The sequence below is a fragment of the Streptomyces sp. KR80 genome, from assembly GCF_052245555.1.
GTDB lineage: Bacteria > Actinomycetota > Actinomycetes > Streptomycetales > Streptomycetaceae > Streptomyces.
On sequence record NZ_JBQQCD010000009.1, the window covers coordinates 1 to 57,671 of the forward strand.

The window sequence follows — 57,671 nt, forward strand, 5'->3', positions numbered from 1 at the left end:
ATCTGCTCCTGCCCGCCCGGCTGCTGCACCTCCTGCCCGAAGGCGCGGACCTGCGCGCCGCCGCCCTGCTGGAGCCCACGGCCGTCGTCGCCGCAGCGGTGCGTGCCGGGCACCCGCGCCCCGGGGAGTGCATCACGGTGGTCGGCGCGGGGACGCTCGGCCTGCTGGCGGTGCAGCTGCTCGTCGCCTATTCCCCCGCCGAGCTGAGTGTGGTCGACCCGCGGGCCGCACGTGGCAAGCAAGCACTGGACTTCGGCGCGAGCGAGGTGCACACGCCCGGCGAGGCCGAGTCCCTGGCCGGCCGCTTCGATCTGGTCGTGGAGACCGCCGGCGCGCCGACCACCGCGGCGTCCTCGTGCCTGCTGGCGCGCAGGGGCGGACGGGTCGTCCTCACCGGGATATTCGCTCCTGACGCCCAGGGCATCGACCCGGTGCACCTGTCGCTGAGCCAACTGGAGGTGCGCAGCATATTCGGCGCCCCGTCGTCCGCCTGGTTCGACGCGGTACGGGCGTTCGCCCTCGGGCTGATCGATCCCGCGCCGCTCATCACCCACGAGTTTCCGCTCGAGCGGTTCGGCGACGCCATCGCAGTAGTCGGCAGCGGCGATCCCACGGCCGGGAAGGTGCTGCTGCGGCCCTGAAGCCCTCCGCCGGTCCGGAGTACCCCCCCACTCCGGCTCCGGACCGGCGGAGACCAGAACCTCTTGCCGATCCACTCGAACCGCGTCCGAAATACCGAACATTGGAGTCCCGTGACTGCCCCGTCACCTCCGCGCCGGCCTGGCGCTGACGCACTCGCACGCATCGGCCATCCCTTCCCCGACACCGACCCTGCCGACGCCTCGCCCCACACCTTTCCCGACGGCGGCACCTGGCGCACCGAGATCCCCTCGGTGGAGGGCCCAGAGGCGCTGGCCATCGTGCTCAAGGAGAGTTCGCGCCTGGACGTGCCGGTCCACCGCATCAGCCAGGGCAGCGGCATCTGGATGCTGACCGACGCCGAGATCACCGAAATGGTGGAGTCCTGCGCGGAGCGGGACATCGAACTCTGCCTGTTCACGGGGCCCCGCGGCACCTGGGACATCGGCGCCTCCACTCGCACCGACTCGGGTGGCGCCGGGCTGCGCGCCCGCGGCCATGACGCGCTCGCCGGCTGCGTCGAAGACGCCCTGCGCGCGTCCGAGCTGGGGGTCAGGTGTTTCCTCGTCGCCGACGAGGGCGTGCTGTGGACCCTCCACCGGCTGCGCGCCGACGGCCTGCTGCCGGGCGACACCACGTTCAAGGTGTCCGCGCTCATCGGCCCGGTCAACCCCGCCTCGTACGCCGTCCACGAACGGCTCGGCGCCGACTCGCTCAACGTGCCCTCGGACCTGACCCTCGACCATCTCACCGAGATCCGCCGAGTCAGCCGGGCGCCGATGGACCTGTATGTCGAGGCGCCCGACGACCTCGGCGGATACATCCGGATGTACGAGGCGGCCGAACTGATCCGGCGCGGCGCGCCCCTGTACCTCAAGTTCGGGCTCAGCAAGTCGCCCGGCATCTACCCCTACGGCGCCCAGCTCCGCGAAACCACCCTCGCCACCGCCCGCGAGCGGGTGCGGCGCGGCCGCCTCGTCCTCGACCTGCTGGCCAGGCACGGCGCCGACACCGGCATGTCCCCGCCCGGCTCCCGCCTCCCCGGAGAGCTGACCCGCTTCCCCGACACCGGCCACCGCTTTCCCACCAGCACCGCGCACAAGGACTGATCACCATGCACACACGCCGAGCCGCACGCGCCGTCATCGCCGTGCTCGCCCTCTGTCTCCCACTGTCCGCCTGCGGCCAGAGCAGCACCGGCGGCAGCAAGGAGGACAAGGGCGGCAAGGGATCCACCATCGGCATCGCGATGCCCACCAAGTCGTCGGAGCGCTGGATCGCCGACGGCCGGAACATGGTGGAGGAGTTCAAGAAGCTCGGCTACCAGACCAATCTGCAGTACGGCGAGGACGACGTCGACCAGCAGGTCTCCCAGATCGAAAACATGATCACGAAAGGCGTCGACGTCCTGGTCATCGCCGCCATCGACGGCCGCGCGCTCTCCGACGTGCTCCAGCAAGCCGCCGACCAGGGCATCAAGGTGATCTCGTACGACCGCCTCATCCTCGGCTCACCGCACATCGACTACTACGCCTCCTTCGACAACGAGAAGGTCGGCGAACTGCAGGCCGGCTACATCGTCGACAAGCTCGGCCTGGAGGACGGCAGCGAGAAGGGCCCCTTCGACATCGAGCTGTTCGCGGGCTCCCCGGACGACAACAACACCCGCTACTTCTTTCAGGGCGCGTGGCAGGTCCTGCGGCCGTACATCGACAAGAAGCAGCTGGTCGTGCGCAGCAAGCAGACGAAGCTGGAGCAGATCACGACCCTGCGCTGGGACGGCGGGACCGCGCAGAAGCGCATGGACGACCTGCTCACCAAGGCGTACGGAAACGAGAGCGTGGACGCGATCCTCTCGCCGTACGACGGCATCTCCATCGGCATCCTGTCCGCTCTGAAGTCGGACGGCTACGGCACGAAGGCGAAGCCCTTCCCCGTCGTCACCGGGCAGGACGCCGAGGTGGCCTCGGTGAAGTCGATCATCGCGGGCCAGCAGACGCAGACCGTCTACAAGGACACGAGGGCGCTGGCCAAGCAGACGGTGCGGATGGCCGATGCAGTGCTGAACGACAAGCAGCCCGAGGTCAACGACACCACGACATACGACAACGAGAAGAAGGTCGTCCCCGCCTACCTGCTGCGCCCGGTCAGCGTCGACAAGACCAACTACCAGAAGGAGTTGGTCGACTCGGGCTACATCAAGGCGAGTGACCTGAGGTGACCGCTCCCATCCTCGAGATGCGCTCCATCGTCAAGACGTTTCCCGGCGTCACGGCGCTCTCCGACGTGACGCTGACCGTCGCGCCGGGCGAGGTGCACGCGATCTGCGGGGAGAACGGCGCGGGCAAGTCCACGCTGATGAAAGTGCTCAGCGGCGTTCATCCGCACGGCAACTACGACGGGGAGATTCTCTTCCAGGGCGAGCCGTGTGCCTTCAAGGACATCAGGGCGAGCGAGCGGCGCGGCATCGTCATCATCCACCAGGAGCTCGCCCTGGTGCCGTATCTCTCCATCGCCGAGAACATCTTCCTCGGCAACGAGCATGCCCGTCGGGGCGTCATCAGCTGGAACGAGACGCTGAGACACGCGGCCCGGCTGCTTCGGCGGGTGGGTCTCGACGAGCGCCCGCAGACCCGGATCGCGGACATCGGGGTCGGCAAGCAGCAGCTGGTGGAGATCGCCAAGGCGCTCTCGAAGAAGGTCAGGCTGCTGATCCTGGATGAGCCGACCGCCGCGCTCAACGACGAGGACTCCGCCAACCTGCTCGATCTGATCCTGGAGTTGAAGGACCAGGGCATCACTTCGATCATCATCTCGCACAAACTCAACGAGATCGCCCGGGTCGCCGACTCGGTCACCATCCTCCGCGACGGCCGGACCATCGAGACGCTCGACGTGAAGGCCCCGGCGACCACCGAGGACCGGATCATCCGGGGCATGGTCGGCCGCGACCTCGACCACCGCTTCCCCGAACGGACCCCGTACGGCGGCGATCCCGGCGACCGTCCCGCTCTGGAGGTGCGCGACTGGACCGTCCACCACCCCATCGACCACCAGCGCAAGGTCGTCGACCGGGTGTCCCTCACGGTCCGGCGGGGCGAGATCGTGGGCATCGCTGGTCTCATGGGCGCGGGGCGGACCGAACTGGCGATGAGCCTCTTCGGCCGCTCCTACGGCCACGGGATCAGCGGGACGGTGCTCAAGCACGGGGTGGAGATCCGCACCCGTACCGTGCCGGAGGCCGTCGGCCACGGCATCGCCTACGTCACCGAGGACCGCAAGACGTACGGGCTCAACCTCATCGACACCATCGGCCGCAACATCACCCTGTCGGCCCTCCCCAAGGTGTCGCGGCGCGGTGTGGTCGACGAACATGAGGAGACCCGAGTCGCCGAGTCGTACCGCAGAAGCATGAACATCAAGGCGCCCACCGTCTTCGAGCAGGTCGGGCGGCTCTCCGGCGGCAATCAGCAGAAGGTGGTGCTCAGCAAGTGGATCTTCGCGGGCCCCGATGTCCTGGTCCTCGACGAGCCCACGCGCGGCATCGACGTCGGCGCCAAGTACGAGATCTACACGGTCATCGACCGGCTGGCCGCCGAGGGCAAGGCGATCGTCCTCATCTCCTCCGAACTGCCCGAACTCCTCGGCATGTGTGACCGCGTCTACACGATGGCAGCCGGCCGGATCACCGGGGAAATCCCGCGGGCGGAGGCGACTCAGGAAGTACTGATGCGTCACATGACCATGGACAAGAGGTAAGTGAGATGGGCCCGGTCACCACCGACACCCCGCGCAGTGCCCCCACCCCGCCGGCACCCGCAGGGCCGGCCGTCGGCGCTCTGCTGCTGAACTCCGCGCGCCGCAACATGCGCCAGTACGGCATGCTCGTGGCGCTCGCGCTGATCGTCGCGCTGTTCGCGGTCTGGACCGACGGTGTACTGCTCCAGCCGAACAACGTCACCAATCTGATCCTGCAGAACAGCTACATCCTGGTCCTCGGGATCGGCATGATGATCGTCATCATCTCGGGCCACATCGACCTCTCGGTGGGCTCGCTGGCCGCCTTCGTCTCCGCCGCGTGCGCCGTGATGATGGTCGAGCACAACGTGCCCTGGGTGCTCGCGCTGGTGGTCGCCCTCGCCATCGGAGCAGCGGCCGGCGCCTGGCAGGGCTTCTGGATCGCGTACGTGGGGATCCCGTCGTTCATCGTCACGCTGGCGGGGATGCTGCTCTTCCGGGGCGGCACGCAGATCTTCCTCGGCTCGCGCTCGCTCGGCCCGTTCCCCGACGGCTTTCAGAAGATCTCCACCGGCTACCTCCCGGAGATCGGTCCGGCCACCAACTACCACAATCTGACCCTGCTGCTGGGCACGGGGCTGATAGCCGTCGTCCTGGTCCAGCAGGTACGCGACCGCCGCCGCCAGCAGGAGTACGAACTGGACGTGCTGCCCCGCGGCCTCTTCCTCGCCAAGTGCGCGGCCATGGCCGCCGCGGTCGCGGCCTTCACCCTGACGCTGGCCAGCTACCGCGGTGCTCCCGTCGTACTGCTGCTGCTGGGCGTGCTGCTCATCGGCTTCGGCTTCGTGATGCGCAACGCGGTCGTGGGCCGCCATGTGTACGCGCTCGGCGGCAACCGGGCGGCCGCGGAGCTCTCCGGCGTGAAGGACAAGCGGGTCACGTTCCTGGTCTTCGTGAACATGGGCGTGCTGGCGGCCCTGGCCGGCGTGGTCTACGCGGCCCGGCTGAACGCCGGTGTGCCGCAGGCGGGCGTCAACTTCGAACTGGAGGCGATCGCGGCCGCGTTCATCGGCGGCGCCTCCATGTCCGGCGGCGTCGGGACCGTGCTCGGCGCGGTCATCGGCGGTCTGGTCCTCGGCGTACTCAACAACGGCATGTCGCTCGTGGGCATCGGCACCGACTACCAGCAGGTCATCAAGGGTCTTGTGCTGCTGGCAGCGGTCGGGTTCGACGTCTGGAACAAACGCAAGGTCGGTTCGTAACACACACGCACGCACCACATCGGCAACGCTCGACCGTGAAGGAGCTGCACCGGCGTGAACAGCAGCAGACGTACGGTCCTGGCCGCCGCGGCGGCGGGACTCACGGCCATGATGACAGGCACCGGCACCGCACACGCTTCGGGAGGCAGCAGACCCGTGAAGGAGCTCTTCGGCACACTGGCCGACGGCACGAAGGTCCACCGCTGGTCGCTGGAGAACGGCGGCACCCGGATGAAGGTCCTCTCGTACGGCGGAATCGTCCAGTACCTGGAGGTCCCCGACCGGCGCGGTCGGCACGCCAACATCTCGCTCGGCTTCGACAACCTCGACGACTACGTCTTCTCCAGCCCGTACTTCGGGGCGCTGATCGGCCGCTACGGCAATCGCATCGCCAAGGGGCGGTTCACCCTGGACGGCACGACCTACCAGGTGCCCGTGAACGACGGTCCGAACAGCCTGCACGGCGGAGACCGGGGCTTCGACAAACGGGTCTGGGACATCGAGCCGTTCGCGCGGGGAACGGACGTCGGACTGGTCCTGTCGTACGTCAGCCCCGACAGGGAGATGGGCTACCCGGGCACGCTGCGGACGAAGGTCGTCTACACGCTGAGCCGCGGGGGCGACTGGCGGATCGACTACGAGGCCACCACCGACAAGGCCACCCACATCAACCTCACCAGTCACGTCTACTTCAACCTGGCCGGGGAGGGCAGCGGCACGATCGAGGACCATGAGCTGGCGATCGCCGCAGCTCGCTACACACCGGTCGACGCCACCCTCATCCCGACCGGCGAGCTCGCCCCGGTCGCCGGGACGCCGCTCGACTTCCGCGGGACCAAGGTGATCGGCGCGGACATCAGGACCGCCCACCAACAGCTGCTGTACGGCCATGGCTTCGACCACAACTATGTGCTCGCCAAAGGCGTCACCGCGGAACCGTCGCCGGTGGCGACCCTGCGCGACCCGCACTCGGGTCGCACCATGAGGATCGCGACGACCGAACCCGGGCTCCAGTTCTACAGCGGCAACGTCCTCGACGGCACGCTCGTGGGGACCTCCGGCCGGATCTACCGCCAGAGCGACGCTCTGTGCCTGGAAACCCAGCACTACCCGGACTCCCCGAACCAACCGCACTTCCCGTCCACGGTGCTGCGCCCCGGCGCCACCTACCGCTCGACGACCGTGCACACCTTCTCGGCCCGCTGAACCGCGCGAGACTGTAAAAACTCCACACTCACCTGCAGCGGGACGGAACCCATATGAAGTTCACCGAGGGCTTCTGGCTGACACGCGAAGGCGTCCGCATCTCCTGTGCCACCCAGGTGCGCGATCTTCATGTGAGCACCGACCACATCACCGCGTACGCCGCCGTGCAGCGCGTCCAGCACCGCGGTGACACGCTCAATGCGCCGCTCCTGACCATCGAGTGCTTCTCCCCCGCCGACGGTGTGATCGGGGTACGCGCCACCCATCACGCCGGAAAGGCGCACCACGGTCCGGACTTCGAGCTGCCGGGCGCCGACGGCGGGGCGTCCACGCACACCCGCCGAACGGGGAACGTCACCGAGCTCCGCAGCGGCCCGCTGACCCTCCGCCTCGACACAGCAGAGCCCTGGTCACTCGAGTTCGTCGACGAGGACGGCAGACGGCTGACCGCCGTCGAGCCCAAGGGCACCGCCTTCGCCACCACCGCCGACGGCGCCCACCACATGATCGGCCGACTCGCCCTCGGTGTGGGCGAGTCGATCTACGGACTCGGCGAACGCTTCACACCGTTCGTCAAGAACGGCCAGAGCGTCGACATCTGGCAGGCGGACGGCGGCACCAGCAGCGAACAGGCGTACAAGAACATCCCCTTCTACCTCTCCTCGCGGGGCTACGGCGTCTTCGTCAACCACCCCGGCAAGGTGTCCTTCGAGGTCGGCTCGGAGTCGGTCGGGCAGGTGCAGTTCAGCGTCGAGGACCAGTCGCTGGAGTACTACGTCGTCGCGGGTCCGACACCGAAGGACGTGCTGCGCCGCTACACCACGCTCACCGGGCGGCCCGCGCTCCCGCCCGCCTGGTCGTTCGGGCTGTGGCTGACGACGTCCTTCTGCACCTCGTACGACGAGGAGACGGTGACGTCCTTCGTGGACGGCATGGCCGAGCGCGACATCCCGCTCTCCGTCTTCCACTTCGACTGCTTCTGGATGCGCGAGTATCAGTGGTCCGACTTCCGGTGGGACCCGGAGGTCTTCCCCGACCCGGACGGCATGCTCGTCCGGCTCAAGGAGCGGGGGCTGAAGGTCAGCATGTGGATCAACCCGTACATCGCGCAGAAGTCGGGGCTCTTCGCGGAGGGCGCCCAGCACGGCTACCTGGTGAAGCGGCCGAACGGCGACATCTGGCAGTGGGACATGTGGCAGCCCGGCATGGCCCTGGTCGACTTCACCAACCCGGCTGCCCGCGCGTGGTACACGGACAAGCTGCGGGCCCTGCTCGACCAGGGCGTCGACTGCTTCAAGACCGACTTCGGGGAGCGCATCCCCACCGACGTGGTGTGGCACGACGGCTCGGACCCCCAGCGGATGCACAACTACTACACCCACCTCTACAACCGCACCGTCTTCGAACTGCTCCAGAAGGAGCGGGGGCACGGCGAGGCGGTGCTCTTCGCCCGCTCGGCCACGACGGGCGGCCAGCAGTTCCCCGTGCACTGGGGCGGCGACTGCTTCGCGTCGTTCAACGCCATGGCCGAGTCACTGCGCGGCGGCCTGTCCCTGAGTCTGTCCGGTTTCGGCTTCTGGAGCCATGACATCGGGGGGTTCGAGGGCACACCCGACCCGGACGTGTTCAAGCGCTGGCTGGCCTTCGGACTGCTGTCCTCGCACAGCCGACTGCACGGCAACGTGTCGTACCGGGTTCCGTGGGAGTTCGGCGAGGAAGCCGTCGCCGTGGCACGCACGTTCACGCGGCTCAAACACCGGCTGATGCCCTACCTCTACGCGGCGGCGGTGGAGGCGCACCACACCGGTGTGCCCGTGATGCGGCCGATGCTGCTGGAGTTCCCGGACGACCCGACGTGCCGGACCCTGGACCGCCAGTACATGCTCGGCCCGGACCTGCTGGTGGCGCCCGTCTTCACGGCGGACGGCGAGGTCGAGTACTACGTGCCCGAGGGGACCTGGACGCACCTGCTCACCGGCGAGACGCTGACGGGCCCGGTGTGGCGCCGCGAGACGCACGGCTTCGACAGCCTGCCGCTGTACGTCCGCCCCGGCGCGGTCCTGCCGCTGGGCGCGGACGACCAGCGCCCGGACGGGGACTGGCTGGACGGGCTGACCCTGCGGGTGTACTCGGGTGACGCCCGGTCGTCGTACGAGACCGAGGTGACGGTGCCCGACCGCACGGGGCGGACCGCGGCGGCCTTTCACGTCGTACGGGAAGGGGGTGCCGTACGCGTGACGGCGCGGGGCAGCCATGGGGCCTACCGGGTGGAGGTCGCGGGCGGCGAGTCGGCCGAGGGAACGGGTGAGGTGAGCGTGCCGGCCGGCTGAGGTGGGTCGACAGCTCCCCGTATGACGCCGCCGTGAGCAGCCGTTCGCTCCCTGTTGGACAGCCCGGCGGGCCCGCCACTACGGTGTGGGACTTCCATTGGCCCAGACCAAGGAGCAATGCGTGCATCACCGGCTGAAACGACGCATCGCGATACCCGTTGGCGCTGCCACACTCATGGGCGGTCTGGCGATCGCCGTGCTGGGCTTCCAGGCCTCAGGCAGTACGGGGTCATCGACCGCGAAGTCGCCGACGGACGGGTGGCGGAAGCAGAAGTTCACCTTCTCCCTGCACAAGCCGTGGAACAAGGAGCTTGATCAGCACTACCGATTCGACTCGGACTCGAAGACCCACAGGACGTGGGTCCACTCCACCGACGAGCCGCTGAAGAAGCGCAGCAAGACCGACCCCCGTACCGAGATGCGCTGGCACCAGGAATACACCAAGGGTCGGCACATGTGGGACGGCGACGTGTACATCCGGGAGGGGACGGACGGCCCGAGCTTCATGCAGATCCTGCGGGTCAAGCACCCTGAGGGCACGCCCGCCACCGACATCATGATGAACGCGTACGACCAGAACGGCGGCACCGTTAAGAGCTACAACGGCACCGTCATCAAGTCCGGCGTCTACAACAAGTGGTGGAACCTGAAGGTGGCGCACAACGCCACCACCGGAGAGATCAAGGTCTACGCCGACAACAAGCTGGTCCTCACGACCAAGGACCGGGGACCGGCGACCCGTCACTTCAAGAACGGCGTCTATCACCACGGGGACGGCAGGGCCGAAGCCCGCTTCCGCAACATCCGCTACTGGGTCCGATAAGCCTCGGGCCGGCCCCAGCCTGCTGATGAGCGCGTCGCTCCCCACCCGGCGGGGAACAGCCGGTGCTGTTCGAGGAGTGGCAGGCCCAGGCCGGTCGGCCCGGCACCACCACGCATCGGTGCCGGGCCGCCGTCGGCTTCTGCCGGACCCTCAACCGGAGAAGCCGAGGTGCGCGAGCCGCAAGGGGCCGCGCAGCTCGAGGCGCACATCGTGGACACCGGACACCGTGATCCCGGTGAACTCGGCGTCGAGGGTGCTGGAGTCGTAGGGACCGCCCGTCGCGGGCAGGTCGACGGCGGCCAGCTCCGACCCGTCGGTGAGCGTGACCCGGATCGAGCCGGGCTCCTGCGCCGCATACCGCAGCCGCAGCCGCCTCGTGCCTGGGCCGAAGTCGCAGCGCCGGTAGAGCAGTTCACCCGGCTCCGGGCCGGCCGGAGTCACGCAGTCGCCGGCCACCTTGGTCTCGTCGGCGATCACGGTGCCGCGCTGCTCGTCGTAGTCCACTGCCCCCAGGCCGTGCTCGAGGACAGGGCGCGGGAGCGCAGGCGTCGTCGGCGCACCGTCGACGTCGACGGTCACCGCGATGCGGATGTCCGCGCTGGAGGCCCCGACCAGGAACTCGTACCGACCGGGCTCCACGATCCAGCGGCCCTGTCCGACGTCCCAGAACCCGAGGTCGGTGATGGGGACGGTGAACTCCAGCCGTCGGGAGGCGCCGGGTGCGAGATGGATGCGGCGGTGCCCGGCCAGCTGGCGCCGGGGCCGCGGCACGGACGGGTCCACGGCCCGTGCGTAGAGCTGGGCGACCTCGTCGGCGGGGCGGTCTCCCGTGTTGGCGACCGTGAAGGCGACCCGTAGAGCGGCGCCTTCACGCACCACCTCCAATGTGTTGTACGAGAAGGAGGAGTACGACAGGCCGTGCCCGAAGGGGAACAGCGGCTCACCCTCGTAGTAGAGGTAGGTCTGCCGGGAGCCGATGATGTCGTAGTCGAGCATGCCGGACAGATCGGCGTCGGACCCGTACCAGGTCTGCGGCAGGCGGCCCGCCGGTGAGACGTCACCCGCGAGCACGCGCGCCAGCGCCGTCCCCGCCGCCTGGCCGCCGTGCGCGGTCCACAGCAGGGCGGGGAGCTCGGCGGCGGCCTCGGGGATCGCGTACGGATAGGACGACGTGAGAGCGAGGACCGTGCGCGGGTTGGCGGCGTGGGCGGCGCGCCACAGCCGGTCCTGATGCTCCGGCAGGGCGAGGGTGGTGCGGTCCTCGGTCTCGCGGCCGTTGATGTGCGGGTCGTTCCCTGCGACGACGATCACCACGTCCGCCTGGGCGGCGGCGCGCGCAACGGCATCCTCGCCGCGCTCGATGATCTCGATCTCGAAAAGGTCGCCCCGGTCGGCAACCTTCACCCCGTCGGCGGCGACTGTGACGTACCGACCCGTCCCCATGTGCCTCAGGAGGTGGCCCCGGCCTTGCTGTTCCGTCCCTTCCTGCTGTCCCGTGCCGTTCGGGCGCTCCAGTCGGAAGGTCTCCTGGACGACCCAGCCGCCCGGCTGGTCGGCGGAGGCGCGCACGTATCCGTCGTCCGCCACCGAGAGGTGGCGGCCATCAGGGGCGCGCAGGGTGAGCAGCCCGTCGCCCCAGTCGACCAGGGCCAGTTCGGTGCCGGCCGCGTCTGTCGTCAGCGGCGGCAGATCCGTGCGCCCGGCGAGAAGGGCGGGGTCAAGGGCTCCTTCGGCGCCGCGCACCCGGTCCTCGGGATCGGTCTCGAGCACCCGCAGCCGCCCGGCGGCGCAGCTGATCCGTATGCGGTCGGCGCCTTCCGCATACACCACGTTCTGCGTGCCGAACCGCATCCGCAGGCCGTCCAGCGGGGTGGAGAGGTGGATCAATGTGCCGCTGTACCAGTCGAGTTTGCACGCGTCGGCGAGCAGCCCGATCACAGCGATCCTGCTGTCACCGGACGCGGCGAGCGGCAGCAGTCCGTCGTTCTTGAGCAGGACCACGGCCTGTTCCGCGGCTTCCCGGGCGAGTTCCCGGTGGGCCGGGGTGTCATGGTCCCGCACGTCGGCATAAGGGTCCTGCTGCGGGTCGAACTCGCCCAGTCGGAAGCGGACATGGAGCTGGCGGCGCACGGCGGTGTCGATGTCGGCTTCGCTGATCAGGCCTTGCGCGAGGGCGCCACGGAGTCTGGCGACGATGGCCGTGCCGTCGGTGCCGTGGTCGGTGAAGCTGTCCACGCCCGCGAGCAGTGCGGCGGCCGTGGCGTGTTCGTGGAGTTCGAAGTAGTGCTCGGAGTCGACCAGGTTGGAGGGGGCCCCGGCGTCGGAGCAGACCAGCAGATCCTGGTCGGTCCAGGTGCGCAGCTGTGTCCGCAGATAGGGCGAGAGGTGGTTGGGCCGGCCGTTCACGAGGTTGTAGGCGGGCATCACTCCCGCCACCGAGCCCGCCTCGACGGCGCCGCGGAACGCCCGCAGGTCGTACTCGTGCAGGACACGCGGCCGGACGGATGCGGACGACGTGTCCCGGTCCGTCTCGTTGTTGTGGGCCAGCCAGTGCTTGAGCACGGGGGCGGTGCGCCAGTACACGGGATGATCGCCGCGCAGTCCTCGGGTGTACGCGCCGGCGATCGCGGAGGTCAGTTGCGGGTCCTCCGAGTAACCCTCTTCGTTGCGGCCCCACAGGGGGTTGCGCAGCAGATTCACCGTCGGCGCCCAGATGTTCAGGCCGACTCGGTCGTCACGGGCGCGCATGGCCCGGGCCTCGGTGGCCACGGCCGCGCCGACTCGGCGTACGAGATCCTCGTTCCATGTGGCGCCGAGCCCTACCGCCTGCGGGAAGACGGTGGCCGGGCCCATCCAGGCGACGCCGTGCAGGGCCTCCTGACCCGTGCGGAACGCGGCCAGCCCCAGGCGCTCCACGGCGGGCGCGAACTGGTGCAGCAGCGTGATGCGTTCGTCGGTCGTCAGACGGGCGAGCAGGTCGTCGACGCGCTTGCGGAACGGCGCCTCAGGGTCGTGGAAGAGTGGTCGGTCGGCGGTCACGTGGGATTCCCTTGCGAACGTGGGAGAAGAGATCCTCGAAGCGCTTCGATGCTCAGGGCGCGGGGCCCGGAGTGTCAAGTCACCCTGCAGCGAACCTCCATGACGCGCCAAGCCCATGGGGGAAGCCGACTACCCAACCACCGGCACAGAACTCCGAGGAATCTTGGACACCACCCTTGTGCGGTCGGGTCGGTTCACTTAGCCTCGCACCCGAAATCGAAGCGCTTCAACAGATAAGCGCGCAGTGCCGGTTGAACCCGCTTCTCACCAGACACAGCAGCCGACCGGCGACTCGCCGGGTGTCCTGGCGCGCCACAAAGGATCCGCGCCCGAAGGGTTGACGCACATGACGCCGAACTCCGCCTCCGGCCGTCCCAGCCGGAGAAGTTTCCTCGCCTCCACGGCGGTCGCCGCTGCCGTGGTGTCCGGCGGGGCGCCGCTGCTCACGTCCTGCGGCGGCTCCGGCGGCTCGAAGAACGAGGGCACCACGTACGGCAAGAAGCTCAAGGGTCTGCTGCCCGCGTACGTGGCCTCACGTGCCGTCACCCCGGACATCCCCAGCAAGAACGGTTCGGCGGCCGGCTTCCTCACCGCCGAGCCCGCCGACAAGCTCGCCGTCTCGGTGCCGAAGAAGCTCGGCAAGGGCGGCGAACTCACCGTCATGGCGCCGCTGTGGGGCACCTCCCCCAAGGCCGGCAACCCCTACTGGACCGCGATGGACGAGGCCGTCGGCGTCAAGGTCACGTGGCAGAACCAGGACGGCGTCACCTACGGGGCGAAGCTCGGAGCAGTCCTGGCCTCCAGCTCCATACCGGACGTCGTGGTCGTTCCCGGCTGGGAGCTGAACGGCAAGATCCCCAGCGGCATCAGCAACAAGTTCGCCGACCTCGGCCCCTACCTCTCCGGCGACAAGGTCAAGGAGTACCCGAACCTCGCCGCCATCCCCAGCCCCGCCTGGCAGCGGTCGGTCTTCGGCGGCAAGCTGCGGGGTCTGCCGATGCCCACCGAGGCGGCCCCCGGCATCGCGCCCTTCTACCGGGCCGACCTCTTCGAGCGGAAGGGATACCAGCCGCCCACCAGCACCCAGGAGTTCTACGATCTCTGCAAGGAGATCAGCGCTCCGAAGAGCAAGGTGTGGGCCTGCGCCGACATGTCCTGGGCCGCGTACAACTTCTTCGGTGTGCTGCCCGCCAAGCCGAACTACTGGAAGCTCGTCGACGGCAAGCTCGTCAACCGCTGCGAGACCGACGAGTACCTGGAGGCCCTGGAATGGGTCCGCTCGCTCTTCTCGGCGGGCTTCGTCCACCCCGACGCCAAGGCCGAGCAGGGCGACCTGGGCAACCTCTTCGCCTCCGGCAAGATCTGGATGTACAACGCGAACATCTCCGACTGGTACGGCAAGACGGTGGTCCAGCGCCTCGACCACCCGAAGTTCGAGATGGCCGCGATGGACTACTTCGCCCACGACGGCGGCAGGCCCACCCTCTACAACGCCGCGCCCGCCGATATCTGGTGCTTCGTCAACAAGAACGCCGACGCAAGGACGATCAAGGACATCCTCGCCCTCGCCAACTACACGTCGGCCCCGTGGGGCACCAAGGAGCAGCGTCTGAAGGCGTACGGCATCGAGGGCACCCACCACACATTGAAGGACGGGGTCCTCACGAAGACCGCGCAGGGCAACAACGAGGTCTTCGCGACCTACGAGTACATCGCCTCACCCGCCCCCTTCCGCGCCTGGCCGGACCACCCCGACGTGGTCAAGGGCGTGGTGGAGTGGCAGCAGCGTCAGGGCGCCCACTGCACCAAGCCGCTCTTCTACGGCATGCAGATCCAGGAGCCCAACCGGTACGCCGAGCTCCAGGCCCAGTTCGAGGACCTGGAGAAGGACATCGTGCGCGGCCGTAAGAAGATCGGCGACATGCAGCAGGCGGTATCCGACTGGAAGTCGCGCGGCGGCGACAAGCTCCGCGACTGGTACAAGAAGCTGCTCGACGAGACCGGCAGCTCGGCATCCTGACATGACACACGGCACGACCGACGTGCGCGGCGCCGCTCCCGAGCAGCCGGGAGCGGCGCCCCCGCCCGCGACACGCACCCGTAAGGACAGGGGCGGGACCGGGACCGGGACCGGCAAGACCGCCGGAGGCATCACGCTGCGTCACCGCCTCAGGCGCGACCGCGTCCTGATCCTGATGACGCTCCCCGCCATGGTGCTCCTGCTGGTCTTCAACTACGTACCCCTGATCGGCAACATCGTCGCCTTCCAGGACTACGACCCGTACATCTCGGACAACGCCTTCCAGGCGATCCTGAACAGTCCGTGGGTGGGACTCGAACAGTTCCAGCGCATGGTCGAGGACCGGCTGTTCTGGCAGGCCGTGCAGAACACGCTCGCGATCTTCCTGGTGCAGCTCACGCTGTTCTTCCCGGTCCCGATCCTGCTCGCACTGTTCATCAACAGCTTCGTCCGGCACCGGGCGCGCGCAGTCGCCCAGGCGATCCTCTACCTGCCGCACTTCTTCTCCTGGGTGCTCGTCGTCACGATCTTCCAGCAGATGTTCGGCGGCGCCGGCCTGCTCGCCCAGACGCTGCGCGACCACGGCCATGAAGGCATCGACCTGATGACCAATCCAGGCCTGTTCAAGTTCCTGATCACCTTCGAGATGATCTGGAAGGACGCGGGCTGGGGCGTGATCGTCTTCCTCGCCGCGCTGGCCACGGTCAGCCCCGACCTGTACGAGGCGGCGGCGATGGACGGCGCCAACCGCTGGCGCAGGATGTGGCACATCCAGCTGCCTGCGCTCCGCCCGGTGGTCGCGCTGCTGCTCGTTCTCCAGGTCGGCAGCGCACTCACGGTGGGCTTCGAACAGATCCTGCTCCAGCGCGCCGCCGTCGGACCGACCGCATCCGAGGTGCTGGACACCTACGTCTGGAACGTCGGCATCCAGTACGGCGACTTCAGCTACGCCGCCGCGGTGGGCGTCATCAAGGGAATCTTCGGTCTGCTGCTGGTGCTGGCGGCCAACAAGGTCGCGCATCTCATGGGCGAGCAGGGGGTGTACAAGCGATGAGCCAGATCGTCGGAACCATGGAAGGCCGGTTCGTACGGGGGCGGCTCCGCCCGGCGTGGGAGGAGGAGCCGGCGAAGGCCGGACTCGCCTCCAAGGGCGTGGTGCTCGTCCTGGTGTGCCTCGCCATCCTCTTCCCGCTCTGGGTGGTGATCGTCACCAGCCTTTCCTCGGTGAAGACCATCACCGAGACCGGCGGTCTGGTGGTGATCCCGAAGGGCATCACCTTCATCGCGTACAAGGAGCTGCTCGGCGGCGGTCAGGTGACCAGGGCGACGCTGGTGAGCATCGGCGTCACCACGGTCGGCACCCTCTTCAGCATGACGGTGTCCATCTTCGCGGCCTACGGGCTCTCCCGCAGGGGATCGGTGCTGCACCGGGCGTTCCTGCTGTTCATGCTCGCCACGATGTTCTTCAGCGCCGGGCTCATCCCGACCTATCTGGTCGTGCAGGGCCTGGGACTGACCAACACGTATCTCTCGCTGATCCTGCCGAGCGCGCTGAGCGTCTTCAACATCCTGGTGCTGCGGGCGTTCTTCATGAGCACCGCGCAGGAGCTGATCGAGAGTGCGCGCATCGACGGGGCCGGGGACTTCCGCATCCTGTGGCAGATCGTCATGCCACTGTCCCGGGCCCCGATCGCCGTGATCACGCTCTTCTACGCGGTCGGCTACTGGAGCGCCTGGTTCAACGCCTCGATCTACATCAGCGACCCGGACATGCTGCCCCTGCAGAACATCATGAATCAGCTGGTGATCAAGCAGGAGCGTCCGACCGGCCTGGCCCAGGTCATCAACACGGGGCAGCTGTCACCCCTCGCGATCCAGATGGCCGTGATGGTGCTCGCGCTCCTGCCGGTCGCCGTGCTGTCGCCCTTCGTCCAGAAGCACTTCAAGGCCGGGATGCTCACCGGCGCCGTCAAGGGCTGAGTCCATCCAGCCCCCGAATCTCCGCCGTGCCCGGCTGTTCCCCCCCACCTCCCGCCGGGCACGGCGGACTCCACCTCGCCCAAAGGAGCGATGCCTGCCATGCCGCTGCCCAGTCGGGGACCCGCTCCCCGCAGAAGAGCCGTACTCGCCGCCGCCGCAGCGACCGCCGCACTGACCGCCTTGCCCTCGGTCCAGGACAGGGCGCACGCCGCCGGCGCACAGGGCGTTGCCCCGCGGGACGGAGACCGGCGGTACCGCTGGCGCAACGTCGTCATCGGCGGCACCGGGTTCATCACCGGCGTGCAGTTCCACCCCAGGGTGTGCGGGCTCGCCTACGCGCGCACCGACATCGGCGGCGCCTACCGCTGGGACCGGCAGCGGGCGCGCTGGATCCCGCTCATCGACCACTTGGGCTGGGACGACTGGAACCTGCTCGGCGTCGAGGCCGTCGCCGTCGACCCCGCACACGCCGACCGGGTCTACCTCGCCCTTGGGACATACGCCCAGAGCTGGGCGACCAACGGTGCCGTCCTCCGCTCGGAGGACCGGGGAGCCACCTGGAAGCGGACCGACCTCGACGTCAAGCTCGGCGCCAACGAGGACGGGCGCGGCACCGGCGAGCGCCTGCTCGTCGACCCGCGCGACAGCGACACGCTGTGGCTGGGCACCCGGCACGACGGACTGCTGAAGTCCACGGACTTGGGCGCGACCTGGGCGGAGGCGGCCGGATTCCCGGCCGCGCCGTCGGCCACCGGCCAGGGGGTTACCTTCCTCGCCGCGGCGGGGCGGGTGCTGTACGCGGGCTGGGGCGACGGCGGAGACGCCAACCTCTACCGCAGCAAGGACGGTTCGAGCTGGGAGGCCGTCCCCGGACAGCCCTCCGGCGAGTCCGCCAAGGTGCCGATCCACGGCGCGTACGACTCCGGGACGCGCGCCTTCTACGTCACCTACGCCAACGCCCCCGGCCCCAACGGTCAGTCCAACGGCTCCGTGCACAAGCTGGACACCGCCACCGGCAGCTGGACGGACATCACGCCCGTGAAGCCGGGCGGTACCGCTCCTGGGGGTACGCCCCCAGCTAACGCCGGGGGTGCCCCCACCCAGGCCGAAGGCTCTGGGGGAGGCTCCGCCGACAACTTCGGCTACGGCGGTCTCGCAGTGGACGCCCGCCACCCCGGAACGCTGGTGGTCTCCACCAACAACCGCTGGGAGGCCGTCGACACCCTCTTCCGCTCCACGGACGGCGGAAAGACCTGGCTCTCTCTCCAAGACCAGGCTGTCATGGACGTATCCGACACCCCCTTCCTCAACTGGGGCGAGAAAGAACCCAAGTTCGGCTGGTGGATCCAGACCGTCGCCATCGACCCGTACGCCTCGAAGCACATCGTCTTCGGTACCGGGGCCACCCTGTATGCCACCGACGACCTCGTACACTGGGCTCCGAAGGTCCGCGGCCTGGAGGAGACCGCCGTACGCCAGCTGGTCTCGCCGCCGACCGGCAAGGCCCACCTGATCAGCGGCCTCGGCGACATCGGCGTCATGTACCACGACTCGCTGACCGCGTCCCCCTCCAGGGGGATGGCCACCAACCCGGTCTTCGGCTCCGCGACCGGCCTCGCGCTGGCGGCGCTGCGTCCCTCCTACGTCGTACGGGCAGGCTGGGCCTCCGGCAAGAACGGTGCCTACTCCCACGACGGCGGAAAGAGCTGGGAGCCCTTCGCCGCCCAGCCCGAGATCGCCGCCTCCGCCCCCGGACCGATCGCCACGAACGCGGACGGCAGCGCCCTGCTGTGGTCCTTCGTCCACTGGGACGGCACCCGGCACCCCGGCTTTCGCTCCACCGACAACGGCAAGAGCTGGGCCGAGGTCGCCACCTTCCCCAAAGGCGACGTCCCAGTGGCGGACCCGCTCGACCCGTCCCGGTTCTACGTGTACGACACCGCGAACGGGGTCGTGTACTGCTCCACCGACGCCGGTGCGACCTTCACCAAGGGCGCCGAGGGGCTGCCCTCCGGCGACACCCAGTTCCGTATCGCCGCCGCCCCCGGACGGACCGGCGAGCTGTGGCTGTCCGCCAAGTCGAACGGCCTGTACCGGTCGGCGGACGGCGGGAAGACCTTCACCCAGGTCACCAGCTGCCGGGCCGCCTACAGCCTCGGCTTCGGCAAGGCCGCCACCAAGAACGGCTACCCCGCGATCTTCCAGGTCGGCTCCGTCGCGGACTTCACCGCCGTCTACCGCTCCGACGACGAGGGCAGGACCTGGATCCGCATCAATGACGACGCCCACCAGTGGGGCTGGATCGGCGAGACCATCACCGGCGACCCCCGCATCCACGGCCGCGTCTACCTCGGCACCAACGGCCGTGGCATCCAGTACGGAGACCCCGCCTGATGCCCGCCCTGAGCGACGCCACGCGCGGCCGCCTGCTCTTCGGCGGCGACTACAACCCCGAGCAGTGGCCGGAGGAGACCTGGCTGGACGACCTGCACCTCATGAAGGAGGCTCGGGTCAACTCCGTCACCCTCGGCGTCTTCTCCTGGTCGAAGCTGGAGCCCCGTCCCGGCGCCCGGGAGTTCGGCTGGCTCGACCGGCTCATGGACCTCCTCCACGCCCACGGCATCGGCGTCGTGCTCGCCACTCCGACCGCCTCGCCCCCGCCGTGGATGGGCGCCCGATACCCGGACACGCTGCCTCGGGACGAGAACGGGCAGGTCGTGTGGTGGGGTTCGCGCCAGCAGTTCTGCGCCTCCAGCCCGGTCTACCGGGAGTACGCGGCCACGCTCGCTGAGGACCTCGCCGCCCGTTACGCCGGCCATCCGGCTCTCACCGTGTGGCACATCAACAACGAGTACTGCACGTACTGCTGGTGCGACGAGACGGCCCGGCACTTCCGCCGGTGGCTGCGCGCCAAGTACGGCACACCCGACGCGCTCAACGAGGCCTGGGGCACCGCCTTCTGGAGCCAGCGCTACGACGCGTGGGACGAGATCATTCCGCCGCGCCGCGCCCAGTACATGAGAAACCCGGCCCAGGTCCTCGACTTCAAGAGGTTCACGTCCGACGCCCTGATGGAGTGCTACCTCGCCGAACGGGACATCGTCGCCGCGCACACCCCGCACATCCCGGTCACGACCAACTTCATGCCGTTCTGGTCCGGCCTGGACGCCTGGACCTGGGCCGAGCAGGAGGATGTCGTGTCGATCGACATCTATCCGGACCCCAAGGACCCGCTGGCCGGCCAGTACAACGCCATGCTCGGCGACATGACGCGCTCCCAGGCGCGCGGTCCGTGGGTGTTGATGGAGCAGGCGGCGGGCCCGGTCAACTGGCGCGGTGTCAACCACCCGAAGCCGCGCGGGCTGAACCGCTTGCTGTCCCTGCAGTCCGTGGCGCACGGTGCCGACGCCATCTGCTACTTCCAGTGGCGGCAGTCCCGGCAGGGCGCCGAGAAGTTCCACTCCGGGATGGTGTCACACGCGGGCGAACACGGCCGCACCTTCCAGGAGGTCAAGCGGATCGGCGCGGACCTCGCCCTGCTCGGCGAGGTGGTCACGGGCACCCAGGTGCACGCCGACGCGGTGCTGCTGCACGACTGGAACTCCTGGTGGGCGGGCCGGCAGGACGGGCGACCGTCCTCCCGGGTCGAGTATGAACAGCTGGTACGCGCCTGGCACCAAGCCTTGTGGGAGTCCGGCATCACGGCGGCCTTCGCCCACCCCGAACAGGACCTCACCCCGTACAAGCTCGTCCTGATCCCTCACCTGTACCTGCTCACGGACGCCGCGATCGCGAACCTCCTCGCCTTCGCACGCGGCGGTGGCACCGTCGTCTGCGGCTTCCTGACCGGCGCGGCCGACGCCGACGACCGGATCCGCCCGGGCGGTATGGACGTGCGGCTGCGGGAGCTGTTCGGCATCGGCATGGTCCACGAGTGGTGGCCGCTGGAGGAGGACGAGACCGCGGACTGCGGCGACTTCCGCGGCACGCTCTGGTCCGAGGAGCTCGAGGCCGCGGCGGGCGCGGAAACGGTCGCCGCGTACCAGGGCGGAGAGCTCGACGGCCTGCCCGCCGTGCTGCGCAACGGCCGCGCCTGGTACCTCTCCACGGTCCCCGAGCCAGCCGCCCTGCGTCATCTGCTGGCCGATGTCGCGGACCGAGCGGGCGTGCGGCCGGTGCTCGACGGCCTTCCGGAAGGGGTGGAGGCGGTGCGCCGGGGTGACCTGCTCTTCGTCCTCAACCACGGTTGCGACCGGGTGACCGTGAACGTGCCGGGCCATCACCTCGATCTGCTCACCGGTGTACTGACCGGGGGCACGCTCACGCTGGGCCGCTACGGGGTGGCCGCGCTGCGCGAGGACATGCCGTGATCCACGGCACCTGGGAGCCCCGGCCCGCCGCCCGCTGGGAGGACGCCTTCCTCAGCGGCAACGGCAGACACGGCGCCATGATGTACGGCGACCCGAACGATGAACGGGTCGTCGTCACGCACCACTCCCTCGTCCGGCCGGACGGCGGCGAGTACGCCCGGCCACCCCGCCTCGCCGACGACCTGACGGCACTCCAGGACCGGTTGCTCGCCGGCGACCTGGCGGCCGCGGAGCGGTTCACCGACGGGCGGGCCCTGCAGCGGGTCCAGCCCTTCCATCCCGCCTTCCAGGTCCGGCTGCGGCGGACCGCCGGGCAGTGGCGGCGCTATCGGCGTGCGGTCGACTTCGCCAGCGGGGTCGCCGAGACGCGGTGCCGAGGGTGGCACCACCACCGAGTCTTCGTCTCCCGTGCGGACGACGTGATCGTGCAGTACGTCACCGGTGGGGCGCTCACCGTCGACCTCGGCCTGGACGTGCGGCTTCCCGGCGTCGCGGACCGGTTGGCGGTCGGTCACGGTGCGGCGCTCAGCGCCGAGGGAGCACTGCTCACCCTTCGGGCCCGCTACCCGGACAGCGACCGCGCGTACACCGGAGTCACCCTCGCCGTCATCACGGGAGGCCGGACGACGATCGCCGAGCAGGGCGTGTGTGTCGCCGGCGCCGCGTCGATGCTGCTGCTCACGCGGGTGCGGAGGCACACCGGTGAGCTCGATGTGCTCGCCGAGGCGGAGGCGCTGCGGGCCCTGCTGCCGGCCGGGAGCGAAGCCCCGGCCCCGTATCCGCTGCTGCTGTCCCGCCACGAGGAACTGCACCGCACCGCCTACGAACGGGTGACGCTGGACCTGGGGGCCAACCCGTCGGAGCGGGGCCTGCCGGGCTCCGAGCTGCTGCGCCGCCCCAAGAGCCCCGCCCTCCTCGAGCGGCTCTTCGCCGCAGGCCGCTATCACCTGCTCTCCTCGGCGGGGACGCTGCCGCCGCGGCTGACCGGTCTGTGGACCGGCGACTGGAACACCGCCTGGTCCGGGGCGTTCACCACCAACGCCAACCTCAACCTCCAGACCGCCTCGGCCGCGACCGCCGCCCTGCCCGAGGTCACCGAGGCCCACGCCGCCCTGGTGTACAGGCAGTTGGTGGACTGGCGGGACAACGCCCGCGCTCTGTTCGGCGCACGGGGCATCGTCGCCCCCGCCCACACCGACGGCGAGTCCGGGCACACGTACCACTTCCACCGCGAGTACCCGCACCACCTGTGGACCGCGGGCGCCGACTGGCTGCTCAAACCGCTCGTCGACCACGACGAGATGCGCGGCGAGCGGGACCCGCGCCTCGCCGCCGCGCTGAGCGAACTGGCCACCTTCTACCAGGACTTCCTGAGCCGCACGGACCCGGACGGTCACGTCGTGATCGTCCCCTCGTACTCGCCCGAGAACCGCCCCGCGAACGCGAGCTGGGGCACCCTCAACGCAACCATGGACATCGCGGCGGCCCGGCACGCCCTGCTCACCGCGGCCGCCTACAATCCGGGCGCCGACGCCGACCGCTGGCGTGCGCTCGCCGACCGACTGCCGCCCTACCGGGTCAACGACGACGGCGCGCTCGCCGAGTGGTCCTGGCCCGGCCTCGACGATGCGTACGACCACCGGCACCTCAGCCACCTCTACGCCGTGTGGCCCCTGGAGGAGATCAACCCCTACGACACGCCGGAGCTGGCCCGTGCCGCCCATCGCGCGCTCGAACTGCGCGGCGCCGAGAACGACTCCGCGCACGGACATCTCCACCACGCTCTGGTCGCGGCTCGCTTGCACGACACCGCCCGGGCAGCGGCGTGCCTGGAGCACCTTCTGACCGGCGACTTCTTCCACACCTCTCTCATGAGCACGCACTATCCGGCACGCGACGTCTACAACGCGGACGCCGCGCACGCACTGCCCGCGCTGCTGATCGAGATGCTGGTGCAGTCGACACCCGGGCGCCTGGTGCTGCTCCCCACCCGCCCCGCCGCGTATCCCCAGGGCCGGATCACCGGCATCCGCACCCGCTTCGGAGCCGTGGTCGACCTGACCTGGAGCCTCGACACCGGCACGGCCGTCGTCCGGCCCACCCGCACCCTCCGCATCGAGCTACGGACCTCGGCCGGCACGCAACTGCTCGACCTGCGTGCCGGCGAAGACTGCGTCCTCACCCTGGGACCGCAGTAGCCCGTTCCCTCACCCATGGAAGGGACAACCATGGCACGACGACAACGCTCGCGGACGCGTCGCAGGTTGACGCTGATCGCCACTCCGGTGGCCGCACTGGGAACCCTGATCGGACTCGTCTGCGCTCCCGCGCAGGCCGCGGTCTGGAACAGCTGCGACCGGTGGGGCAACACCGCCCTGAACGGCTACACGCTCTACAACAACATCTGGGGTTCCGGCGCCGGAAGTCAGTGCATCTGGGCCAACTCCGGTACGAACTGGGGCGTCTGGGCCAACCATCCCAACACCGGCGGCATCAAGTCGTATCCCAACGCCAAGAAGGTGGTCAACAAGTCGATCACCTCGCTGTCGTCGCTGCGCAGCAGCTACAACGTCACGGTGCCGTCGTCGGGCGCGTACAACTCGTCGTACGACATCTGGGACACCGACTACGACTACGAGATCATGCTCTGGATGAACTACAACGGCGCTGTCGGTCCCCTCGGCAGCTTCCAGGGCAATGTCTCGCTCGGCGGGCACAGCTGGGCGGTCTACAAGGGGGACAACGGTGCCAACCAGGTCTTCTCCTTCCTGCGCAGGTCCGACTCCACCTCCGGCACGGTGGACATCCTCCCGATCCTGAGGTGGATCAAGGACACCAAGCACTGGATGGGCAACGAGACCATCGGTGACGTCCAGTTCGGCTACGAGATCACCTCGTCCTCGGGCGGGATGAACTTCGTCACGAACAACCTCACCGTGTCGTCGAGCTGACGCCGGAGGGGCGGCCCCGCACCCGGGGCCGCCCCTTCCCGCTGCTGCACATGAGCGCGGGCGGCGTCAGTGGCCGGGCCCCCTCGGCCCGGTGCTCTCCCGCACGGTCAACTCCGGCTCCAGTAGGACGACCTCGTCGGCACCCTGCCCCCTGAACTTGGCGACGACCTGCTCGACCGCGTGCCGCCCCATCTCCTGCGCCGGCACGGCGACCGCGGTGAGCGGGACGGAGGCGTGTGCGGCCACCTGGTCGGGGCAGATGGCCATGACCGAGACGTCCTCGGGCACGGCACGGCCCTGCTGCCGCAGCAGGGCGAGCAGGGGGTCGGTCGCGGCCTCGTTCTGGACGACGAAGGCGGTGGTGGCAGGGCGCTCGTCGTAGATCCGGGCGAGCGTGGCGGCGACGGCGGCGTAGCTCCCGTCACAGGGGCGGTGCAGCAGTCGCAGGCCCAGCTCGGCGCTGCGCTCGCGCAGTCCGCTCAAGGTCCGTACGGCGAACCCGGTGTGCCGTTCGTAGACGGCCGCCGCCTCGCCGATGACGGCGATCTCCCGGTGGCCCTGCGCGGCCAGATGCTCCGCGCAGCGGGCACCGGCCGCGGCGAAGTCCAGGTCCACACAGCTCAGTCCGGTGGTGTCCGCCGGCAGCCCGATCAGTACGGCCGGCCGCTCGGTCAGCCGCAGCATCGGCAGCCGGTCGTCGTCCAGCTCCACGTCCATCAGGATCATCGCGTCGGCGAGGGCACTGCCCTCAATCCGGCGGACCGCCGCCTGCCCCTCCTCCCCGGTGAGCAGCAGTACGTCATAGCCGTGCTTCCGGGCGGTCGTGGCGACGGCGAGGGCTATCTCCATCATCACCGGGACATACATGTCGCTCCGCAGCGGCATCATGAGGGCGATGATGTTCGACCGGCTGCTGGCGAGTGCCCGGGCGCCCGCGTTGGGGTGGTAGCCGAGCTCCGCGATGCTGCGCTCGACCCGCTCACGCGTAGAGGCCGAGATCGACCGCTTGCCGCTGAGGACGTAGCTCACGGTGCTGGCGGAGACTCCGGCATGCTGAGCTACATCGGCGAGGGTGACCATCGGATCTCCTGGACTGACCGGACACTTTGTGAAGCGCTTCGATAGTGGTTGCTCAGACACTAGAGCGGCTGTCACGAGCTGTCCAGGGGCACAGTCGAAGCGCTTCGACTGTGTAGCTCCCGCCGACTCTCGCGCCGGCCTCCTCATCCCGGCCGGGCGGCAACCCTTCCGAGGCCTGCACCGACACAGAGGCAAGGGGCAACCGATTCTCCCCCCACCCCAGGCCCCAGGAGGAATTGTGCAGCATCCGCAGGACCCGTACTCCCCCCGTCGGGGCAGATACCCCGTGACCGGCGTCCGCATATTGCTCGCCGCCATCGCCTGCGGTGCGCTCGCCGCAGCAGGGATTACCGCGCTGCCCGACACCTCGTCGGCCGCGACGCCACGGCAGGCCGAGCGCCTCGACCGAGGCGTGGTCAGCGTCCACACCAGCAGCGGCAACCTGGTGAGCTGGCGCTGGCTCGGCACCGACCCGGCCAGCGTCTCCTACAACGTCTACCGCGACGGTACGAAGGTCAACGCATCGCCGATCACCGGCTCGACGAACTACTTCCACTCCGGTGCCCCCGCCGATGCCGACTACACGGTCCGCGCGATCGTGGACGGCGACGAGCAGGGCGACTCCGTGCGCGCCCTCCAGTTCCGGTCCGGCTACAAGGACGTGCCGATCACACCGCCCGCGGGCGGCTCCGGCTACACGTACGAGGCGAACGACGCGTCCGTCGGTGACTTGAACGGCGACGGGGCGCTCGACTTCGTCCTGAAGTGGCAGCCCACCAACGCCAAGGACAACTCGCATTCCGGCGTGACCGGCAACACCATCATCGACGGCATCACGGTGGACGGCACCCGGCTGTGGCGGATCGACCTGGGCAGGAACATCCGCTCGGGCGCGCACTACACCCAGTTCCAGGTGTACGACTACGACGGCGACGGCAAGGCCGAGGTCGCGATGAAGACCGCCGACGGGACGAAGGACGGCACCGGCAAGGTGATCGGCAGCGCGTCGGCCGACCACCGGAACTCCTCCGGTTACATCCTGTCCGGACCCGAGTACCTCACCATGTTCAACGGTTGGACCGGGGCCGCGATGGGGACGGTCAACTACGTCCCGGCGCGGGGCAACGTGCCCTCCTGGGGCGACAGTTACGGCAACCGGGTGGACCGTTTCCTCGCCGGAACCGCCTATCTGGACGGGGCCCGACCTTCGCTGATCATGGCGCGGGGCTACTACACGCGCACGGTGATCGCCGCCTGGGACTGGCGGAACGGCCAGTTCACCCGCCGCTGGACGTTCGACACCAACGCCTCCTCTCACGCGGGCAAGGGCTATGACGGTCAGGGCTCGCACAGCCTCTCCGTCGGCGACGTGGACAGGGACGGCAAGGACGAGATCGTCTACGGCGCGATGACGGTGGACGACAACGGCAGCGGGCTGTGGACGACGAAGACCGGGCACGGGGACGCCCAGCACCTGGGCGATCTGGACCCGTCCACCTCGGGCCTCGAGTACTTCAAGGTCTCCGAGGACAAATCCAAGCCCGCCGAGCTGTACATCAACCCCGCCAACGGTTCGATCCGCTGGCGGCTCGGCGCCTGCTGCGACAACGGGCGCGGGGTGGCCGGCGACATCTACGCGGGCAACTCGGGACCCGAGATGTGGTCCGCCTCGGACTCCTCCATCCGCGACCGGGCCGGCGCCGCCAAGGGCCGCGAGCCGTCCTCGATGAACTTCCTCAACTGGTGGGACGGCGACCCGGTCCGCGAACTCCTCGAGGGCACCCGCATCGACAAGTACGGGACCTCCTCCGACACCCGGCTGCTGACCGGATCCTCGGTGAGCTCCAACAACGGTACGAAGTCCACGCCCGCCCTCTCCGGGGACATCCTCGGCGACTGGCGGGAGGAGGTCGTCTGGCGTACGTCGGACAACCGGGCACTGCGGATCTACTCGACGCCGCACCAGACGAGCACGAAGATCACCACCCTGCTGCACGACACCATGTACCGGACAGCGCTGGCCTGGCAGAACACCGGTTACAACCAGCCGCCGCACACCAGTTTCTTCATCGGCAACGGCATGCCGACCCCGCCCCGCCCAGTCATCACCACGCCGTAGCACCGCACATGACCGCGGGCCGAGGACGCTCCCGTCCTCGGCCCGCGGTCTTTCTGAAGGGTTCATCCGCCGCCTGCGCGGGCGGCCGTGTCGCCGTAGACGATGCCTCGGCCGTTCGTGGAGACGTACACCCGGCCGTACGTCCGCGGATCACCCGTGATCGCCGCGCCCGTCCAGCCCCACTGATGTGCGTCGTCGTTGATGCGCACCCAGCTCACCCCGGCGTCCGTGGAGCGGAAGATGCCGCGCACCCCGCCGATCTGCGCGCTGGTGTAGAGCGTGACGTACGAGGCTCCCGGCGCGGCCTTGCCGAAGCCGATGGTGTCGGCCTCCTGGACACCGGAAACCTTGGTGAAGGTCGCGCCCGCGTCCGTGGAGTGCCACAGTCCGTAGGCACCGTTCTCCTTGCCGCCGGCCAGCCAGATGTCGCCCGTCCTGCCCGGCACGGCCTTGAAGCGCACGTTTCCCTCTGACGGCAGCCCCGTCGCCTTCGCCGTGAAGGAGGTGCCACCATCCGAACTGACGTAGAGCGTACCGGCCTTGAAGCCATAGAACGTCTTCGGGTCGACCCGGTCCGACTCGACGACCGCGCCCGCGGGGATGCCGGTGGCGGCGGTCCACGACGAGCCGAAGCCGGATGCCGTATGCACGCCCGCGCCTTCCGGGCTCCACACGAAGCGGCTGCCGTCGGTCGCCGCCGCGACCGTGCCGCCGCCCGTCACACCCGAGGGCTCCTGTCCCGCGAACCAGTTGGCGCCGTTGTCGGTGGAGAAGGCGATGCGCGGCCCCGCGTCCAGATTGCCGACCCGCACCACCGTGTCCGGACGGGACTCGGCGAAGTCCAGGCTGTTGGTCGTGGTGAAGTTCGGGGAGGTGTACATCAGCGACGGGACCTTGGTGACGTCCGTGTGGCGGAAGCCGCCGATGTCGCCGAGAGCGCTGAGCAGCGGTGCCCCGGACGGGGGAGAGACAAGGTCGTTGACCGCGGTCTCCTCCAGGCCCTTCACCATCGGCGTGATGCTGATCTTCCCGCCGCTGTCCCACTGGCGGAGGTTCTCGGTCCCGTAGATGGTCGCGCCCGTCCCGTACATCATCCGGTCCGAGTCGAACGGGTCGATCTCCAGCGCCTCGGTCATCCACCCCAGCTTGGGGCTCTCTTCGGGCGGCGACGGATTCGCGCCCCACTTCAGCCACGGGACGGACGAGACGTCCATGGTGTAGCGGTCCGTGCGGTTGGGAGACGACGCGTAGTCCCAGGCCCGCGTCCAGGTGGTGCCGCTGTCGGTGGAGCGGAAGATCTGGGTGTCGGGCCACCAGGAGCTGTAGCCGGTCACCATGAGCGTGCCGGGCTTCTGCCGGTCGACCGTCAGCCCGCTGAAGCCGTAGTACGTGTCGGCATCGGCGACCGGGCTGATGTTCTTCCACTCCCCCGTCCCCGTCGCGTACCGCCACACCTGGCCCTTACCGCCGTCGTACGGTCCACCCTTGTCGCTGTACGCGAGATAGAGGTAGCCGTTCTGGGCGTCGAGGACGCCCTTGTGGGCGAGATGGCCGGTGGGCTGTCCGGCGACGCGCTGCCAGCTCGCGCCCGCGTCGGTCGAGCGGTAGACGGCGTTCTCCTTGTCGGCCACGCCGACGTAGATCGTCCTGGTGGCCGCCCCCGGCGAACCGGTGGACTCGTCGAAGGTGACCCAGACGATGCCCTGGTTGTCGGACGCGTAGCCGCTCGAATCGGTCGGATCCTGCACGTAGTTGCCGGGGTTGGGGAAGCTCGTCACCTGCGACCAGGTGGCACCCGAATCAGTGGAGCGCCACAGGCCCTTCCCGCTGGGCGCACCCAGATACAGCACGCTGTTCCTGTGCGGGTCCACGGCGAGGCGCTCGCCCATGCCGCGGCCGGGCATATTGCCGCCCAGCTTGAACGGCAGGGCCGCCTTCCGCCAGCTCGCGCCCCGGTCGGACGAGCGCAGCATGGCGCCGTTGCCCGGATCCCAGCTGTTGGTGTACGTGCCGACGGCCGCGTACACCTTGTCGGGATCGACGGAGTCGGAGGCGAGGCTCACCACCCCGGAGTGCCCCCAGTCGTCCCACCCCACCGCGTCCAGCAGCGGTGTCCAGGACTTCGTCGGCTCCTCCCAGCGGTAGGCACCCCCGATGTCGGTCCTCGCGTAGGCGAGGTTCTTCTCGGTCCGGTTGAAGACGATGCCGGGCACGAAGCCGCCCCCGTCGATCCGGACGTTCTTCCAGGTATAGGTGTCGGCCGCGAGGGCATCGGGCTTCTCGGCGGCCTGCGCTTGCGGAGCGGTGCCGGCCAGCAGGCCTGCCGTCAGGGCGAGGACACCGAGCACGCCTTGTCGTCTTCTGTTTCCTCTGGGCATGGGGGGTGCTCCTTCGCGAAGCGGTAGAGCAGCGCTGAGGTCAGAGCCCGGCCGGACCGTCACATTGGTAAGGAGCGGCCGGCCGGGCGAACGCGGAGCCCTGGGCGGCTATTCGAGAAGCTCCGCGTACGAGCCGAAGGCGAGCGCGATGTCTGCCTGGGCCCAGAACCGGTGGTACGTGAAGGAGGGCGCCGCGCCGCCCGCCAGGTAGGACTCGATCTTCGACCAGGCGGGGTCGTCCTCGTAGAAGGAGCGGATCGAGGTGAAGGTGGACGAGGGGTTGATCGTGTCGCCGTTCGGCATGGTGCCGGTCCAGCCGGACGGGACGTAGACGGAGTCGTCGAACCGGGAGTAGTCGGTGCGGGTCTCGGGGACCGCGATGCCGAGCGCGTCCTGGTGGTGGTCCCACATGCCGTCCAGCAGCGCCTTGGCGACGCGTGCCGCGTCGGCGTCACCGGAGCGGTCGGCGTAGTACGTCAGGGTCTTGGCGTACGCGGCCGTCACGCCGACGTCGTCGGTGTAGTCCGCCACCGTGACGTGCAGCCCGGTGTTGGCGCCCGGCGAGGACGGGTTCCAGGTGTCGGGACGGCCGGACCACTGGAGGGTGGACGGGATGCGGTAGGTGCCGTCCGGGTTGACGGTCGTCTTGGACAGCGCCCAGTCGACCCACTTGTCGAGCAGGGCCTTGGCGGTCGCGTTACCGGTGACCTGGTAGTACTCGGCGACGCGCTCCATCGACCAGGCCTGGAAGCCGAACCACTGGTTGGACGGCGGATCGTGGTAGACGGGCTTCTCGTCGTAGTACATGCCGTAGAAGGTCGGCGTACCGGACGGCGGGGTCGCATGGCGTCCCTGCCAGCTGTTGGTCGCGCCGCCGGCGATGGCGCCCTCGCTGGACTGCAGCCAGCGGTAGAACTCGATCTGCCGGGTCAAGCTGGTGGACCAGTCGGAGGCGCCGGTCGACGACTTCGGCTTCAACGGGGCGTAGTTGGCGAGCGCCCAGGCCGCCATCGGGTTCTGGTAGCCGCCGTGCGCATGGCTGGAGCCGATGCGCCAGGCCCAGCCGGCCGAGGAGTCGTTGGCCCCGCCCCAGGCGTAGTACCAGGACATCAGGTAGTGCGAGCTGTTCTTGCCGCTGCCCGCCGGGCAGGAGGAGGCGCCGACGCAGTTGCCGACCCGCTTGAAGTACTTGTCGTACATCGCGTAGCGCAGGTAGTCGCCCATCTTCGCGGCCTTGCCGACGACCGCGGAGACCTCGCCGCCCTTGCCCTGCTCCTTCGCCCAGATGTCGGCCCAGTACGCAGCCTGGACGGCCCGGGCGTCCGCGTCCGGCGCGTTGGTGTATCGCCACTGCCTGGCGTACGAGGCGTCCCCGGTGAACAAGTCCAGGTAGCCGTTTCTGCCGCCGTAGGCGAACCGGTCGCAGCTTGGGTGCGGGACGGTCTCCCAGACGGACTCCTGTGCGCCGCGCTGGAAGGTGTTGATGTACGACGGGCCGGTGTCGGACGGACCCGCGCTGCACTTGCCCGGCGCGTTGCCGAAGCCGTAGACGTTGTCGACGTCCTGGAGCCAGTGCATGCCGTAGATGTCGTCCGTGCCGTACGCGGACTTCAGCTCGGCGGCGATGGGGTCGGAGCCGACGGAGATCGCCGGGTCGAGCTTCGCCGGGTAGCTGGAGGGCTGGTCGTGCTCGGGGGCGTAGGTCGCCGGCTTGGACGCGTTGTAGAAGGAGTTGGTCGGCTGGTCCACGTGGGTGGGGATCATGTACTTCTCCATGGTTGCCCACGCGTTGTTGAACCGTGACCAGTCGCCGGTGATCTTGCCGTACATGGCCTGGAGCCAGATCAGATAGCTGTACGCCTCCGAGGTCGTCTCATGACCGTGGTCCGGGGCCTCGACGATCAGGGTCTCGACCGAGTGGTACGGGATGCCCTCGGGTGAGAAGTAGCCGTTCGCCGGGTCGGTGATCTTCGCGTAGAGGTCCAGGAAGCGGGCGTCGTACGCCTTCGAAGCGGCGAGCTGGGTGACCGTGACCTCCGCCTTGGTGTGGCCGGGCGCGGTCGCGGTGAAGACCGCGGAACCGGTACCGGAGGCGTCGGCCGCGATCGTCGCCTTCTGGGCGGTGTCCCAGTTCGTCGGAGTGAAGGTGAGCGTGGAGCCGGAGGTGACCGTGAGCCCCCGGTTGCCGGAGGCGCGCTCCACCATGACCGTCACGTTCGAAGACGGTGCGGTGGAGAGCTTCACGTCGACGGTGCCGGACGCCCCCTGGCGGATGCCGAGTTGGGCCGGAGTGGCGACGAGCGCGGGGCCCCGGACGACCCTGACACCGACGGGAGCCGACTCCGAGGAGGCACCCCGGCTGTCGTACGCCTTCGCGTACAGCGAGTGGTCACCGGCCGCCAGTCCCTTCGCGTCGAAGGTGTACGGGGACGTGGTGTCGGTGCCGAGCAGTTCCGTGTCGCTGTAGAACTCGATCTTCGTGATGTCGGCACCGTCGGCTGCCGCCGCGGTGGCGGCCATCGGGACCAGGTCGCCGTCGGTGACGACCGCGCCCGGCGCCGGGCTGGTCAGAACGGTGACCGGCGGCTGATGGGCGCCGGTGCAGGTGGTGCCGTTGACGGCGAAGGAAGCAGGGGCCGTGTTGGTGCCGCTGTAGGTGAACTGTGCGCCCGTGGAGACCGCGCCGCCCGCAGGAACGGTTCTGTTCCACTCCGCGTTCTTGACGGTGATGTCCTTGCCGGACTGGGACCACGTGCCGTTCCAGCCGTTGCTGAGCTTCTGGTCGCCCGGGTAGGCGTAGGCGACGGTCCAACCGTCGATCGCGGTGGTCCCGCGATTGGTGATCGTCAGTTCCGCCGTGAAACCGGACCCCCAGTCACTGGTCGTGTAGTCGACGCTGCACTCGGCGGCGGCCGCCGCGGCCGTGGTCGTCCCGGGGGCGAGCATCGTCAGGGGCAGGGCGAGCGCTGCCGCGGTGGCGGTCCATAACCGCCACAGGGTGCGGCGTCTCCGTGTGGGGGGCATGGGTTCTCGCTCCTCCTTGCGGCTCGATGAGGGGGGTAGGTGTGCGGTGAAGCAGCAAGCTTTGAACCAGTGGGAGCGCTCCCAGCCTGAAGCGGAGGCCCAAAAGGGTCAAGAGCCTTGAAGAATCGAAGATGTTCGACGGACAGCACGGAGAAAGGGGGGTCCGATTCCTCTGTTCTTTGACGGCAGTTGGCGCTAGCTTCATAGCCACCAGTGGGAGCGATTCCAACAGTCGGCGCGTCCAGGACGGCCGCGCCCGAACTGCAAGGAGTCGCTCATGCGACACCCCCCGCACAGATCCCGTTTACGTCTACCCGCATCGCATCTGTCACCCCTGCGTCCGTTTCTCGCCACGGCGGCACTCGTCCTGGCGGGCACGGCGGTCGCGCCCGGCGCCACGGCCACCTCGGTCGCACCCTCCTGCACGGTCGAGTACCAGACCGTGGGGCAGTGGGACGGCGGCTTCCAGGGCGCCGTCACGATCACCAACAACAGCGCTGTGATGAGCAGCTGGCAGCTCACTTTCGACTTCGCCGACGGCCAGCGGATCACCCAGGGCTGGAGCGCGAAGTGGTCCCAGTCGGGGACCGCCGTGACCGCCTCCAACGAGAGCTGGAACGGCTCGCTCGGCACCGGCGCCAGTATCAGTACCGGATTCATCGCCTCGTGGTCGGGCAAGAACACCGCGCCCGCGACGTTCAAGCTCAACGGCGCCACCTGCACCATGGACTCCGAGCCCGGTCCCACGGACCCGCCCGGTCCGACCGACCCGCCGGACCCCGGAGACAGCCCGCCCCTTCTGAAGGTGTCCGGGAACAAGCTGGTCGATGACAACGGTGTGACCCGCCGCCTGCTCGGCGTGAACCGCTCCGGCGGCGAGTTCATGTGCGTCCAGGGCCGCGGCATCTTCGATGGACCCGTCGACGACGCCTCCGTCAAGGCGATCGCCGACTGGAACGCCGGCGCCGTCCGCATCCCGCTGAACGAGGAGTGCTGGCTCGGTCTGGACAACATCAAGCCGGAGTACGCCGGCGCGAACTACCTGGCCGCCGTCAAGGACCTGGTGCGGCGCGTCAAAGCCCACGGCATGACGCCGATCCTCGAACTCCACTGGTCCTGGGGCGAGTACACCGGGAGCGGGGCGGGCTGCTCCGACATCCACGCCAGCTGCCAGAAGCCGATGCCGAACGCCCGCTACACGCCGTCCTTCTGGGCCTCGGTGGCCAGCACCTTCAAGGACGACCGGGCCGTCGTCTTCGACCTGTTCAACGAGCCCTATCCGGACCGGGCCACCTCCACCCCCGAGCAGGCGTGGACCTGCTGGCGCGATGGCGGAACCTGCTCCGGCATCGGCTACGAGGTCGCCGGCATGCAGGACCTGATCGACGCGGTACGCGGCACCGGCGCCGAGAACGTGATCCTCGTCGGAGGGCTCGCGTGGTCCAACGACCTCGGCCAGTGGCTGACGCACCGGCCGAGTGACCCGGCGGGCAATCTCGCCGCCGCCTGGCACGTCTACAACTTCAACTACTGCTCCAACGAGAGCTGCTGGAACAGCACGCTCGCGCCGGTCGCCGCCGAAGTCCCGCTGGTGGCGGGCGAGATCGGCGAGAACACCTGCGCGCACTCCTTCATCGACCGCGTCATGGCCTGGTTCGACGAGCGGAAGCTCTCCTACCTCGGCTGGACCTGGAACACCTGGGACTGCTCCTCCGGGCCGTCCCTGATCAGCAACTACGACGGCACTCCGACGTCGTACGGCATAGGGCTGCGCGACCACCTGCGCGCCCTCGACGAATAGGGACACCTCACACATGAGCCGCACACCCCCCGCACGCTTCACCAGGCCCCGCATCGCGTTACTGGCGGCCGGCGCCCTGGTCGCCGGCGCGGCCGGGACCGCCGCCGCTGCGAACCCCGACACCCGCGAGAACGCTGCCGCCGCCCCCGGCTGCACCGTCGACTACAAGGTGCAGAACCAGTGGGACACCGGCTTCACCACCGCCGTCACGGTCACGAACACAGGTGATCCGGCGGGCAGTTGGCAGGTGGAATGGTCCTTCGCCGGCAACCAGAAGATCACCCAGGGCTGGAACACCCAGATCAGCCAGAGCGGCACGGCCGTCACCGCCAAGAACGTCTCTTACAACGGCAGCCTCGGCACCGGCGCCTCCGCCTCCTTCGGCTTCAACGCCTCGTACAGTGGAACCAACGCGATCCCGACGGTCTTCAAGCTGAACGGCGTCACCTGCACCACCGGCCCGGGCGGCCCGGGCGGCCCGACCGACCCGCCGGATCCGACCGACCCGCCCGCCGGTGCGCGCGTCGACAACCCGTACCAGGGCGCCAAGGTGTACGTGAACCCCGAGTGGGCCGCGAAAGCCAGGTCCGAACCGGGCGGCAGTCGCATCGCGGGCCAGCCCACCGGCGTCTGGCTCGACCGGATCGCCGCCATCAACGGCGTGAACGGCGGCATGGGCCTGCGCGCCCACCTCGACGAGGCGCTCCGGCAGAAGAGCGACGGCGAACTCGTCGTCCAGCTCGTCGTCTACAACCTGCCGGGACGCGACTGCGCCGCCCTCGCCTCCAACGGCGAACTGGGCCCGACCGAGATCGACCGCTACAAGACTGCGTACATCGACCCGATTGCCGAGATCCTCGCCGACGAGAAGTACTCCGGTCTGCGCATCGTCACCACCGTCGAAATCGACTCGCTGCCCAACCTCGTCACCAACACCGGCGGTCGGCCCACCGCCACACCCCAGTGCGACACGATGAAGGCCAACGGCAACTACGTGAAGGGCGTCGGCTACGCCCTGAACAAGCTCGGTGACGTACCCAACGTCTACAACTACGTCGATGCCGGACACCACGGCTGGATCGGCTGGGACGACAACTTCGGCCCGTCCGCCGACCTGTTCAAGCAGGCCGCGACCGCCGAGGGCGCCACCGTGAACGACGTCCACGGCTTCATCACCAACACCGCCAACTACAGCGCCCTGAAGGAAGACCACTTCAAAGTCACCGACACCGTCGCGGGCAAGTCGGTGCGCGAATCCAAGTGGGTCGACTGGAACCGCTACGTCGACGAGCTCTCCTTCGCCCAGGCCTTCCGCGACAAGCTGGTCTCCGTCGGCTTCGACTCCGGCATCGGCATGCTCATCGACACCTCGCGCAACGGCTGGGGCGGCACCGCACGCCCCACCCAGCCGGGACCGACGACCAACGTCGACACCTATGTGAACGGCGGCCGCTACGACCGCCGCATCCACGTCGGCAACTGGTGCAACCAGTCCGGCGCGGGCCTGGGCGAACGCCCCCAGACGGCGCCCGCCTCCGGCATCGACGCCTATGTGTGGGTGAAGCCCCCGGGCGAGTCCGACGGTGCCAGCAAGGAGATCCCGAACGACGAAGGCAAGGGATTCGACCGAATGTGCGACCCAACGTACGAGGGCAACCCCCGTAACGGGTTCAACATGTCGGGTGCCCTCCCGAACGCACCGCTGTCCGGGCACTGGTTCTCGGCCCAGTTCCAGGAGCTCATGAAGAACGCCTACCCGCCGCTGCCGTAGCCGTCGCCACGCGCAGCCGCGCACCTGCCGGCGGTACTGCCCTCCTCAGCGCAGCAGCTTCCCGGGCACCAGGCCCTGCGCGCGCAGCTCGTCCCGCACCAGCTCCGCGTACACCGTCGCGCCGTGCTCCGAGGTGTGAGTGTTGTCGCGCTTCTCGTTGTAGAGGTACAGGGCCTTGGAGCGCTCAACACCCAGCGACTCCACCAGGCGCTTGGTCTTCGCGGTCAGATCGACGAGAGGTACGTCGAGGCCAGCGGCGACGGAGCGGATGACAGCGGGGTGGTTGACGCCGAGGGCGTTGACCAGGAGCGCGGTGTCGTTGTTGAGGGTGCCGTCGGCGTTGAACCAGCGGCGCACGATCGGGGTGACCAGCACGGGGCGGCCGCCACGCGCCCGTACGCGCTCGACCATGGCGATGAGGTTGCGGCGGTAGGTCGCCTCGTTGGTCTGCTTGTCGTTGTGAGCGAGCTGGACGAGGACGAGGTCGCCCTTGCGGATGCGCCGCTCCACTGCGCGGAAGAGCCGCGGATCGGCGAGGAAGGAGACGGTGCTCTCACCGGAGTCCGCGTAGTTCGCGACGGCGGGGCCCTTGCGCACGTACTGCGGTATCTGCTGGCCCCACCCGGCGTACGGCGCCCCGAGCTGGTCGCACACCGTCGAGTCCCCGACGAGCAGGATCTGCTGCGCGCTCGGGGCCGGGGTGACGCGGACAGAGGCGAGCGCGGGGGCGGAGCCGCCGAAGGTCAGGTCGAGGCCGGGGGTGCCGTCGGCACCGGTCGGTTCGCCCTCCGGCGTGCGTACGTCGACGGTGAAGGAGCGGCGGACCGTCTCACCCGCGGCGGTGGCCGTCTCGGGGAGCATTGCGCGTCGGGTCTCGGCGGTGGCGGAGGTCCTCGCCGCCGCCTGGCCGCCGAGTTCCACCGTGACGTCGTACGTCCCCGGGGCCACGTCGAAGTGGCACACGACCTGTGCGGTGTCTGCGTGGGTCGTGCACCGCTCGGCGCCGTGTCCGGCCGGCGTGGAGGCGTGTGCCGGAACGGCTGCCAGTCCGCCGACGGCGACAGCGGCGAGGACGGTGAGCAGGGCGGGGTATCTCATGCGGGACTCCTGACGGCTCGAGGTGAGTGGATTCCGTGGTTCCGCTCAGCTGTGCGGTGAGGGGTGCCGCGGTCAGCCCGGCATGCTGTCGCCCAGCAGCGCCAGGTTCTCGATGGCGGCGAGGCCGTAGAGCGCCGTGTCGTTCGTATACACCCAGTTGGCCTCGCTGCCGGGCACCAGCGTGACCGGGCCGCTCAGCTTCTCGGTCGTCCAGGGTGAGGACTCCTTGTAGCCGTCCGAGTCGTAGAACTTCTGCCAGGCACGCTCAGCCAGCTTCGTGTCCCCGGTCCGGACGGCCGCGTAGGCGTCGAGGCGCGAGTGGCCCTGGAAGAGCAGCAGGTTGCCGAAGTCGGAGCCGTAGCGCTCCTTCTGCTCTCCCTTGGTGGCATTGAAGTAGCGGCAGTAGTCGAGGTATGCCCGCTCGAACTTCTCCATGCCGACCAGATCGATCAGCTCGGCGCACAGCTCGTTCAGGCCGAAGACCGCCGACAGGTGGGACACGTCCACGGCCGGCTTCCCGGCGATCGCGAACCTTCCGGTGTCGAGGTCGTAGAGGCCGCTGCCCTGCACGAAGCCGTTGGGCTGGTCCGCGATGGTCTCCATGGTGGACAGCACGCGTGCCCTGGCCTTCTCCCACGTGGGGCCGCGGCGCTCCCACTCGGTCAGCCAGGCGGAGACCAGGCCCGACCAGTCGGTGCCGAAGCCGATGGACAGCGCATGGCGGTCGGGGACGTAGGGCTCGGTGCGGATCTTGCGGATGGGGTCGAGGACGAGGAAGGTCTCGTCGGAGTCGACATTGGCGTGCATCAGATCGCCGGTGCGCTCGTCGGCGGTGAGGAAGTAGTAGTAGCGCCGGTACGTGGTGTTGGCGATGCGCTGCTGCTTGGCGCTGTCGGCGTAGTGCTGGATGCCGTGGCGGGTGCCCAGGCCCGCCCACTTGCCCAGGTGGTAGACGTCCACCTCGCCGGTGTGGCGGGTCATGGCCTCGGCGAAGCGGAAGATGTCGGCGCGGCCGCTCCTGAGATACGCGTACCAGAGCCACAGGTCGGGCGAGAGCTCGGAGTTGTCCCAGGCGTAGCCGCCGACGTCGTAGCGCCACTGGTGGCGGACCGGATCGTAGGAGTGCATGACGTCGCCGTAGTCCCAGAAGCCGTACCAGCGCCGCATCTCCACCTGGTCCTTGTAGTAGGTGAAGAGGAAGTCGAGGTGGTCCTCGATCCTGGCCTTGGCGGGGGTGGAGCGGTCGGGTTCCGAGTAGAGGCCGGGGCCGAAGACTCCGGCTTTGATGAGCTGCCGCGGCGGGGCGGCGAGCTGGGGCGGGGTGCGGACCGCCGCGATCTGCCCGGCCATGGTCTCGGCGCTGGGTGTGGACGCGTGAGCCCAGAAGAGGAATTCGCTGGTGCGGGCTATGCCGTAGGGCGTGCCGAAGCCGGGCTCGTAGTCCTCGTAGGTGATGTTGAGGCCCTCGAGCTGTTTCGCGTAGGTGTCCTGGCCCATGCCGTCGTGGTAGAAGCGCAGGTCCATGGGCTGGGCCTCGGGCGACCAGAGCCAGAGGGTCACCTCGGCCGCGTCGGTGTGCGCGTCCCGGATGTCGAGCCCGGCCGGGTACTTCTCCCAGAAGTCGCGCAGCCCGAAGGCGAAGCCACCGCTCGGCCCGCCCACGTACCCGAAGCCGGAGGCGCGGCGTCCGCCGCCCGCCGCGATCCACCCGTGCCCCTTCTTGGTGCGCTTGCGCAGGGTGAAGCCGTCGGCCGAGAGCTGGGAGAGGGTGTAGTCGCCCCACTCCGGGATGAGGTGGAGCCGGGTGGTGACCCGCTGGTCCCAGGTGGCCGGGTCGGGGAGCCTCTTGCCCTCGAACTGCGCGGCCCGGACCGCGGCGCCCGGATCGCGCCGCAGCCCCGTGACGCCCTTGACGGCCTCGCGCAGCAGCCCGGTGCCGTCGCCGCCGATGCGGATGTGCCGGTCGTAGGACGCGTCGCGCATCGGGACCGTGAAGCGCACCCCGAGCCCTCGGATGAAGTCGCCGCCGGCCTTGCCCGGCTCCTGGGTGCCGTCATACGTGATCGTGTGCACCATGCGGAACGACTCGGCGCCGGCGTAGAAGTAGAGCCTGATGGAGAACGGCAGCCAGGAGCGGTTGCCGCGGCGGTGCTTGCCGTCGACCCGGACGACAGCGCGCACCGGGCCGTCCTGCTCGACCGTGACGTCGCTGATGGCGCTGGCGAATCGCTCGTACTTCTGGGTGCCCTGGTCGCCGTCCTCCAGCTCTCCCTGGCGGAGCAGCACCAGGCGGCCGTTCCGGGCGATCTCGGCGGAGCCGCGGGTGACGGACTTGACGATGACCGATCCGCTCTTGCCGATGGTCGCGGTGATGACGCCGGTGGAGACGTCGACTGTTCCGCCCTCCCGGTCGACGGTGACCTTCTGGGCGGGGACGGCGGGGGTGCCGGCCTTGAGTGTGTACTTCCTGGCGTCCGACTGCGGGCAGACGGCGTGCGCGGTCCACTTCAAGGAGCCGTCGGGCCAGTAGGCGATGGGCCAGGTCTGGACGGGGACGCCCTTGCCGTCGGCGTCGGCCAGCGCGAAGGTCTGGTCCTTGTTGTATGCGCCCTTGGGCCAGGGCACGCCGAGGGTAGCGCCGGGTGCCGCGCCGAGCCCGCCCTCTTCGAGCCAGGTCAGCTCGACGGGTCCACCGTCGGCCCCGGCGCCGGGCTGCTCGCCGGCCCGGGCCGTGGCGCCGCCGAGGGACCAGCCGACCTGGGTGGCGGCACCGGCCACGGCCGCCGCCTTGAGCAGGGATCTGCGGAGGATCGGGGACATCGTGGTCCTTTCCGTGAGCACTGCGCCCCGTCAGGGGCATGACAGATCAGCGCCGCTCCTCGTACCGCTTCTCCACCGCAAGCGCCGCTGCCGTGACCGCCCCCAGCACGGGGATCGCCAACGGCGCGCTGAACCAGGCGGAGACGGCCACCACGGCGAGTCCGCACACCAGCAGGAACGACCCGGCCGGATCGAGAACCGTGCGCTTCCCGGCAGTGGCGAGCAGCGGCGCCCAGGATGCTCCGGGCTCCCACACCGCAGCGGCCCGCAGCCCGGCCACGGTGGCACCGAGCAGCGCGAGGGTGCCGGTCGCGGCGACCAACGGGCCGCCGGGCAGCCCGGCGCGTACCGCCGACAGGTTCAGCCACAGCAGCCAGCACGCCGCCCAGCCGCCGACACCGACCATCCAGCCCGTGCGCCCGGCCGCCCTCACATCCGCGACGAACTCCCGTATGCCGGAGGGGCGTTGGCCCAGTCGGCGCCGCAGGTGGCGCGCCCCGGCCGCGAACGCAGCCGGACAGGTGACCAGCGGCAGTGAGGCCACCGCGATCCACACCCCGGTGAGCAGTGCCTCGGCGAAGACACCGAACCGCTCCTGGAACCGGGACTCACACGGGGCTCGGCGGGCCGCCACGACCTTGCTCGCCATGACGAGGTCAGCCCTTCAGCCCGGACGTGGCCATGCCGTCGATCAAATACCGTTGGAAGGCGAGGAAGAACGCGAGCACCGGCAGCAGCGCCACCAGCGACATCGCGATCATGCCGCCGTAGTTGGCGACGCCCTCCTGGTCCCGGAACATCATCATGCCGAGCGAGACGGTGTACTTGCCGGGTTCGTTCAGGTAGATCAGCGGGCCCATGAAGTCGTTCCAGGCATTGATGAAGGTGAAAATCGCGCTGGTGATGAGCGCCGGGCGGCACAGCGGCAGAACGATCGACCAGTAGATCCGCGGATGCCCGCAGCCGTCGAGGCGGGCGGCCTCGTCCAGTTCCCGCGGCAGGTTTCGCATGAACTGGACCATCAGGAAGACGAAGAACGCCTCCGTCGCCAGGTACTTGCCGACCAGCAGCGGCACGTAGGTGTTGGTCAGTTCCAGTTTCTGGAACAGGACGTACTGCGGGATCAGCACCACGTGATACGGCAGTAACAGCGTGCCGATCATCAGCGTGAACATGAGGTTCCGTCCGGCGAACCGGATCCTGGCGAAGGCGTAGGCCGTCAGAGAGGAGGAAACCACGATGCCGACGACCGAACCGATGGCGTAAAAGAGGGAGTTGCCGAAGAAGGTGGCGATGGAGATGTCCGCGATGCCGTCGCCGAGGCCCCGGAAGTTGTCGAGGATGGGGTCGAGCGGGAACAGCTCCAGGCTGCCGACCACCTCTCTGCTCGGCTTGAACGACGCACCGATCACCCACGCCACGGGATAGAGGACGACGGCGAGGAGGGCCAATGCGCCGAGGTGCCAGCCGAGGGAGCCGGCCCGCCAGCGGGCGGTGGTGGGGTGGCTCACCGGGGCGCCTCCTCGTAGTGGACCCACCGCTTCTGGGACCAGAACAGCACCGCCGTCACCAGGGCCACGGCGAGCAACAGCATCCAGGCCATCGCGGAGGCGAAGCCCATCTGGGCCTCCTTGAAGCCCTTCTGGTACAGGTAGCAGGTGTAGACGAGGGACGCGTCGGCCGGTCCGCAGCTGGTGTTGGAGACGACATAGGCCGAGCCGAAGACCTGAAAGGAGTGGATGGTCTCCAGCAGGACGTTGAAGAACAGCACCGGGGAGATCATCGGCAGGGTGACGCTCCAGAAGCGCCGCAGCGGCCCAGCGCCGTCCACCTCCGCGGCCTCGTACAGCTCGCGCGGCACTTGCTTGAGCCCGGCGAGGAAGATGACCATGGGTGCGCCGAACTGCCAGACGGTGAGGGCCACCAGGGAGTACAGCACCCAGTCCGGGTCACCGACCCAACCGCCGACGTCCATACCGAACAGCAACTGCGTACGATCGACGATCGCCTCGTCCGAGAAGATCGCGCGCCATACGAAGCCGACCGACACGCTCGCGCCGATTAGCGACGGAGCGTAGAAGGCCGCCCGGTAGAACCCCTGTGCCCGGCGGCTCTGGGCGAGCAGCAGGGCCACACCCAGGGCCAGCAGCAGCTTGAGCGGCGTACCGATGACAACGTAAGTGGCGGTCACCTCCACCGACTTGCGCCACCTGGGGTCGTCGAACAGGGCCGTGAAGTTGCCCAGGCCGATCCAGGAGGGGGTGTTGAAGAGGTTGTAGTCGGTGAAGGCGAAGTAGAGCGAAGCGATCATCGGGCCTGCGGTGAGCAGCAGGAACCCGGCGATCCAGGGGGACATGAAGAGGTAGCCGACGACGTTCTCGCGGCGGCGCCGGAACGTGGCGGTGGCCGCGAGCCGGGTGCGTACCTCCAGTGTGTCCGGCGGGGACTCCTCAACCAGCGTCACTGCCGTTCCCATCAGCCGGCCAGGGCTGCCTTGGCCTCGGAGAAGAACTGCTTGACGGCATCGGCGACCTGAGTCTTCCCCAAGGCCATGTCCGTGGCGATGCGCAGGAAGGCGGCCTCTACGGTGTCGGCGCCGGCAGGGTGCGGGGTGATGGGCTCGAGGACTCCCGCGGCGGCGGTCTTCTCCTCGTACTCCGCGATGCCCTTGTTGACGGGGTCGGTCGGCTTGAACGCCTCGTACTGCTCCGTGGTGGCCAGGATGCCCCGGTCGTATCCCATGATCCTTCCGACCTCCGGGTCGTGGACCATGAAGTCGATGAACTGGGCGACCTCCTTGGGATGCTCGGTTCGGGCGGAGGCGCTCAGCATCAGCGATCCGAGGTACTGCCCGGTGTGCTTGCCGTCGGTGGTCGGGATGGGCGCGAGGGTGTAGGTGCTGTCGCCCTCGGCGGAGTAGCGGACGGAGAAGTTGTCCCAGGTGAACTCGGAACCGGCGAGGCCGTCCGAGAGCGCCGACTTGGGCTTGATCTGTTCGACCTTCTTGGGGTTGGCGACCAGGCCGGACGTGACGCCGTTGCGACCCTCCGTCCACCACTCGGTCAGATCGGCCTCGTCGAAGCCCAGCCCTTCCTCGGTGAAGAACGCCTTGCCGTTCTGACGCAGATAGAGGTCGTAGAGGTACATGATCGAGAAGTAGCCGGTGTCGCCGGCCCGCTTCTGGGTGTCGCGGATCTTCCTCATGGCGGCGAAGTACTCGTCCCAGGTCCAGCCCTGCTTCGGGGCTATGCCGGCCTTCTGGAAGACTCTCTCGTCAATGACCAGGGACATCGTGTTGGATCCGACCGGTACGCCGAGCAGCTTGCCATCGACCTCGCCGATCTTCTCGAGACCGGAGCGGAAGTTGTCCATGCTCAGGTGACCGGCCTCGACCTGCTGCCTGAGGTCGAGCAGCACACCGCGCTGGTCGTACTTGCGCAGAAAGCCCACCGCGTTCTGGAACACGTCCGGCGGATTGCCGCCCGACGCCTGGGTCTGGAACTTCTCCCAGAACGCCACGTAGTCCTGGAAGTCCGTCTTCACTTTGATCTTCGGGAACTTCTTCTCGAAGAGCTTGACGCACTGGTTGATCTTCTTGGCGCGGTCGTCGGCGCCCCACCACGCGTACCGGATGGTGACGGTCCCGTCCCCCGCGCCACTGCCGCAGGCCGCCGCCGTGAGACCGAGCGCGGTCAGTGAGGCACCTCCCACCTTGAGCAGTCCGCGCCGGTCAACACTCCCAGTGGTACGCACAGTTCGCCCTCCAGCGCGCAGTTCAATCACGTCGTTCCAGCGGAATTCGGAGCCTGGTTGAATCGTTTCGAGAAAGCGCTTGCTATGACAACGTAAGGTCGGTCGATCGGGTACGGCAACGGTTCGGACAGGATCTGTCGAAGCGCTTCCGCGACCGGCCACGGGCCACCGGATCGCAGCGGGCCGGCCGCGAGCCTGAGCCTTCGTCACACCGGCATCAACCCGCCACTGCTGGCAGCTGTTGGACAGCCACGACCACTGGCGCAGGTTCGCACCAGCCGCTGCCGAACAGCCGGCGGCATCCGCGACGGCCGCTGACCTGCACCTGCCGAACTTCGTCCCCGCAGCTCGCGCGGCGCTGCTGCACCGACTCCCGCTGGGCGGGCTACGGCGGCTGCGCCGGACCCGGTCACGCGCTATTGCGCGTAGTACGTTGCGTCGGCCCTGGCGAGCGTGGTGTCGGCGGGCTGGACGTACAGGTCGTTCAGGTAGTGGCGGATGTACCGGCCCGGGGAGTTGAACGACTCGAAGGAGACTCCGGCTGCGGAGTCGGCCAGACCGGCCCTGCGGTGGAAGGTCGCGTCGTTCTTGAAGAGCGTGGTGCCGTCGTTCTTCTCCAGCCAGAGCTCGAAGTTCTTGTGGCGGAGGTAGTAGCCAGGGTAGTTGGCCGATTCCAGCGAGACAGTGCCGGATCCGGCGAGGCCGGGCACGACGCGGAACTGCGAGTCGGCGAGGTTGGTGACGTTCGGCTCGAGCTTGCCCCGGAACTCCCAGTGGCGGATGAACCGGTCCGGGTGGTTGTACGAGGAGAAGCGGACCGGGGTGCGGCCGTCGGCGACGGGGATGCCGAGGTTGGGGGTGCCGTCGGCGTTCCAGTACAGCTTCTGGTAGCGGGTGCGGCGGTTGGGATCGTTGAGCGGATCGCCCGTGATGTCCTTGTAGTTGCGGTCGTGGTAGACGAGGATGTCGCTCTTGCCGTCCTCGGAGACCGTGAACGAATTGTGCCCGGGGCCGTACTGCGAGGTCGCGCGGTTGCTCTTCAGGACCGGCTCCGGGTTCTTGCTCCAGGACGCCGGGTTGAGCAGGTCGGCCGTGGCGGAGGCGGTCAGCAGCCCGAGGCAGTAGTTGCTGTCGGTGGCGCTGGCCGAGAAGGTCATGAAGACCTTGCCGTTCCGCTGGATGACCGCTGGGCCCTCGTTGACGCGGTGGCCGACGGTCTCCCAGGCGTGGGTGGGCTTGGAGATCATGACCGGCCGGCCACTGATGGTCCATGGGTTGGACATCTTGGCCAGATAGAGGTTGGTACCACTGCCGACGGCCGGGTCACTCTGCGCCCAGCTGAGGTAGCGGCTGCCGTTGTGTACGAAGGTCGTCGCGTCGAGAGAGAAACTATCCAGCGGGGTCGCGACCCGGCCCTTCTCCGTCCAGGGGCCGGTGAGCGGGTTGGCGGCGCTGGTCTCCAGGACGTACATCCGGATCTTCCAGATGTCGTTGGACGCGCCCGCGGCGAAGTACACGTACCACTTGCCGCCGATGAAGTGGATCTCCGGCGCCCAGATGTGCGCGCCCATCTCGCCGCTGGCGTGCTTGGTCCAGATGGTGGTTTCCGGGGCGGTGGACAGGCCCTGGAGGGTGGTGGCCCGGCGCATGACGATCTTGTCGTACGCGGGTACGGTCGCGGTGAAGTAGTAGTAGCCGTCGGTGTGTTTGTAGATGTGTGGGTCGGCCCGCTGGAGGGCGATCGGGTTGGTGAAGGTCACGGCCGGCGAGGCCGGGGCGGCCGCTTGGACGGCCGTGCCGGGGGTCATCACAGTGATCGCGACGACCACCGCCATCACCACCGGCGCGATGATGCGTCTCATGACTCGGCTCCTGATCAGGTGGTGGGCTGGAGGCGCCATTGCTGGCAGGTCTTGTTGAGCCAGGTCCACTGGCGTACGTCCGTTCCGTCGGCGGTGCCGCAGTCGGCCACGTCGGCGACCTTGCCGCTGTTGGCGTTGACGATCCGCACGTAGTCGCCGGTCCCGGTGAACACCAGTCGGAACCGCTGGCACTTGTTGTTCAGCCAGGACCACTGGCGGAGGTCAGCACCATCAGCGGTGGAGCAGTCGGCGGTGTCGAGCACTTTGCCGGTGGCCACGTTCACCAGACGGCTCGTATCGTCGGCCTGGTCCTGGATGCGCCACCTCTGCTTGGCTCCGCCGTTGCACGTCCACTGAGCGACGTTCGCGCCGTCGGCCGGGTTGCCGCCCGCCACCTCCAGGCACTTGCCGCTGTTGCGGTTCACCAGCGTGTACGCCGTCGGGGTGGCCGCCGTCTCCCCCGACGGACCGGCCAGAGTCGCGCCGAGGCGGACCGGGGTGCCGAAGTTCGGCGTACCGTCCGCGTTCCAGGTGAACTTCTGGGCGCGCGTCGTACGGCCGTTGCCGCAGCCGCCGTTCGCTGTGTTGTTGCCGTGGTAGACGATCCAGTTCTCGGTGCCGTCCGGCGAGGTGAAGAACCCGTTGTGGCCGGGGCCGTAGACGCCGTTGGCGTCACTGCGCTGGAAGACCGGGGTCTGCTTCTTCGTCCAGGAGGCCGGGTTCAGCGGGTCGCTGCCGGTCAGCTCCAGCTGCCCGAGCTTGTAGTCGGGGGTCTGGCAGGAGCTCGCGGAGAAGGTGAGGAACGTCCTGCCGTCGTGGTACAGCGGCTCGGGGCCCTCGTTGACCGGGTTGCCCGAGGTCTCCCAGCTCAGGGTGGGGCTGGAAATGATGGTGAAGGTGGAGCTGCTGAGCGTGTACGGGTTGCTCAGCGGCGCGATGACCAGGCTCTGCGTACTGCCGCCGATGAAGCCGCTGCCCAGCAGGTAGAGCCGGTTGTTGTGCCGCAGCACGCTGGCGTCGATCAGCCAGCCGCCCGGGGTGAGGTTGGAGCCGGTGAGCGTGTTCTTGTAGGTGTACGGGCCCATGGGGTCCGAGCCGGCGCTCTCCAGCACATGGGTGCGCTGGGAGTCGCAGCAGGGGGATCCGCGCTGCCCGGCGGAGTAGTAGAGGTACCACTTGCCGTCGAAGAAGTGGATCTCCGGCGCCCAGAAGTTCCAGTTGCGGCCGGAGGTGGTGTCCTGCCACACCCGGATGCTGGGGGTGGTGGCCAGCCCCGCGAGCGTGGGCGACTTGCGCATGGTCAGCTCGTTGGTGAACGAGGTGGTCACCAGGTAGTAGTTGCCGTTGTAGTACTCCAGCCAGGGGTCGGCACCCTTCTGCGACTTGATCGGGTTGGTGAACGGCCGTCCCTCCGCGGCGGAGCCCGGCTGCGCCAGCGTGCCCAGCAGCAGGGTGAGCACGGCGATGACGGCTGCCGCCCATCGGTTTGTACGCATGAGGTTTCCTACGCGGGTGCGGATCACTGTCGTGTCCCTTCGTCCAGCCGATCCGGCGAGGTCCAGCGCTGTCCGATATTTCGAACTAGGTTCGTAACTTCGACCAGAAAGTAAGGCCGTGGCATGCGCTCGTCAACAGTCCCCGGCAAACAGCCCCGCCTGCCACGCGAGGGCGTGGGTACAGCACACGTGGACCGCGACACTCGCACAGAGAGCGGCAACCTTCAGGGTCCGCGGCGGCAACCCGATGACGGAGCATCATCCCCCACGTCGCCCGGCCGGTCACGTCCCCCACGCGCGTCAACAACGCCACCTTCCGCGCCGACAGTTCCTTCCGCGCCACCACTGCGTGGGCGTGACCGAAACCGAGGAGTGCCGCAATGATCCGACACCGTGCACGCGTTGTCCCGGTCGCCTTGGCCGCCCTGGCAGTCGGCTCCGGGGTCGTGCTGCCCGACCCCGCTGCGTACGCCGCCGCCACCATCCCGACCGGCGCGCGGTCGTTGGAATCGGTCAACTTCGCCGGTCGGTACGTCCGGACCCTCGACGGCCTCGGTCGAGTCGACCCGGTCACATCGGGCAGCTCGGCGCAGACCAAGCGGGACGCCACGGTCACCGTCGTCTCCGGGCTCGCCTCGCCGTCCTGCTACTCCTTCCAGGTGGCGGGCGCGACGTACCTGCGGCACCGGGACTGGCGACTGAGGGCGGAGACCAACGACGGCAGCGCGACGTTCCGCCAGGATGCGACGTTCTGCGCGGTGGACGGCTCGGTCACCGGCTCCGTCTCGCTGACGTCGTACAACAACCCGTCCCGCCGGATCCGGCACCGCAATTCGGAGCTGTGGGTCGACCCCTTCCAGGACACGGCCGCGTTCCGCGCCGACAGCTCCTTCCGGATCACCGCACCTTGGGCGCCGAAGACCAACAAGGGCCCGGTCATCCCCGGCCTGTACGCCGACCCGCACATCGTCAACTTCAACGGGCGCTACTACCTCTACCCCACCACCGACGGCTACGCGAGCTGGAGCGGCACGTACTTCAAGGCGTTCTCCTCGACCGACCTGGTGAACTGGACCGACCACGGGGTCGTCCTGGACCACGGGCCGGATGTGTCCTGGGCGGACAACTCCGCCTGGGCCCCGGCGATCGCCGCGAAGAACGGCCGCTACTACTTCTACTTCAGCGGCGGGGCGGCCAGCGGCAACACCGCCAAGCAGCTGGGCGTGGCGGTGGCCGACTCACCCACCGGTCCCTTCCGGGACGCCCTCGGCCGCCCGCTGATCCGTAGCGGCCAGTTCCCCGGCCAGGCGATCGACCCGATGGTGTTCACCGATGACGACGGCCGGTCCTACCTGTACTGGGGGCAGGGCAGGGCCCACGTGGTGCGGCTCAACAGCGACATGATCTCGTTCGACGCGGGGCAGGTGCGCACGATCACGCCGCCGGGCTACAACGAGGCCTCCTTCGTGTTCAAGCGCAACGGCGTGTACTACTTCATGTGGTCGGAGGGCGACACCCGCAGCGAGGACTACCGGGTCGCCTATGCCACCGGATCTTCGCCGCTCGGCCCATGGACCAAGCGCGGCGTGGTGCTCCAGAAGCGGCTCGGCGCGGGCATCAAGGGCACCGGCCACCACTCCGTCGTACGGGCACCCGGCACCGACACCTGGTACGTCGCCTACCACCGGTTCGCCGTGCCGGGCGGCAGCGGGACCAACCGGGAGACCACTATCGACCGGATGGAGTTCAATTCCGACGGCACCATCCGCCCGATCATGCCCACCCTCTGACCCGTCAGGAGGTCCCAAGCGGCATCAACGGTCTCGTCTGCCGACCCTGACCATCACCGTGGTCGGTCCATTCGCCGCCGGGGGCCGGTGCGCAGCATCACCACGTACGTGTGCACCCACAGCCGGGGCGAGCCCCTTGGAGTGGGATGTCATGGGTGGGAAAGGACTGACGTTCGTGATCGGCGCGGCGGTCGCCGGGCCGGCGCTGCCCAGTGCGCCGGCGGCTCAGCGAGTCGGCCCCGCCCCCGAGCATCAGGCCGGGGAGCGGGTGGCGCTGTTGGAGCGCGGGCAGCGCTTGTCCCGAGGGGACTGGGTACGGATCCGCTCGGGGAGATCCACGACGGCCGTATGCGGCAGCACACCGGCGGTTCGCACCTTGACCGGCACCTCGCCGACCATGCTCGCGGCACGCGAGGAGACCCGTTCGCAGCCGGTCATCAAGAGCGACAGCCGGACGACTTCGTCATGGCCGGGTGCCACGGTGAACGTGCTGTCACCCGACTCGTCGGTGAGTCTGCGGATCTGCAGCATCGTTGCCTCATGCTCCGGTCTGCCGACACCGGCGATGGTGACCGGGAGCGCGGACGCGTTGTGCATCGTGAAGGTGTACGTGAGCAGGTCACGGTCGACGTACCGGATCTCACGAACCGGGCCGCCCGCGATCGGGTAGATCGCGCTGGCAGGCGTGCCGGCCACCGACGTCGGGCCGCGCCCGGCGAGTGGGTGCCCCGTGAGGGTGACCAGCCCGCCGAGCGTCGCGGTCAGCGCTACCCCGCTGGACACCACCGCAGTGCGCTTCCTCATGCCGCACCGCGCCGCGCGCGGCGGCGAACGACCGTACGGCCAATGAGGAATGCCGTCATGAGCGTGACCAATCCTGAGACACCGGCCAGGACCGCCCCCTCAGCCCGGGTGCTCTGGGCAGCGAGCGGCTGCAGGCCGTCGCTGTCGGACTTCGTCGGCTCCTTGGGGTCCTCGAACCAAGAGCAGCCGGGCGGGTTCCTCCAGTACTCGTCGTCGCGGTTGTACTGGATGCAGGTGAGGAAGTCCGAGTCCTTCACCACCGACGTGCCCGGCACGAACTTCGAACCACCCAGCTCGCAGCTGGCCGGCGCGGTCACGAAGTTGGTCTTGGGGCTGCTGCCGTACGCGGAGGTGTTGCCCTCCCAACAGTTGCCCACGCCCTCGTCGTCCCACCAGAAGTCGATGCCGTTGAGGTCGGACTTGTCGTCGCCGTCGGGGCCGAAGCCCATCTTGTTGCCGACCCAGTGGTTGTGATTCGACGTGTCGTACAGCTTCGCCGGGTCGTACTCGTCCCGGATCGGGGCCGGGGCCCACAGCTGCATGGCACCGGCGCGCCAGTTGCCCCAGATCTCGTTGTTCTCGATCAGGTTGTAGTTGCCGCCGGCGATGAGCACACCGGTGCCAACCGGCATCGGAATGACCGGGCACACGACGCCCTCCAGGTACTTTCGTTCGGCCATCGGCCGCTCGCATGCACCGGTCTGCACGTACTCCTTGTAGTAGTTCCGGTTGTTGTTCCAGATCTTGTTGTGCGACCAGCGGGCGTGGTCCTGCGGCATGCCGGGGTGACCGGGGAAGACCGAGTCGGTGGCCATGCCGAGCAGGTTGTCGTGGACCCGGTTGTGGTGCGCGTGGACCGAGTTGCCGGCGGTGCCGGAGTAGCCCAGCGCGTTGTGGTGCATGTCGTTGTTGAAGATCTCGATCGAATAGCGCATGTCGGCGCCATGCCCGAACTTGTCGTTCGTCGCGTTCACGTCGGACGCCGAGCCGGGGTACACGCCGGAGTCCCCGTTGTAGTAGGTGTCGGTGTTCTTGATGACCCCGTGGTCGCTGGCGAAGGCGAGGATGCCGTACTCGTCGGTGGCCCTGGCCGTGACCCTGTCGATGACGAAGCCGTCGGTCTCCAGCACGTACAGCGCATTGAACTCGGCCTGCTGCACGGAGAAGTTGCGCAGGTAGAGGCCACCGGCGCGGTCGGCGCGGAACGCGTTGAGTTTGCGGAACCTGCCGTCGATGACGACGTCCTCAGGCTTCACGCCCGTGCCTTCGATCTGCAGACCGCACCGCGCGCTGTCGCAGTAGATGCTCTCGTCGTCGGGGGTCTGGTCGCCCATGACGGCGATCATGTTGAGGTTGTGCGGGCACTTGAGCTGATCGGCGTACGAGATCGCCACCGGCTGGCCCTCTTCCTCGGAGCCGGCGACGCCGGCCTTCGGGGCCAGTGAGCCGATATAGGAGGTGGCGTCGCCCAGCGGATCGGCCTTGCCATTGCTGAGGTCGCAGTCCCCCTCGGGCTTCATGCCCGCGTACTTGTCCTCCGTGTACGTGCCGGGCAGCACGTAGACGGTCGACTGCTGGACCTGGACGGCGTTGACCGCGTCTTGGATGGAGTTGAAACGGCACTCCTTCAGCAAGCGCTGGTTCTGGGTCTTGACCGTCCCCTTCGGGAACGCCGAGATCAGTCCCGCGGACTCCGGTTGACAGACGACCAGCCGGTTCTCGGCCGGATACGAACGGTAGGTGGGCACCGCGCCCTTGCCATCGGGGAAGTGAGACTCGCGTTCTTCGTGTGCGCTTGCCATGCCGGGCGCGGCCAGCGCCGCGCCCGCGGCGATGGCGACGACGGCTGCCGCTCGCCAGATGCGGCCAAGACTCATGACTGGCCTCCTTGGAGGGGTCGGCTGGCCGCACGCTCCGCCGTCAGCCGGGCCGATGGATGCCGCGCAACGCCGCCCGCCGTCGACCACATCGTCCGTTGCGGCGTTCCGGAATGGGGCGCTCCGGAAGGATGACTTGTGCGACCGTCTTGGTCAAGAGTCCAATCTCAAGGAGAGGGACGATCGGCTCGATCTGCGGTGCGTTGCCCTACTCCGGACTGGCCGGGGCGTGCCGCGGCCGGGCGCGCTCGGCCAGATGGTCAACGGCCTCGCCGAGCACCGCCTGTGCCTTCTCGCTGTCCCGCTCCACCAGCCAGAGGAGCGTGACTCCCTCGACCGCGGTGTGCGCATACCGGGCGAGGATCGGCAGCGGCACGGTCCACTCGATCCGGCAGGCGCCGGCGATGGCCTCGAGGAATTCCGTCATGGCGGAGAGGTACGCCGCGTACTGCCGGCCGGCCGCCTCCTCGAAGCCTGGCTGGCGCAGGGCAAATTGGGTGAGTTCGTAAGTGAGCAGGTGTTCCTCGGGGTTGGCCTCGACGTGCGACCAATACCCCTGGAGGCTCGCGTGGATGGCGTCCCGCACCGTCCGGTGATCCCCCACGACTTGCATGGCCGCGGTGCGACTGTGCTCGACGAGGGCCTCCATGACCGTCTGCAGCAGCTCCTGCTTGGACCGGAAGCAGTAGTGGAAGAAGCCCAGCGGCATGCCGGCCTCGGACACGATGGCCCGTGTCGTAGCCCGGGCGACGCCGTCCCGAGCCATGACGCGGATCGCGGCCTCGACCAATTGTGCCCGGCGCACGTCGGCGGGCAGCCGTGCCATGAGCTCCTCCGGTGCAGAAGAATCAACCGAGAGGATCCTAATTCGCCTTCTGACCAGGACGTAAAACGTGATCCGTGCTCCCAGCCCCTGACGATGTCGCCGAAGACGACACGACCGGCTGCGTGGCCGGCTCGGCGTCGGCCGCAAGCGCGGACCGGTCCAGAGCGACGGTCAGCCACCGGTTCGTGCCGTCGGTGACGACCTTGCCACGAGGTCGGCCTGGTCGTCGCCGGGAGCAGCGGCACATGGTCATAGCGCCGAGGTTCATGCGTCCGAGCAGATCCAGGGCCCGCAGCCCTTCGTCCTCCGGCAGCTTCTTCCCGCGTACCAGACCACGCAACGTCGAAGCGCACTCCAGATCGGCGGCATGGGCGCAGCGAGGCGTCCCCCGGCCATCACAGCGCGCACTCGATCGACGACAAGGTGTCGAGCCGACCATGGCCACCAGTTCACCCGCCGCACGGGGTGGACAGGCACCCCTGGGAGCGCTGGGGGACTCAGTAGGTGTTGTTGAACTCTGACCGTGAGGTCTGACCGGCTGGATGATCTGGGTTGTGACGTCTGGCGGGGTGGGCCGGCAGTACTGCCGGGAGTGTGGTGATCCGCTTCCGCCGACGATGGCGGCGGAAGCGGTGTTCTGCTCGGGTCGGTGCAGGTCACGGCGGTGGCGGAGGCTTCAGGGGGCCCGGCAGCGGGTGATCGCGATGCAGCGTGGAGACCGGATCCTGCAGCGGCTGGCGGCCGAGCACGGATCGTCACCGCCTCGTCGGCACCCCGAGGCGCCGGGCGCCTGGCGCTGCTGGCGGGCGGCCGGAGGCGCGGCAAGCGATGTACCGGTCCTGGTGGCGCCCCTGTGGCCCCTCCGTCATACCGCCCACCTACTCGGAGTCCTCGGAGGCGTTCTCTGTGGCGTCGGGCTCGCGCTGGAGCTGTTCCAGCACGCTCGCCGGGTCACCGTCGCGTTCCACGACCCCGCCGATCGACTCCTTGAGGTCGGCCGCGACCGACCCCCAGGACCGCTTGTACGCCGGGTAGTACACCGCGGTCGGCTGCTGGGCGAGGAACTCCCAGAGCTTCCGGTGTTTCTCGTCGGCGCGCATCGCCTCGGAGGCGGAGGTGGTGACGGGCAGCAGGTCGTACTGGTCGGCGAACTGCCGGACGTTCTTCTCGCTGTACGCGAAGTCGAGGAACTTGCCGACCGCCTCGCGGTGGCCGCGCTTCTTGAACGCCATCATCCAGTCGGCGACGCCGGTCGTCGCCCCGGAGAGCCCGTTCTTGCTGGGCAGCGGTGCCGTGCCGTACTTCACGCCCTTGTCGTCGACCTGCTGCATCAGCGTCGGGTGGCCGTTGAGCATGCCGACCTCGCCGCGGGTGAAGGCGTCGAAGACGTCCTGCCGGTCGGTCCTGCCGGGGTGGGGGTTGGTGAGGCCCTTGCCCACCAGCTCGTCCCGCAGCCACTCGAAGGTGCGGACGTTCTCGGGGGAGTCGATGGTGTAGCCGCCGTGGGCGTTGGTGTAGCCGCCGTCACCGCTGAGGATCCAGTTCAGGGTCTCGGCCTGCGCCTCCTCCGGACCGAGCGGCAGTCCGTACGGGATCTTGACCCCGGCCCGCTTCAGGGCCGCGGCGTCACGCCGCAGGTCATCCCAGGTCCGCGGCGGCTCGGTGATGCCGGCCTTGGCGAAGAGCTCCTTGTTGTAGAAGAGCACGCGGGTGCTGGCGACGAACGGCAGTCCGTACTGCACGCGGCGCACCCCGCGGTGCACCTCGCCAGCCTCCGCGAGGGCGGGGAGGAAGTCGGCCTGGGTGGCGATGGAGAGCAGCTGGTCGGCCCTGTAGAGCAGGCCCTGGTCGGCGTACTCGGCGTAGGTGTCGATCTGGGCGATGTCCGGGGCCTCGCCGCGCTTGACCATGGCGGCGACCTTCTTGGCGACCTCGTTCCAGCTGTAGACGTCGACGTCGACGGTGACACCGGGATTCTTGGCCTCGAACTCCATGGCCAGGCTCTCCCAGTACAGCCGGGAGCTGTTGCCGGGCCGGTCGCCATAGTCGGCCGCTACGAGCTTGAGGTCGACGTCACCGATGTCGTCGCCGCCGACGGATTCGAAGCGTCCGCAGGCAGAGAGGGTGAAAGCCATGGCCGTCGCAATGCCTGCTGCCAAGACCCTCGAGTACCGCCGCTCCACTACGCCTACCGCCTTGTCATGGGGTGCACAACACACCGGAACCCCGCCGTTCCCGAGGGTGCGCGGATCCGGGCCGCAAAGAGCCCATACTACGATTCATCTCGTTTTAGTCGACCCCTTCCATCGCCCTGATCGCGACCGACCGGCACCTCACCGGGAACGGCGGAGAACGGCGGGAAAACCCTCCGACACGAAAGTGGACTAGACCTACCGGAGGCTCGCACGGGGTAGACGGCGCTCTGCTGCACGAAGCGCGGCAGCCGACCGGCTGCGGCGGGCGCCCGACGTGGTCGTCGCGTCGGTCCTCGCCTCCGCCGCCGAGCTGCGCGACGTCGGCGTGCGATGGTTCGGCGAGGGCGCCGCCAACCTTGGCTGGGCGGTTTTCCCTCCGCGGGTGGCAGCCCGCGATGCGCGGGCAGAGAGCCGGAGACAGGGAAGCAGACCAACCCGCGTGACACCAGCGGCGGCCCGCTGATGACGACGGCCCCCGCCGCAGTGCACGCTCCGGGTGGCAGATGGCGCGGGAGACGATGCATGATCACCGTCGTGACCCGGCGTCTGACCAAACAGGCTCGCCCCGACCGGTCACGACCGGCCCGGGCGGACTAGCGATCCGCTGACCAGTTCAAAACACTCACTCAGGGAATCGAGGCATGAACAGGCAGAACTTCAAGACTGTCGGGCTCCGGTGTCCCAGCCTCGCGGAGATTCTGTTGGAATGCGGGGTTCTCCATCATCACGCGGAAGTCTTCCTCAGATTCCCACACATCGACGACCACCATGCCATCGCGGGTTTTTGCGCATGTGTGCGAGATCCGGCGCGATTTCGGGGGTGTCGATGTGCGACTGGAAGCTGACTACGACGCCCTCGATGCCTCGGTAGCGATCACCCCACGGCAGCTGGTCGGTTTGATAGATCTCCACCGTGGGGTCGAGGAGGCCCAAGAAACCGTCGATGTCTTTACGGCCGAATGCGTCATAGAGGGAGCGCACCACGTCGATGATGCTCGAGTGCACGGGGGCAGGCAGGCCATGTCAGCCATCGGCCGCGCGCCGAGAAAAAGGCCAACCAATGATGGGTCCGCCAAGGCATGGCACAGGGGAATGCGCGCCGTGTGACGCCGCCCGCCCTGATACCGGTCAGGCCGGGGTGGGGAGGGGTTCCTCAGCCCAGATGACCTTGCCGGTTGGGGTGTGGCGGGTGCCCCAGCGCTCGGTGAGCTGGGCGACCAGCAGGAGCCCCCGCCCGCCCTCGTCGAAGACGCGGGCCCGGCGCAGGTGCGGAGCAGTGTTGCTGCCGTCGGAGACCTCGCAGATGAGTGTCGTGTCCCGGATCAGGCGCAGCTGGATGGGGCTGCCGCCGTAGCGGATGGCGTTGGTGACCAGTTCGCTGACGACCAGCTCGGTCACGTACGCGGCTTCGTCCAGGCCCCAGGCGGCCAGTCGGTCGGAAGCCTGCCTGCGAGCGTAGGAGACCACGGCCGGGTCCGCGGGCAGGTCCCATCTGGCGACCTGGTCGGCGTCCAGGGCGCGAGTGCGCGCGAGCAGCAGGGCGATGTCGTCGGTGGGGCGCTCGGGCAGCAGGTCGTGCAGCACTGCATCGCAGGTCTCGTCCAGGGACGGGGTCGGCCGGGCGAGCGCGTTGCTCAGGAGCGCGAGACCGTCATCGACATCGCGGCCGGCCGATTCGATCAATCCGTTGGTGTACAGGGCGAGCAGGCTGCCCTCGGGCAGGTCGAATTCCACGACCTCGAAGGGAAGACCGCCCAGGCCGAGCGGGGGTCCGGCGGGCAGGTCCAGAACTTCGACGCTGCCGTCGGGGCGTACGACGACGGGCGGCGGGTGAGCGGCCCGGGCGAGCGTGCATCGACGAGACACCGGGTCGTAGACCGCGTAGAGACACGTCGCGCCGATCTCTCCGGCGCTCGACGCCTCCGGCCCCACGCCTCCCGACGTCTCCACCCGGTCGAGCCGGATCACGAGATCGTCCAGCCGGGTCAGCAGCTCATCCGGACTCAGGTCGACGTCCGCGAGGGTGTGCACCGCCGTACGCAGCCGGCCCATGGTGGCGGACGCGTGGACGCCGTGACCGACTACGTCGCCCACCACAAGGGCGACCCTGGCGCCGGACAGCGGGATCACATCGAACCAGTCGCCGCCCACGCCCGCCCTCGAACCCGCGGGCAAGTAGCGCGAAGCGATCTCTACGGCCGACTGCGGGGGCGTGCGCTGCGGGAGCAGGCTGCGCTGGAGGGTCAGTGCGGTGGCGCGCTCACGGGTGTAGCGGCGGGCGTTGTCCACGCACACGGCAGCCCTGGTCCCGATTTCCTCGACAAGGAGCACATCGTCGTCGTCGAAGGGATCGTCGGTGCGGTGGCGGAAGTACAGCGCGAGCCCGAGGGTGATGCCCCGCGCGACCAGCGGCACCACGATGCTCGAGTGGATACCGAACCGGCGGACGCTCCGGGCGCGAGCCGGGTAGCCCGCCGTCCACATCCGTATCGTGGAGGCGTCGAGGCGATGCCTCGAGGGCCGTCCGGTGCCCAGGGCATTGGACGGGGGTGAATGCACCGGGAAGGTGTGCACCTCTCCGATCTCGAACGCCGCCTCCGGGCAGCCTTCCAGTACGGA

The 57,671-nt window shown here is 68.8% G+C and carries 37 protein-coding genes (1 of these 37 running past the window's edge); 19 read left to right on the top strand and 18 right to left on the bottom strand.

The genetic code is table 11. The features are described from left to right. From ACTWQI_RS15195 to ACTWQI_RS15230, 8 genes are all read left to right on the top strand, one after another. A partial coding sequence (locus ACTWQI_RS15195; RefSeq protein ID WP_443270751.1) for a zinc-binding dehydrogenase occupies nucleotides 1-641 on the top strand: 641 nt, incomplete at its 5' end. 111 nt (nucleotides 642-752) lie between these two features. Further along, nucleotides 753-1,748 (top strand): hypothetical protein, encoded by a 996-nt coding sequence (locus tag ACTWQI_RS15200; RefSeq protein WP_443270753.1) that lies wholly within the window; start codon nucleotides 753-755, stop codon nucleotides 1,746-1,748. 5 nt (nucleotides 1,749-1,753) lie between these two features. Then, nucleotides 1,754-2,860: a multiple monosaccharide ABC transporter substrate-binding protein gene (gene chvE / locus ACTWQI_RS15205; protein ID WP_443270755.1), complete on the top strand. Its 1,107-nt coding sequence runs from the start codon at nucleotides 1,754-1,756 to the stop codon at nucleotides 2,858-2,860. After that, entirely contained in the window at nucleotides 2,857-4,398 is a 1,542-nt protein-coding gene (mmsA, locus tag ACTWQI_RS15210; protein ID WP_443270756.1) for a multiple monosaccharide ABC transporter ATP-binding protein, read from the top strand. The genes chvE and mmsA overlap by 4 nt, the downstream gene beginning before the upstream one ends. 5 nt (nucleotides 4,399-4,403) lie before the next feature. After that, nucleotides 4,404-5,639 (top strand): multiple monosaccharide ABC transporter permease, encoded by a 1,236-nt coding sequence (mmsB, locus tag ACTWQI_RS15215; protein WP_443270758.1) that lies wholly within the window; start codon nucleotides 4,404-4,406, stop codon nucleotides 5,637-5,639. A gap of 54 nt (nucleotides 5,640-5,693) precedes the next feature. After that, nucleotides 5,694-6,845, top strand: coding sequence for an aldose epimerase family protein (locus tag ACTWQI_RS15220; RefSeq protein ID WP_443270759.1), 1,152 nt, complete (start codon nucleotides 5,694-5,696; stop codon nucleotides 6,843-6,845). 53 nt (nucleotides 6,846-6,898) lie between these two features. Then, a complete protein-coding gene (yicI, locus tag ACTWQI_RS15225; protein ID WP_443270760.1) occupies nucleotides 6,899-9,175 on the top strand; it encodes an alpha-xylosidase in 2,277 nt (758 codons plus the stop codon). 121 nt (nucleotides 9,176-9,296) lie between these two features. Next, nucleotides 9,297-9,998: a cinnamyl alcohol dehydrogenase gene (locus tag ACTWQI_RS15230; RefSeq protein ID WP_443270762.1), complete on the top strand. Its 702-nt coding sequence runs from the start codon at nucleotides 9,297-9,299 to the stop codon at nucleotides 9,996-9,998. A gap of 150 nt (nucleotides 9,999-10,148) precedes the next feature. On the opposite strand, the gene ACTWQI_RS15235 is transcribed toward ACTWQI_RS15230, so the two are convergent. Then, nucleotides 10,149-13,037 carry a glycoside hydrolase family 3 C-terminal domain-containing protein gene (locus ACTWQI_RS15235; RefSeq protein WP_443270763.1) on the bottom strand — a complete coding sequence of 963 codons (2,889 nt, stop codon included), beginning with the start codon at nucleotides 13,035-13,037 and terminating at the stop codon, nucleotides 10,149-10,151. A 346-nt stretch (nucleotides 13,038-13,383) separates the two neighbouring features. Between ACTWQI_RS15235 and ACTWQI_RS15240 the strand changes: the two genes are divergently transcribed. From ACTWQI_RS15240 to ACTWQI_RS15270, 7 genes are all read left to right on the top strand, one after another. Next, nucleotides 13,384-15,057, top strand: coding sequence for an extracellular solute-binding protein (locus ACTWQI_RS15240; RefSeq protein WP_443270765.1), 1,674 nt, complete (start codon nucleotides 13,384-13,386; stop codon nucleotides 15,055-15,057). A 1-nt stretch (nucleotide 15,058) separates the two neighbouring features. Beyond that, nucleotides 15,059-16,111, top strand: coding sequence for an ABC transporter permease (locus ACTWQI_RS15245; protein ID WP_443270767.1), 1,053 nt, complete (start codon nucleotides 15,059-15,061; stop codon nucleotides 16,109-16,111). Continuing rightward, entirely contained in the window at nucleotides 16,108-17,037 is a 930-nt protein-coding gene (locus ACTWQI_RS15250; RefSeq protein WP_443270769.1) for a carbohydrate ABC transporter permease, read from the top strand. The genes ACTWQI_RS15245 and ACTWQI_RS15250 overlap by 4 nt, the downstream gene beginning before the upstream one ends. 99 nt (nucleotides 17,038-17,136) lie before the next feature. Next, complete coding sequence (locus ACTWQI_RS15255) at nucleotides 17,137-19,431, top strand: 1,4-beta-glucanase (RefSeq protein ID WP_443270771.1); 2,295 nt, start codon at nucleotides 17,137-17,139, stop codon at nucleotides 19,429-19,431. Then, the gene (locus ACTWQI_RS15260) at nucleotides 19,431-21,407 is read left to right on the top strand and encodes a beta-galactosidase (protein WP_443270773.1); all 1,977 of its coding nucleotides are present in this window, start codon (nucleotides 19,431-19,433) and stop codon (nucleotides 21,405-21,407) included. Before ACTWQI_RS15255 ends, ACTWQI_RS15260 begins: the two co-directional genes overlap by 1 nt. Beyond that, entirely contained in the window at nucleotides 21,404-23,605 is a 2,202-nt protein-coding gene (locus tag ACTWQI_RS15265) for a glycosyl hydrolase family 95 catalytic domain-containing protein (protein WP_443270775.1), read from the top strand. The genes ACTWQI_RS15260 and ACTWQI_RS15265 overlap by 4 nt, the downstream gene beginning before the upstream one ends. Nucleotides 23,606-23,635: 30 nt before the next feature. Further along, nucleotides 23,636-24,358: a glycoside hydrolase family 12 protein gene (locus ACTWQI_RS15270; protein WP_443270777.1), complete on the top strand. Its 723-nt coding sequence runs from the start codon at nucleotides 23,636-23,638 to the stop codon at nucleotides 24,356-24,358. A gap of 66 nt (nucleotides 24,359-24,424) precedes the next feature. On the opposite strand, the gene ACTWQI_RS15275 is transcribed toward ACTWQI_RS15270, so the two are convergent. After that, complete coding sequence (locus ACTWQI_RS15275) at nucleotides 24,425-25,438, bottom strand: LacI family DNA-binding transcriptional regulator (RefSeq protein WP_443270779.1); 1,014 nt, start codon at nucleotides 25,436-25,438, stop codon at nucleotides 24,425-24,427. 238 nt (nucleotides 25,439-25,676) lie between these two features. Between ACTWQI_RS15275 and ACTWQI_RS15280 the strand changes: the two genes are divergently transcribed. Next, on the top strand, nucleotides 25,677-27,557 hold the full coding sequence (locus ACTWQI_RS15280) for a rhamnogalacturonan lyase (protein ID WP_443270781.1): 1,881 nt from the start codon (nucleotides 25,677-25,679) through the stop codon (nucleotides 27,555-27,557). Nucleotides 27,558-27,619: 62 nt separating this feature from the next. Here the strand turns inward: ACTWQI_RS15280 and ACTWQI_RS15285 are convergent, their stop codons facing one another. Both ACTWQI_RS15285 and ACTWQI_RS15290 read right to left on the bottom strand, forming a co-directional pair. Continuing rightward, nucleotides 27,620-29,935: a xyloglucanase gene (locus ACTWQI_RS15285; protein WP_443270783.1), complete on the bottom strand. Its 2,316-nt coding sequence runs from the start codon at nucleotides 29,933-29,935 to the stop codon at nucleotides 27,620-27,622. A gap of 108 nt (nucleotides 29,936-30,043) precedes the next feature. Further along, nucleotides 30,044-32,959 carry a glycoside hydrolase family 48 protein gene (locus ACTWQI_RS15290; RefSeq protein ID WP_443270785.1) on the bottom strand — a complete coding sequence of 972 codons (2,916 nt, stop codon included), beginning with the start codon at nucleotides 32,957-32,959 and terminating at the stop codon, nucleotides 30,044-30,046. Nucleotides 32,960-33,236: 277 nt separating this feature from the next. Here ACTWQI_RS15290 and ACTWQI_RS15295 point away from each other — a divergent pair, with 277 nt between their 5' ends. After that, a complete protein-coding gene (locus ACTWQI_RS15295) occupies nucleotides 33,237-34,760 on the top strand; it encodes a cellulase family glycosylhydrolase (protein ID WP_443270787.1) in 1,524 nt (507 codons plus the stop codon). A gap of 13 nt (nucleotides 34,761-34,773) precedes the next feature. Further along, nucleotides 34,774-36,531 (top strand): glycoside hydrolase family 6 protein, encoded by a 1,758-nt coding sequence (locus ACTWQI_RS15300; RefSeq protein ID WP_443270789.1) that lies wholly within the window; start codon nucleotides 34,774-34,776, stop codon nucleotides 36,529-36,531. A 45-nt stretch (nucleotides 36,532-36,576) separates the two neighbouring features. Here ACTWQI_RS15300 and ACTWQI_RS15305 read toward each other — a convergent pair whose 3' ends face one another. From ACTWQI_RS15305 to ACTWQI_RS15340, 8 genes are all read right to left on the bottom strand, one after another. Beyond that, nucleotides 36,577-37,629, bottom strand: coding sequence for a rhamnogalacturonan acetylesterase (locus tag ACTWQI_RS15305; protein ID WP_443270791.1), 1,053 nt, complete (start codon nucleotides 37,627-37,629; stop codon nucleotides 36,577-36,579). A 72-nt stretch (nucleotides 37,630-37,701) separates the two neighbouring features. Beyond that, nucleotides 37,702-40,449, bottom strand: coding sequence for an exo-rhamnogalacturonan lyase family protein (locus tag ACTWQI_RS15310; RefSeq protein WP_443270792.1), 2,748 nt, complete (start codon nucleotides 40,447-40,449; stop codon nucleotides 37,702-37,704). A gap of 46 nt (nucleotides 40,450-40,495) precedes the next feature. After that, a complete protein-coding gene (locus ACTWQI_RS15315; RefSeq protein WP_443270794.1) occupies nucleotides 40,496-41,098 on the bottom strand; it encodes a hypothetical protein in 603 nt (200 codons plus the stop codon). A gap of 7 nt (nucleotides 41,099-41,105) precedes the next feature. Next, complete coding sequence (locus tag ACTWQI_RS15320; RefSeq protein WP_443270796.1) at nucleotides 41,106-41,960, bottom strand: carbohydrate ABC transporter permease; 855 nt, start codon at nucleotides 41,958-41,960, stop codon at nucleotides 41,106-41,108. Then, entirely contained in the window at nucleotides 41,957-42,913 is a 957-nt protein-coding gene (locus tag ACTWQI_RS15325; RefSeq protein WP_443270797.1) for a carbohydrate ABC transporter permease, read from the bottom strand. The genes ACTWQI_RS15320 and ACTWQI_RS15325 overlap by 4 nt, the downstream gene beginning before the upstream one ends. An 11-nt stretch (nucleotides 42,914-42,924) precedes the next feature. Further along, complete coding sequence (locus ACTWQI_RS15330) at nucleotides 42,925-44,202, bottom strand: ABC transporter substrate-binding protein (protein WP_443270798.1); 1,278 nt, start codon at nucleotides 44,200-44,202, stop codon at nucleotides 42,925-42,927. A gap of 416 nt (nucleotides 44,203-44,618) precedes the next feature. Next, nucleotides 44,619-46,037 carry a family 43 glycosylhydrolase gene (locus tag ACTWQI_RS15335; protein ID WP_443271031.1) on the bottom strand — a complete coding sequence of 473 codons (1,419 nt, stop codon included), beginning with the start codon at nucleotides 46,035-46,037 and terminating at the stop codon, nucleotides 44,619-44,621. Between the two features lie 41 nt (nucleotides 46,038-46,078). Continuing rightward, nucleotides 46,079-47,560: a family 43 glycosylhydrolase gene (locus tag ACTWQI_RS15340; protein WP_443270800.1), complete on the bottom strand. Its 1,482-nt coding sequence runs from the start codon at nucleotides 47,558-47,560 to the stop codon at nucleotides 46,079-46,081. Between the two features lie 380 nt (nucleotides 47,561-47,940). Between ACTWQI_RS15340 and ACTWQI_RS15345 the strand changes: the two genes are divergently transcribed. Further along, a complete protein-coding gene (locus tag ACTWQI_RS15345; protein WP_443270802.1) occupies nucleotides 47,941-49,350 on the top strand; it encodes a family 43 glycosylhydrolase in 1,410 nt (469 codons plus the stop codon). Between the two features lie 252 nt (nucleotides 49,351-49,602). Here the strand turns inward: ACTWQI_RS15345 and ACTWQI_RS15350 are convergent, their stop codons facing one another. The 6 genes from ACTWQI_RS15350 to ACTWQI_RS15375 form a co-directional block, all read right to left on the bottom strand. Beyond that, complete coding sequence (locus ACTWQI_RS15350; protein WP_443270804.1) at nucleotides 49,603-50,154, bottom strand: hypothetical protein; 552 nt, start codon at nucleotides 50,152-50,154, stop codon at nucleotides 49,603-49,605. Then, a complete protein-coding gene (locus ACTWQI_RS15355) occupies nucleotides 50,151-52,031 on the bottom strand; it encodes a right-handed parallel beta-helix repeat-containing protein (protein ID WP_443270805.1) in 1,881 nt (626 codons plus the stop codon). Before ACTWQI_RS15355 ends, ACTWQI_RS15350 begins: the two co-directional genes overlap by 4 nt. A 208-nt stretch (nucleotides 52,032-52,239) precedes the next feature. Next, nucleotides 52,240-52,857, bottom strand: a complete 618-nt coding sequence (locus tag ACTWQI_RS15360) for a TetR/AcrR family transcriptional regulator (protein WP_443270807.1) — start codon at nucleotides 52,855-52,857, stop codon at nucleotides 52,240-52,242. Nucleotides 52,858-53,735: 878 nt separating this feature from the next. Further along, nucleotides 53,736-55,040 (bottom strand): extracellular solute-binding protein, encoded by a 1,305-nt coding sequence (locus tag ACTWQI_RS15365; protein ID WP_443270809.1) that lies wholly within the window; start codon nucleotides 55,038-55,040, stop codon nucleotides 53,736-53,738. 753 nt (nucleotides 55,041-55,793) lie between these two features. Further along, the gene (locus ACTWQI_RS15370; protein WP_443270811.1) at nucleotides 55,794-56,057 is read right to left on the bottom strand and encodes a nuclear transport factor 2 family protein; all 264 of its coding nucleotides are present in this window, start codon (nucleotides 56,055-56,057) and stop codon (nucleotides 55,794-55,796) included. A 123-nt stretch (nucleotides 56,058-56,180) separates the two neighbouring features. Further along, nucleotides 56,181-57,671, bottom strand: partial view of a SpoIIE family protein phosphatase gene (locus tag ACTWQI_RS15375; protein ID WP_443270812.1) — the 3' portion only. It continues 969 nt past the right edge of the window; 1,491 of the gene's 2,460 nt are visible here — the last part of the coding sequence; its start codon lies off the right edge, out of view — the gene reads right to left on this strand; it ends in the stop codon at nucleotides 56,181-56,183.

Coding starts and splice junctions, on each gene's coding strand:
- chvE (WP_443270755.1), top strand. CDS start 1,754: ATGCACACACGCCGAGCCGCACGCGCCGTCATCGCCGTGCTCGCCCTC.
- mmsB (WP_443270758.1), top strand. CDS start 4,404: ATGGGCCCGGTCACCACCGACACCCCGCGCAGTGCCCCCACCCCGCCG.
- yicI (WP_443270760.1), top strand. CDS start 6,899: ATGAAGTTCACCGAGGGCTTCTGGCTGACACGCGAAGGCGTCCGCATC.
- ACTWQI_RS15240 (WP_443270765.1), top strand. CDS start 13,384: ATGACGCCGAACTCCGCCTCCGGCCGTCCCAGCCGGAGAAGTTTCCTC.
- ACTWQI_RS15245 (WP_443270767.1), top strand. CDS start 15,059: ATGACACACGGCACGACCGACGTGCGCGGCGCCGCTCCCGAGCAGCCG.
- ACTWQI_RS15250 (WP_443270769.1), top strand. CDS start 16,108: ATGAGCCAGATCGTCGGAACCATGGAAGGCCGGTTCGTACGGGGGCGG.
- ACTWQI_RS15255 (WP_443270771.1), top strand. CDS start 17,137: ATGCCGCTGCCCAGTCGGGGACCCGCTCCCCGCAGAAGAGCCGTACTC.
- ACTWQI_RS15260 (WP_443270773.1), top strand. CDS start 19,431: ATGCCCGCCCTGAGCGACGCCACGCGCGGCCGCCTGCTCTTCGGCGGC.
- ACTWQI_RS15270 (WP_443270777.1), top strand. CDS start 23,636: ATGGCACGACGACAACGCTCGCGGACGCGTCGCAGGTTGACGCTGATC.
- ACTWQI_RS15275 (WP_443270779.1), bottom strand. CDS start 25,438: ATGGTCACCCTCGCCGATGTAGCTCAGCATGCCGGAGTCTCCGCCAGC.
- ACTWQI_RS15285 (WP_443270783.1), bottom strand. CDS start 29,935: ATGCCCAGAGGAAACAGAAGACGACAAGGCGTGCTCGGTGTCCTCGCC.
- ACTWQI_RS15290 (WP_443270785.1), bottom strand. CDS start 32,959: ATGCCCCCCACACGGAGACGCCGCACCCTGTGGCGGTTATGGACCGCC.
- ACTWQI_RS15295 (WP_443270787.1), top strand. CDS start 33,237: ATGCGACACCCCCCGCACAGATCCCGTTTACGTCTACCCGCATCGCAT.
- ACTWQI_RS15300 (WP_443270789.1), top strand. CDS start 34,774: ATGAGCCGCACACCCCCCGCACGCTTCACCAGGCCCCGCATCGCGTTA.
- ACTWQI_RS15305 (WP_443270791.1), bottom strand. CDS start 37,629: ATGAGATACCCCGCCCTGCTCACCGTCCTCGCCGCTGTCGCCGTCGGC.
- ACTWQI_RS15310 (WP_443270792.1), bottom strand. CDS start 40,449: ATGTCCCCGATCCTCCGCAGATCCCTGCTCAAGGCGGCGGCCGTGGCC.
- ACTWQI_RS15315 (WP_443270794.1), bottom strand. CDS start 41,098: ATGGCGAGCAAGGTCGTGGCGGCCCGCCGAGCCCCGTGTGAGTCCCGG.
- ACTWQI_RS15335 (WP_443271031.1), bottom strand. CDS start 46,037: ATGGCGGTGGTCGTCGCGATCACTGTGATGACCCCCGGCACGGCCGTC.
- ACTWQI_RS15340 (WP_443270800.1), bottom strand. CDS start 47,560: ATGCGTACAAACCGATGGGCGGCAGCCGTCATCGCCGTGCTCACCCTG.
- ACTWQI_RS15345 (WP_443270802.1), top strand. CDS start 47,941: ATGATCCGACACCGTGCACGCGTTGTCCCGGTCGCCTTGGCCGCCCTG.
- ACTWQI_RS15350 (WP_443270804.1), bottom strand. CDS start 50,154: ATGAGGAAGCGCACTGCGGTGGTGTCCAGCGGGGTAGCGCTGACCGCG.
- ACTWQI_RS15355 (WP_443270805.1), bottom strand. CDS start 52,031: ATGAGTCTTGGCCGCATCTGGCGAGCGGCAGCCGTCGTCGCCATCGCC.
- ACTWQI_RS15360 (WP_443270807.1), bottom strand. CDS start 52,857: ATGGCACGGCTGCCCGCCGACGTGCGCCGGGCACAATTGGTCGAGGCC.